Here is a 56,001-nt window from a genome sequence, read left to right as displayed (position 1 = left end):
CACGAGGCCCGCCGTCGGCGCGCCGCGACCGGCCAGCGCGGCTGCGAGGATCGCGCCCTCGCTGTGGCCGGCCAGGAGGATGCGGTCGGCGTCCACCTCGTCGCGGGAGGCCAGCGCGTCGCGGGCGCGGCCGAGGTCGTCGACGTTGTCGAACAGGCCGACGGCTCGCCAGTTCCCGGGGCTCTCGCCGACGCCGCGCTTGTCGTAGCGGAACGAGGCGAGGCCGCCGGCCGCGAGGGCGTGCGCCAGCTGGCGGGCGACGCCGAAGCGGGCGCGCCGGTGGTCCGAGTCGCGGTCGAGCGGGCCCGAGCCCGAGGCGATGAGCACCGCCGGGGCGGGCAGCCGGCCGGCCGGCAGCGTGAGCGTGCCGTTCAGCGGGTGGTCGCCGGGCACCCGCAGGGGGAGCTCCTGCACGTCAGGCGAGGGCGCCGGCGAGCGCGGCCGCGTCGTCGGTGCTGATCAGCACCGTGTCGTAGCGAGCGCCGTCCAGCCGCAGCCGGACGGCGGGCACGCCCCGGCGCACGGACACGAGGCTCCGCTCCCCGCGTCGTCGCCACGTGCCGATCTTCCGCCGGCCGGGCAGGGCGAGACCGGGTGCGCGGAGCCCGCGTGCGGCGGAGAGGGGGTCCTGCACGACGTCGGCCTCCCGGACGGCGGCGCGGTCGAACCGGACGTCGCGGAGGAGGCCCCAGAACTTCTCCGCCCGGGTGAGACGGACGGTCACGGTGGTGGGCGTCAGTTGCACGGTGGCCATGCCTTCACTATTCTCGGACACGAGAACGTTGTCAATTGTGAGAACGGTAAGGAGGCCGTGTGCCGAGCGGTGTGCTGCTGCTGCACCCGGTGCGGCTGCGCCTCGTCCAGGCGTTCCTGGGCGACCGCACGCTGACCGTCGCCGAGCTGCACGCGGAGCTGCCCGACGTCCCGCAGGCGACGCTCTACCGCCAGGTCGGCGTCCTGGCCGACGCGGGCGTCCTGGTGGTGGTGGGCGAGCGCAAGGTGCGGGGCGCGGCCGAGCGCAGCTACCGGCTGGACCTCGCGGCCGCGTCCGTCGGGCCCGAGGACGCGGCCGCGATGACGGCCGACGAGCACCGGCGCGCCTTCGCGGTCTTCGTCGCCGGGCTGCTGGCCGACTTCGACAGGTACGTCGCCCGTGCCGCTGCGGACGGCGCGCGGCCGGACCCGGCCGCGGACCGCGTCGGCTACCGGCAGGCGGCCGTGTGGGTCACCGACGAGGAGTTCGACGAGCTGGCCGCCGACCTGCGGGAGGTGCTGAGCGTACGCACGGGCAACCGCCCGGGCGGCGGACGGCGTCGTCGGCTGGTCACCACCGTCCACCTGCCTGCCGGCTGACCGCCCTCACCGGCGGGGTGCGACCCCCGGAGCGGGTGCGGCCTGCTCGGCCTGCACCTGCACCTCGATGTTCGTGCGGTGGGTGACCGGGTCCCAGATCTCCTCCAGCGGCGCCATGACGGAGCCGCCGAGCCCGCGCCGGCGGGCCCGGCGGCCGAGCCACGCCCAGGCGGCCGGGACCCCGACGAGCACGAGGGCGACCTGCAGCCCGAGCGCGACGTCGTCCACGTGGTCGACCCTAGGCCGCCGCGGCGCTCACGTCGCAGCGCGGCGGGCCTCGCGTGCGGCCTGCTTCGCCTGCTTCCTCGCCAGCTTGTTCGCCTTCTTGACGGTGACGCGGGGGCGGCGCTCGATCAGGCCTCGGGTCATGAGCCCGATGCCGATGCCGAGCAGCCAGCTGTCCTTGGCGATGGCGAGGCCCTGCTCGGTCGGCGCGAGGCTGCCCGGCTTCCGCATGCCCGGCGTCTTCAGGTAGAGGCCGAGCAGCCCGCCGGAGAAGGCGGTCAGGGTCGCGCCGGCGACGAAGGTGGGCACGAACGGGGTGAGGAGCAGGCCCCCGACGACGATCTCCGCGGTCGCGAGGCCCTGCGCGAACTGCTGCGGCGGGATCGACTTGAGGAACGGGTAGGTGCCGGCGGCGAAGCCGTGCATGCCGGCGGCGGCCTCCTCGTCGGCGCCGCGCTTGCCGAGCCCGCTGTTGAGGATGAAGGCGCCGGCGGAGATCCGCGGGGCGATCTCGGACAGGGTGATGGGCAGGCCCATGGGGTACCTCGCTCGTTCGTCGGGGGTGCTCGTCCAGAGCTCAACCAGCTGCTCGGTCGGGAGGTCAGTGCCCACCGGCCCGCCGGTCAACCGTCCCGCTGCCGCGCACCCCGGAGAGGTGATCGCCCGGGCGGACGGGCCGGGGCCGGACTCCCCGCGTGCCACTATGGCGGCGTGGCGCACACCTCTGCCTCGGCCGGCGCGCTGCTCCGGCACGTGCGGACCGGTCGTGCGCGCAGCCGGGCCGAGCTCGTCGCGCTGACCGGTGCCTCCCGGAACACGGTGAGCGCCCGGGTGGACCAGCTGATCGCCGCCAACCTCCTCGAGGAGGGCGGCCGGGGCTGGAGCACCGGCGGCCGCCCGCCGACGCTGCTCCGGTTCAACAGCCGCGCCGGGTGCGTGCTGGCCGTCGACATGGGAGCCACCAGCGTCGACGTCGCGGTCACCGATCTGTCGGCCCAGATCCTCGCCACGATCGGTCACCCGATCGACATCGCCGACGGTCCCGGCCCCGTGCTCGCCGAGGTCGACCGGCTGGCCCAGCAGGTGCTGGGGGAGGCCGGCCTCACGCCGGCCGACGTGTGCGCGGTCGGGGTCGGCGTCCCCGGGCCCGTGGAGTTCTCGACGGGACGCCCGTCGCACCCGCCGATCATGCCGGGCTGGCACGACTATCCGGTCCCGAGCGCGTTCGGGCGCTACGAGTGCCCCGTCTACGTCGACAACGACGTGAACGTGATGGCGCTGGGCGAGATCGGTGTCGCCGGATCCTCGCAGGACCTGCTCGTCGTCAAGGTGGGGACCGGCATCGGCTGCGGGGTCATCGTCGACGGGCAGGTGTACCGGGGTGCGCAGGGCAGTGCCGGCGACATCGGGCACATCCACGTCGCCCAGCCCGACGGCCGCACGGTGACCTGCCGCTGCGGCCAGGAGAACTGCCTCGAGGCGATCGCCGGGGGAGGTGCCCTGCTCCGCGACGCCGTCGCCGCGGGGCTCCCGGTCGACAGCGTGCGCGCGGTCGTCGAGCTCGCGGCGCAGGGCGACGGCGCCGCGCTCGAGCTGGTGCGCAACGCCGGCCGCACCATCGGCACCGTGCTCGCCGCGCTGGTGAACTTCTTCAACCCGCACCGGATCGTCATGACCGGCGGGGTGGCCCGCGCCGGCGTCCCGCTGCTCGCGGGCATCCGCGAGGCGGTCTACCGGCGATCGATGCCGCTGGCCGCCCGGGCCCTCGACATCACCGTCAGCGACGCACCCGACCGCTCCGGCCGCGTGGGCGCCGCCCTCATGGCGATCGAGGAGTTCCTGGACGAGGACTCCGTCGTGGAAGCCCTGCGCGACACCACCGCGGTCGTGCGGACCGCACCGCGGCCAGGAGCAGTCCCCCTCTCGCACTGAGCCGCTGCGTCGCGCCTGCGCGGCCCCTTCGGAGCCACTCGGCCCGACAGGGCCACCCGCACGTCTCGATCCGGTAACCGACGGCGCAGGCCCTTGATTAGTTGTGACGCCCGACATATGTTCTCGCCTGCACCGACTAATGGTCAACGATGAGCAAAAGTCCCGGGTGATGATGTGAGCGACCTTCCGACGGGTGTGTGCCCGTGACGGCCCCGCTGCTGGAGATGCGCGGGATCGTCAAGACGTTCCCCGGTGTCCGCGCCCTCGGCGGGGTCGACCTGGACGTCCGGTCCGGCGAGGTGCACTGCCTGCTCGGCCAGAACGGCGCCGGCAAGTCGACGCTGATCAAGGTGCTGGCCGGTGCCCACCAGCCCGACGAGGGCACGATCACCTGGCGGGGTGAGCGGGTCTCGCTCGGCAACCCGCAGGCGGCCATGCGGCTCGGGATCGCGACGATCTACCAGGAGCTCGATCTGGTTCCCGGCCTGACCGTCGCCGACAACATCTTCCTCGGCCGCGAGCGGGCGCGCTTCGGCCTGGCCCGGCCGGCCGCCGCCAACCGGGAGGCCGCCGCACTGCTGACCCGGCTGGGCCACCCGGAGATCCGGCCGACGGCCGAGGTGGCCTCGCTGTCCGCGGCCTCGCAGCAGATGGTCAGCATGGCCCGCGCCCTGTCGCAGGACGCCAAGCTGATCATCATGGACGAGCCGTCCGCCGTCCTGGACAACGAAGAGGTCGACCGGCTCTTCCACGTCATCCGCGAGCTCACCTCACAGGACGTCGCCGTCGTCTACATCTCCCACCGGCTCGAGGAGATCCGCCAGATCGGTGACCGGATCACCGTCCTCAAGGACGGCCGCACCGTGGCCACCGGCCTGCCGGTGGGGGAGACCCCGACCCGCCAGGTCATCGAGCTCATGACCGGCCGTGACATCGAGTACGTCTTCCCCGAGCGGCGCCCCGTGCCCGAGGCGGAGCCACTCCTCGAAGTCGAGGACCTCGCCCTGCTCGGCACCTTCGAAGACGTCTCCTTCTCGGTCCGCCCCGGCGAGGTCGTCGGGTTGGCCGGGCTCGTCGGCTCGGGCCGCTCGGAGATCCTCGAGACCATCTACGGAGCACGCAGGTCGACCACCGGCAGCGTGCGCGTGGGTGGTCGGAAGCTGCGGTCCGGCAGCGTGGCGGCCGCCGTCGCCGCCGGCGTCGGCCTGGCGCCCGAGGAGCGGAAGAGCCAGGGCCTGCTGCTCGGCGAGTCGGTGACGCGCAACATCAGCATCGCCAGCCTGGCGCGCTTCGCCCGCGGTGGCTTCGTCGCCCGCGGTTCGGAGCGGGCCGCCGCACGCGAGCAGGTCGCCGCGCTGGACGTGCGACCGCAGGACGTCGACCGCGAGGTGCGCACCCTGTCCGGCGGCAACCAGCAGAAGGTCGTCCTCGCCCGGTGGCTGCTGCGCGAGTGCCGGGTGCTGTTGCTCGACGAGCCCACGCGCGGCGTCGACGTCGGCGCGCGCTCGGAGATCTACGCGCTGGTCCGCGACCTGGCCGAGAGGGGTGTCGCCGTCGTCGTGGTCTCCAGCGAGATCCCCGAGGTGCTCGGCCTCGCCGACCGCGTCCTCGTCGTGGCCGACGGCCGGGTGCTCGCCTCCGAGCCGGCCGGCGCCCTCGACGAGCACCGCGTGCTCGACCTGGTCATGGAGGGCACCGGCCACCAGGGAGCCCCGCTCATCGGATCCACCCAGCACAGCGCAACCCGGCACGAAGGGGACGTGGCATGACCGGCAGTACCACCGCGACGACCGGGGCGGCGGCGGGCACGTCGCCCGGCTCCGCCACCAACGACGGGGGGAGCGGCGGGGGCGGCATCATGGCCGGACCCATCGGCCGCAACCTCGGCCTCGTGGTCGGCCTCGCCATCCTGTGCGCGGTGGGCCTGATCACCGCCGGGGATCGCTTCGCCGACATCGACAACGTCCTGACCATCCTGCGGCTGGCGGCCGTCATCGGCGTGGTCAGCATCGGGATGACCTTCGTGATCATCGGCGGCGGCATCGACCTGTCGGTCGGGGCCCTGGTCGCGCTGTCGTCGGTCTGGGCGACGACGCTGGCGACGCAGGCGATGGCCGAGGACTTCCACTGGATCGTCATGGTGTTCACCGCTCTCGTGGTGGGCGCCGGGGCGGGGCTGGTGAACGGCATCGTGATCGCCTACGGCCGGCTGGTCGCCTTCATCGCCACCCTGGCCATGCTCGTCTCCGCCCGAGGGCTGGCCGAGATCATCGCCAACCGGCGCACCCAGATCGTCCAGGACCGCGACTTCCTGTCCTTCTTCTCCGGCGACGTCCTGGGCGTCCCCACCCTGGTCATCATCTGGGCCCTGGTGTCGCTGGCCGGCTGGGTCCTGCTGAACCGGACCACCTTCGGCCGCCACACCTTCGCCGTCGGCGGGAACGCCGAGGCCGCCCGCCTCGCCGGCATCCGCGTGCAGCGGCACACCCTGAAGCTGTACGTGCTGTCCGGGCTCACCTGCGGGATCGCCGCGGTCATGATCATGGCCAGGACGACGACCGGCAGCTCGACCCACGGGACGCTCTACGAGCTGGACGCCATCGCCGCGGTGGTCATCGGCGGCACGCTGCTCATCGGTGGCCGCGGCACGATCGTCGGCACCGTCTTCGGTGTCCTGATCTTCCAGACCCTGCGCAACGTCTTCACGCTCAACAACCTGTCGAGCTCGGCACAGGCCGTCGCCACCGGCGTCATCATCGTGCTCGCCGTCCTGCTGCAGATGCGCCTGGCCGAGGGCCGTGGCGGCTTCCCCTGGCTGGGCGGGCGCAGCTCCCCGACGTCCAGCGGCGAGGGCGGTCCCACCGGGGCGCCGTCCGGCGCCGTGTCCGGTGGTTCCGCCGTGCCCGGCGCCCCCGGCGGCGACCGCCCCGGCGGCACCACCACCTGACCCGCACGTCCGACCCGCACGACCGCACCACCCCTACCCACCAGTCGTCCCGGCTCCCGCCGGGAGTGCCAGACCCGAGGAGAGAACACATGTCTGCAGCGAGGCAGCGCCCCTACCGCCGCCTGATGACGTCGGCGGTCGCGCTCGTGGGCGCCGGCGCCCTCGTCGCCGGGTGCACGAGCAACGAGCCCGAGAACGAAGGTTCCGGGGGCGGCGGCGCCAACAACGCCGCGAGCTCCAACGACGACACCGGTGACACCGTCGTGATCGGCTTCTCGGCCCCCGCGGCCGACCACGGCTGGATGGCCGGCATCACCGAGGCCGCCCGTGCCGAGGCCGAGAACTACGAGGACGTCGAGCTCCGGGTCGCGGAGGGCACCAACGACGTCAGCGCTCAGATCAGCCAGGTCGAGACCTTCATCAACGACGGGGTCGACGCGATCGTGCTGCTGCCCTTCGACGGCGCGGCCCTGACCCCCGTGGCCCTGCAGGCGATGGAGGCGGGCATCCCGGTCATCAACGTCGACCGCGAGTTCAACGACCCGGCCGCCTCGCGGGCCACGATCCTCGGCGACAACTACGGCATGGGCGTCTCCGCCGGCACGTACATCTGCGAGCAGGTGGGTGACAACCCGGACGCGGTCGTCGCGGAGATCGCCGGCATCGACTCGCTGCCGCTCACCCAGGACCGCAGCCAGGGCTTCGCGGACGCGCTGGCGGAGTGCGGTCTCGACGTCGACAACCGGGTCGCGGCGGAGTTCACCGTCGAGTCCGGCGAGGAGGTCACGGCCAACCTGCTGCAGGCCGCGCCGCAGATCGACGCCATCTGGAACCACGACGACGACCAGGGTGTCGGCGTGCTCGCCGCGATCAACAACGCCGGCCGCGACGAGTTCATCATGGTCGGCGGGGCCGGTTCGGCGAACGCGATGGAGGAGATCCAGTCCGGGGACTCGGTGCTCCAGGCCACCGTCATCTACCCGCACACCCAGGCGGCGGACGGCATCAAGCTCGCGCGTCTGGTGGCACAGGGCAAGAACCTGTCGGACCTGACCTCCCAGGGGGTCCCGCGGCGCATCGTCCTCGACGCGCCGGTCGTGACCGCCGACAACGTCGACCAGTTCATCGACAACGCGTTCCGGTCCTGACCGAGTGATCCCGGAGTCGCCGGGTGACGGTCTGCGTCACCCGGCGGCTCCACCTCCTGAGGAGCAGCGATGACATCCCCCGACCGGCCGCCCCTCCGGGTGGGCCTGATCGGCTACGCCTTCATGGGCGCCGCCCACTCGCAGGCCTGGCGGACCGCCCCCCACTTCTTCGACCTGCCGCTCCACCCGGAGCTGACCGTGCTGGCCGGCCGCGACGCCGCGCGCGTGGCCGCAGCCGCCGGCACGCTCGGCTGGTCGTCCACCGAGACCGACTGGCACCGCGTGATCGAGCGCGACGACGTCGACCTGGTCGACGTCTGCACGCCCGGCGACACCCACGCCGAGATCGCCATCGCCGCCCTCGAGGCCGGCAAGCACGTGCTCTGCGAGAAGCCGCTGGCCAATTCGGTCGCCGAGGCCGAGGCGATGGCCGAGGCCGCCGCGAAGGCCGCGACCCGCGGGGTGCGCTCGATGGTCGGCTTCACCTACCGCCGGGTGCCCGCGATCGCGCTGGCCCGAAAGCTGGTCGCCGACGGCCGGCTGGGCGACATCCGGCACGTGCGCGCGCAGTACCTGCAGGACTGGATCGCCGACCCCGCCGCGCCGATGTCGTGGCGGCTGGAGAAGGACAAGGCCGGCTCGGGTGCGCTCGGCGACATCGGGGCGCACATCGTCGACCTGACGCAGTACATCACCGGCCAGCAGCTGACCGGTGTCAGCGCGATGCTGGAGACGTTCGTGACGGAGCGCCCGCTGCCCGCCTCGGCCGGGTCGCTGTCCGGCGTCGGCGGGGAGGGGACCGGCACGGTCACCGTGGACGACGCCGCCGTCTTCCTCGGCCGGTTCACCGGCGGGGCGCTGGGCGTCTTCGAGGCGACCCGGTTCGCCCTGGGCCGCAAGAACGGCATCCGCATCGAGATCAACGGCTCGGCCGGCAGCCTGGCCTTCGACTTCGAGGACATGAACGTCCTGGAGTTCTTCGACGGCAGCGAGCCCGCGGAGACCGCCGGCTTCCGCCGGGTCATCGTCACCGAGCCCGAGCACCCCTACGTCGCCGCGTGGTGGCCGGCCGGGCACGGGCTGGGCTACGAGCACGGCTTCACGCACCAGGTGGTCGACCTGGTGACCGCGATCGCCGAGAACACCGACCCGGCGCCGTCGTTCGCCGACGGTCTGCAGGTGCAGCGCGTGCTCGACGCCGTCGAGCGCAGCGCCGGCGACCGCTCGACCTGGACCGAGATCCCCTCATGACCCGAAAGGACGTTCTCTGATGCCCCGTCCCGTCACCCTCTTCACCGGCCAGTGGGCCGACCTGCCGTTCGAGGAGGTGGCCCGGCTCGCCTCGGAGTGGGGGTACGACGGCCTGGAGATCGCCTGCTGGGGCGACCACCTCGACGTCGAGCGCGCCGCGAACGACGAGTCCTACGTCCAGGAGCGCCTCGCGCTGCTCGACAAGTACGGCTTGAAGGTGTGGGCCATCTCCAACCACCTCAACGGCCAGGCGGTCTGCGACGACCCGATCGACGAGCGCCACAAGGGCATGGTCAACGCCCGCGTCTGGGGCGACGGCGAGCCCGAGGGCGTCCGCCGGCGCGCCGCCGAGGAGATGAAGCTGACCGCCCGCGCCGCCCGCAACCTGGGCGTCGACGTCGTCGTCGGGTTCACCGGCTCCAAGATCTGGAAGACCGTCGCGATGTTCCCGCCGGTCCCCGAGTCGATGATCGAGGACGGTTACCGCGACTTCGCCGACCGCTGGAACCCCATCCTCGACGTGTTCGACGAGGTCGGCGTGAAGTTCGCCCACGAGGTGCACCCGTCGGAGATCGCCTACGACTACTGGACGACGGTGCGCACCATGGAGGCGATCGGCCACCGGGAGGCCTTCGGGCTGAACTGGGACCCGTCGCACTTCGTGTGGCAGGACCTGGACCCGGTGTCGTTCATCTGGGACTTCAAGGACCGGATCTACCACGTCGACTGCAAGGACGCGAAGAAGCAGGTCGGCAACGGGCGCAACGGCCGCATGGGCTCCCACCTGCCGTGGGCGGACCCGCGGCGCGGGTGGGACTTCGTGTCCACCGGCCACGGCGACGTCCCGTGGGAGGCCTGCTTCCGGATGCTCAACACCATCGGCTACGACGGGCCGATCTCGGTGGAGTGGGAGGACGCCGGCATGGACCGCCTGGTCGGTGCCCCCGAGGCGCTGGAGTTCGTGCGCCGGCTGGCGTTCGACCCGCCGGCCGCGGCGTTCGACGCCGCCTTCTCCAGCGGGAACTAGCAGAGCTGCACCGGGGCGGGCGGGCTTCCGTCGCGCACCCGCACCCGGTGCGTCATGGGTGCCGGCTCGTCGTCATGTCAACCGGCTGACATGTCGACGAGTCGGCACTCGCCTCGTGATGATCAGGTCTCCTGATCGTTCCGGGTCCTGGCTCACGATCGACGGTGAGCCAGGACCCGGAACGGTGAGCCAGGAGGGGTGAGCGTCAGCGGCCGCCGCGGCGCGAGCGGGCGCTGAACGAGGCGGCGGACGACGTCCCCGCGCGCGCCGCGAGCTCGGCGCGGGTGCGCGCCGGACCGGACGCCCGGCCCGACCCACCACGCGAGGCGCCGGAGGACGACGTCGCCTTCGGCGCACCGCCGCCTCCGCCGGAGCCGCCGCGACGGCGACGACCGCCGCCGTTGCCCTGCGGCTGCGGCTCGGGCGCCGGGGCCGGCTCGACGTAGGGCGCCGCCGGACCGGTCAGCGCCTCGATCTCCGGGGCACCGGGCCGCACGGCGCTGACCTTCGGGGTGATCCCGGCCTGGCGCGCGAGCGTGCGCACCTCACCGGCCTGGTCGGGCGTCGACACGGTGACGACGGCGCCCTCGGCACCGGCGCGGGCGGTACGACCGGAGCGGTGCAGGTAGGCCTTGTGCTCGGCCGGCGGGTCGACGTGCACGACCAGTGCGACGTCGTCGACGTGGATGCCGCGGGCGGCGATGTCGGTCGCGCACAGCACCCGGCTGGCCCCGGTGGTGAACGCCTCGAGGTTGCGCTCGCGGGCGTTCTGGCTGAGGTTGCCGTGTAGGTCGACCGCCGGGATGCCCTGCGCGGTGAGCTGCTTGGCCAGCTTCTTGGCCTGGTGCTTGGTGCGGGTGAACAGCACGCTGCGGCCCAGGCCCGAGGCGAGCTGGCGCACGACCTCGGCCTTGTCGGCGTTCTGCACCTGCAGCACGTGGTGGGTCATCGTGCTGACCGGGGCGACGGCCGGGTCGACCGAGTGCGTGACGGGGTTGCTCAGGTAGCGCTTGACCAGCACGTCGACGCCGTTGTCCAGGGTCGCCGAGAAGAGCAGCCGCTGGCCGACCTTCGGGGTGCGGTCCATCAGCCGCTTCACGCCCGGGAGGAAGCCGAGGTCGGCCATGTGGTCGGCCTCGTCGAGGATGGTGATCTCGACGGCGCCGAGGTCGCAGTGCCCCTGGCCGATGAGGTCCTCGAGCCGGCCGGGGCAGGCGATGAGGACGTCGATGCCACCGGCCAGCGCCTGCACCTGCGGGTTCTGGCCGACGCCGCCGAAGATCGTCGTCGTCCGCATGCCGAGGGCGGTGGCCATCGGCTCGACGACGGCGGCGACCTGGTTGGCCAGCTCACGGGTCGGCACGAGGATCAGCGACCGCGGACGCTTGGGCCGGCGGGGGGAGTCCGAGGCGGCCAGGCGGGCGACCAGCGGGATGCTGAAGGCGAGGGTCTTGCCCGAGCCGGTGCGGCCGCGGCCGAGCACGTCACGGCCGCCGAGGCTGTCGGGCAGCGTGGCCACCTGGATGGGGAACGGCGCGGTGATGCCGCTGCCGGTCAGCACCTCGACGATCGGCGCGGGGACGCCGAGGGCGTCGAAGGTGGTGTCCGTCGGGAGGACGGTGGCCGGGGCCTGCACGGGCACGACGGCCGGGGCGACCGGCGCCGCCTGCGGGGTCTGCTGCTCACCCACGGGGCGGGTGCCGCGGCCGCGCCCGCCGCGACGGCGGCGCGGGCGGTCGGCGTTGGGTGTGTTGTCGTCCTGGGTGGGGCGGTGGGGCGAAGTCATCGGTTCCTCGACGCTCGAGTGGCCGCACGACGCCCGGCGGGCGCGTGCCGGCGCACCTGCTCGGGGGCAGGGCGGGCTCACTCCGTCGGCGGGACGTCGGTCAGCCGGGCGCGCCTCGGTGGCGCAGCCTCAGCCCGACGTCGATTCCTGCCGCTCCGGATGAGCGAGGGCGGCGCCGGTATGCACTACTCAACCAGACATGGCCCCTGAGTGGTCCCACCCCGGGGGAGTCCCCCGTCACATCGGGTGAGCGACCGGAGCGCGGTAGGTGCGTCGGTAGGCCAGCGGTGCGACCCCGATCGCGGCGCGCAGGTGCTGGCGCATCGACGCGGTGGTGCCGAAGCCGGCCTGTTCGGCGACCCGCTCCACCGGGACGTCGGTGGACTCCAGCAGCCGGCGCGCCAGCGCGACGCGCTGCTGCACCAGCCAGCGGCTGGCCGACAGCCCGGTCTCGTCGCGGAACCGCCGGGTGAACGTGCGCACGCTCATCCGCGCGTGGTGCGCCAGGTCGGCCAGCGTGAGCGGTTCGTCGAGGTGCTCGAGCGCCCACGCGCGGGTGGCCGCGGTGCCGGAGTCGCCGGGCTCGGGCACCGGCCGCTCGATGAACTGCGACTGACCGCCGTCGCGCCACGGCGCCACGACGCTGCGCCGCGCCACCCGGCTGGCGACCTCGCTGCCGTGGTCGCGCCGGATCACGTGCAGCAGGACGTCGATGCCCGCCGCGTTGCCGGCGGAGGTGAGGACGTCGCCGTCGTCGACGAACAGCACGTCCGGGTCGAGGGCCACCTGCGGGAACAGCCGGGCGAAGGCGGGGGCGTGCACCCAGTGGGTGGTCGCGGGCCGGCCGTCGAGCAGGCCGGCGGCGGCGAGGACGAAGGCGCCGGTGCAGATGGAGACCAGCCGCGCGTGCCGGGCCGTCTCGCGCAGCAGGTCGGCCAGGTCGTCGGGCACGGTGCCCTCGGTCATCGCCGCCGTGCCGTAGACGCCGGGGACGACCACGGTCTGCGCCGTCGCCAGGATCGAGGCGTCGTGCTCGGGGAGCACCGAGTAGCCGGCCGACGTCCGCACCGGTCCGCCGTCGAGGCTGGCCACCCGCACCCGGTACAGCTTCCGGCCATCGGGGCCGGCCGCGCTGCCGAGGAACTGGTGGGGGAGCCCCACCTCGTAGGCCATCGTCTCCGGCAGGGCCAGGACGGCGACCTCGTGGCGAGTCATGGCCGGATCTTTGCACATGTTGGCCGTCGGGCCACTCCCTCGGCGGGTCCCCCGTCCGCCATGCTCTCCGTCGTGACCGCCCTCTCCCCACCGCGCGCGCACCGCATCCACCCCGCGTGGTGGGTGGCCGCAGTGACGTTCCTGGCCCTCGTCGGGGCCGCGGCCTTCCGCGCCGTGCCCGGCGTCCTGATCGACCCGCTGCGGGCGGAGTTCGGCTGGTCGGTGTCCACCATCTCGGCGGCCGTCGCGATCAACATGGCGCTGTACGGGCTGACGGCACCCTTCGCCGCGGCGCTGATGGAGCGCTTCGGCATCCGCCGCGTGGTCATGGCCGCGCTGCTGGTGGTCGCGCTCGGCAGCGGGCTCACGGTGTTCATGACCGCGAGCTGGCAGCTGCTCCTGCTCTGGGGCGTGCTCGTCGGCCTGGGCGCCGGCTCGATGGCGCTGTCGCTGGTCGCCACGGTGACCGGGCGCTGGTTCGTCGCCCGGCGGGGGCTGGTCTCGGGCATCCTCACCGCCGGCGGCGCGGCCGGTCAGCTGGTCTTCCTGCCGCTGGTCGCGTGGATCGACTCCGAGTGGGGCTGGCGGGCGGCCTCCCTCGGCACGACCGCGGCGGCGCTGGCCGTCCTGCCGCTGGTGGCCTGGCTGCTCCGCGACCGGCCCCGGGACGTCGGCGCCGTGCCCTACGGCGGGACGGCGGCCGACGACGTCGACCCGGTGCGCACCGGTGCCGCGCGGGCGGCGGTGCAGGGGCTGGTCCTGGCGGCGCGGTCGCGGCCGTTCTGGCTGCTGGCGGCCGGCTTCTTCATCTGCGGCATGTCGACCAACGGGCTGGTGCAGCCGCACTTCATCCCCGCCGCGCACGACCACGGGCTGCCGGTGACGACGGCGGCCGGGCTGCTCGCCGTCGTCGGCATCTTCGACATCGCCGGCACGGTGTTCTCCGGGTGGCTCACCGACCGCGTCGACCCGCGGGCGCTGCTGCTGGCGTACTACGGGCTGCGCGGGCTGTCGCTGTTCGCCCTGCCGACCCTGTTCGGGCCGGAGCTGCACCTGAGCATGGTCGCGTTCATCGTCTTCTACGGCCTGGACTGGGTGGCCACGGTGCCGCCCACCCTGGCGCTCTGCCGCGAGCACTTCGGCGCGCGGGCGCCGGTCGTCTTCGGCTGGGTGTTCGCCTCCCACCAGCTCGGATCGGCGGTCGCGGCGTTCGGCGGCGGCGTGATCCGCGACGTCACCGGTTCCTACGACCTGGCGTGGTTCCTCGCCGGCGGCTTGTGCATGGTGGCCGCCGTCGCCTCCATCTCGATCCGCCGCAACCTGCCGCCGCCGGCGCGGACCGCGCTGCCGACCGACCGCGAGGAGGCCGCCGCCGCCCAGGCCCACGGCTGATCGCTCAGGAGGAGGGGCGGCGGTAGCCCGGATGCACGCCGGGTCGGAGCCCGAGCCCGGCGGCGAGCCGCCCCAGGAGGTCCTTGAGCTGGTCGCGTTCGCGCTCGGACAGGGTGTGGGTCAGCTCGGCCTCGTGCGCCTCGGCGATGGTCCGGATGGTCGCCAGCGACCGGGAGCCGGCATCGGTCAGGCCGATGACATGGGACCGGCGATCACCCTCGCGCGACCGGCGGGTGAGCAGCCCCCGTGACTCGAGCTCGTCGACGAGGACGACGACACGGCTCGGCTGAGCCCCGAGCCGATCGGCGAGCTGACGCTGGCTGAGCCCCGGCTCGCGGGCGACGACCCGCAGGAGACCGGCATGCCCCGGGGTCAGCCCCAGGTCCGCGAGCCGCTCGCCGAACCGCATGGCGCCGTGCGAGCCGAGCTGCGACAACAGGAACGCCACCCCCGCCCCGACCGGCACCCCGCCCGCCGCTTCCTCCTTGCGCTGCACGGCCCGAGCGTACATCCTGTGAATCGTTCACTACATGAACGATCGGAGTCGCAATGATGGCGTCCCTCGTCCGACCGGTCAGGCCCCGCGCAGGCGGCGGGCCCCCGCTGCCCCTGGTGGCGGGTGTCGCGGCTGCCCTGGCGGTGGCGGCGGTCGTCGTCCCGCTGATCGTGGCAGGAGGCGACGCCTACCCCTCGCCCTTCGGGGACGCCGGGGTGCTGGCGGCCTACGTCGGGGCCCATCCCGACGCCCTCCGCGTCACGGCGCTGCTGCAGTTCGCCGCGTCCGTGCCGCTGGCGGTCCTCACCGCGTCCGTGGTGGCCCGGCTGCACGCCCTGGGGGTCCGAGCCGCCGGCGCGATGATCGCCCTGGTGGGAGGCGTCGCCGCCGCGACGGCGGCGGCCGTGTCGGCATGCGCACAGTGGGCGCTCTCCCGGCTGCCCGAGACGTCGGGAGAGGCGCTCCCGGGGCTGGTGCGGGACGTCGCCTTCGCCGCCGGCGGCCCCTGGTACGTGGTGGGTTCCGGCCTCCTGCTGGCGGGCATCGCGGTGACGGCCGCCTACTACGGGCTGCTGCCCCGCGTGCTGTGGATCACGGGTGTGGCGCTGGCCGTCGTCTCCGAGCTCGCCACGTTCGTCTTCGTCGCACCGGTGGCCGCCTACCTGATCCCGGTCGGGCGCTTCGGAGGACTGGCATGGCTGGTCCTGGTGGCCGTCCGGCTGCCGCGGGACCGGCACGGGAGCCGGCGGTGAGCGCGCCGACGGTCCTGGTGACCGGAGGCACCGGAGGGATCGGCGCGGTGGTGGCCACGGCGATGGCGGCGGGGGGCGCGCACCTGCTCGTCACCGGCCGCGACGGCCGCCGGGGAGAGGTCGCGGCGGACACACTGCTGGCAGCGGGGGCGTCCGGGGCGGAGTTCCTGGCGGTCGACCACGCCGACGTCGCCCGGACAGCCGCGCTCGGCCGCTCGCTCACCGCCCGCCTGGGGCGTCTGGACGTGCTGGTCGCCAACGCCGGCGTGATGCCGGCGCACCGGATCCGCACGCCGGAGGGGCTCGACGTCGAGATCGCGGTGGACGTCGTGGGCGTGGTCGCCCTCGTCGACGCCCTGCGTCCCCTGCTGCACGCCGCGCCGGCCGGCCGCGTGGTGCTGGTGATCTCCGGTGCTGCGCTCCACGGCAGCCCTCCGGCGCTCGAGGACGACCCGTGGGGGGAGGCTCCGGGCGCGACGATGCGGTCCTACGCGCGCGCCAAGCGCGCCAAGCTCGCCCTCGCCGCCGGGCTCGCCGTAGAAGAGGGCGGTTCCGGTGTGGTCGTCCACGCAGCAGCCCCCGGCCCGGCGTGGACCCCGATGACCCGGTCCCTCGACCGGCACGCGCTCGGCATGAGCCCTCCGGCCTGGTGGATGGTCCGGGCAGTCCAGCGCCTGGGCTCGCCCGCTCGCGCGGCCCGGTGCGTGGTGGCCGCCGCGACCGGCCCCGACCACGCCTCGCCGGGTGGTCTGCTGGTCGGCGCCCGTGGCGCTCGCGCGATCCCCGTCCGCCGGGAGGAGGCGGCCTCCGTCCTCAGCCGCGCGCGGGCGATGGCCCGCGCGGCCGGGCAGGCCCACGGCTGACAGGGGCCACCGTGGCCACGATGGCCCCTGTCCGGGTCAGAGGGCGGCGGCGAGTGCGGGGTCGACGGAGCGGCCGAGGATCAGGTCCGCGGCGCGCTCGGCGATCATGATCGTCGGAGCGTTGGTGTTGCCCCGCACCAGCGTCGGCATCACCGAGGCGTCGGCGACCCGCAGGCCCTCGATGCCGCGGACGCGCAGCTGCGAGTCGACGACCGCCTGGTCGTCGACGCCCATCCGGCAGGACGACACCGGGTGGTACAGCGACTCGAGGGTCTCCTTGACCTTGGCGCGCAGCGCCTCGCGGCCCTGCACGTCCCTGCCCGGCGACCACTCGCCGGCCAGGACCGAGGTGAGCGGCCCGACGCCGGCGATGTCGCGCGCCTTCTCCACGCCGGTCACCAGCGCCTCGAGGTCGCGCTCGTCGGTGAGGTAGCCGGCGTCGATCGACGGCGCCCAGGACGGGTCGGCCGACCGCAGCCGCACCGACCCGCGCGAGTGCACGTGCACCAGGACGACCAGCGTGCTGAACGCCTCGACGTCCGGGTCGATCTCCGCCTGCTTCCAGAACTTCACCGGCAGGAAGTGGTACTGCAGGTCGGGCTCGGCCAGCTCGGGGGAGGAGCGCGTGAACAGCCCGGCCTCGGCGAGGTTGGAGGTCAGCGGGCCGCGCCCGGCCGCCTTCCACCGCGCCAGGTTGAGCGGCGTCTCGGCCAGCCGCAGCGACCTGCCCGAGCGCACGTCGTAGACCATCGGCACCAGCGGGTGGTCCTGCAGCCCGCCGCCCACGCCCGGCAGGTCGTGGACGACCTCGACGCCGACCTCGCGCAGGTGGTCCGCGGGCCCGATGCCCGAGAGCATCAGCAGCTGCGGCGAGTTGATCGCGCCGCCGGAGAGCACGACCTCGCGGGCGGCGCGCACGGTGTGCACCCGGCCGCCGGCGCGGTACTCGACGCCGGTCGCCCGGCCGTTCTGGACCAGCACGCGCGTGGTGAGGGCGCCGGTCCGCACCGTCAGGTTGGGACGCCGCTCGGCCGGGTGCAGGTAGGCGGCGGCCGACGACCAGCGGCGGCCGCGCTTCTGCGTCACCTGGTACTGGCCGACGCCCTCCTGGGTCTCGCCGTTGAAGTCGTCGTTGCGCGGGTAGCCGGCGGCGACCGCCGACTGCACGACGGCGCGGGTCCACGGGTGCGGCGACCGGAGGTCCTCGACCCGCAGGGGGCCGCCGACGCCGTGGAAGCGGTCGGCGCCGCGCTCGTTGTCCTCCATGCGGCGGAACAGCGGCAGCACGTGGTCGTAGGACCAGGCCTTGTCGCCGGTGAGCTCGGCCCACTCGTCGTAGTCGGCCCGCGCCCCGCGCATGTAGATCATCGCGTTGATCGACGACGAGCCGCCCAGCAGCTTGCCGCGCGGCCAGAACAGCTTGCGGCCGTCGAGGCCCGGCTGCGGCTCGGTCGTGTAGTTCCAGTCCAGCCGGGTGCGCCAGGTCTTGTAGAGCCCGGCCGGGATCTGCACCTCGAGGACGTCGTCGCTGCCGCCCGCCTCGAGCAGCAGGACCCGCAGCGTCGGGTCCTCCGACAGCCGGCCGGCCAGCGCGCAGCCGGCGGAGCCCGCGCCGACGACGACGACGTCGTACTCGGCTGCCTCGTCCACCCGCCCGGCCCGACCCTGCGTCACCGGTGCCGTCCGTGGATCATGCCCATGACCCGGGCGACCGCGTCGGTGGCCGACGCCGGGCGGCTGAAGCTCATCAGGTTGACCGGCAGCGCGTACTTCTGGCGGGTGATGGCCTTGGCGCGGGTGAACTCCTTGAGCCCGTCCTCGCCGTGGATCCGGCCGAAGCCGCTCTCGCCGACGCCGCCGAAGGGCAGCGCGGGCACGGAGGCGAAGGTGAGCACCGAGTTCACCGACGTCATGCCGCTGCGCATCCGGCGGGCCAGCTCCAGGCCGCGTGCCTTCGACTTCGTGAAGACCGAGCCGGCCAGGCCGTAGGACGTCGCGTTGGCCCGCTCGAGGGCCTCCTCGGCGTCGCGCACCTTCGTGATCGCCAGCGTCGGCCCGAAGGTCTCCTCCTGGATGGCGGGGGAGTCCTCGGGGACGTCGAGCAGCACCGCCGGCGCGAGGAAGTTCTCGCTGGGGAAGAGGTTCGGGTCGGCCTCGCCCCGTACCACGCGGCCGTTGGCGGCGGCGTCGGAGACGTGCCGGCGGACGATGTCGCCCTGCGAGGCCATGGTCATCGGCCCGTAGGTCGCCTCGTCGTCCGAGCCCGGGCGGAGCCTGCGCACCTGCTCGGTCACCTCGGCGACGAACCTGTCGTAGACGGCGCTGGTCGCGTAGACCCGCTCGATGCCGATGCAGGTCTGCCCGGCGTTGCTCATCGCGCCCCACACGGCGGCGTCGGCGGCGGCCACCACGTCGGCGTCGTCGTCGACGATCATCGCGTCCTTGCCGCCGAGCTCCATGAGCACCGGGGTGAGCGTCTCGGCGCAGGTGGCCATGACCTTGCGGCCGGTCGGGGCCGAGCCGGTGAAGGCGAGCTTGCCGACGCGGGCCCGGCACAGCGCGGCGCCGGTCTCGCCGTAGCCGGTGACGACCTGGAACGCGTCCTCGCAGTCGGGGACGGCGGCCCGCCATGCAGCAGCGAGCCACGCCCCGACGGCCGGCGTGTACTCCGAGGGCTTGAAGACGACGGCGTTGCCGGCCGCGAGCGCGTAGGCGATCGAGCCCATCGGCGTGAACACCGGGTAGTTCCACGGGCCGATGACGCCGACGACGCCCAGCGGCTGGTACTCGAGGTAGGCGGCGTGGTTGGCCGCGAGCATCCCGGCCTTCACCCGGCGGGGGCCGAGGGTCTTCCGGGCGTGCGCGCCGGCCCAGGCGAGGTGGTCGACGGCGAGCGTGATCTCGAGGATCGCGTCGGCGTGCGGCTTGCCGTTCTCGCGGTGCACGAGGTCGGCGAGCTCGTTCATCCGCCGGGCGAGGTAGCCGCGGTAGGCCGCCAGCCGCGCCCTGCGCCCGTCGAAGCCGAGCTCGGCCCACCGTGCGGCGGCGGTGCGGGCCCGCGCGACGGTCTCCTCGACGGCCTCGGTGTCGTGCACCGGGAAGACGCCGACGACCGCACCGGAGGCGGGGTTCGTCGACTCGAACGTCTGGGTGGTGGCGTGGCGGTCCACCGTGCCGGCGGAGGCGTCGGTGACGGTGTCCATCTGCTCGACGAGCGACATGTGGCGCAGGTTACCTGCGAGTCACTTACCGCGGCACGGGGAGACCCGGGCGGGGGACGGGGCGGCGGGCGGGTCAGCCCTCGACGGCTTCGATCTCGGCCCAGACCGTCTTGGTGCCGCGCTCGACGAACCAGCCGTGCCGCTGCGAGAGGTCGGCGACCAGGTAGAGGCCGAAGCCGCCGAGCCCCGGGTCGCGGCCCACCGCCGGGGTCGGCGGGACCTCGGTGGAGGAGTCGCTGACCGCCAGCAGCCAGCGGTCACCGGTCCGGCTGAGCGCGGTGGCGACGGGCGCGCCGCCGTGCCGGAGGGCGTTGGAGGTGAGCTCGTCGGCGATCAGCACGAGCCGCTCCGACCAGTGCTCGCGCTCGGGGTGCACCACGGTCGGGCTGCCGGTCAGCGACCGGCGCAGCCGGGCACGCAGCTTCGCCAGCTCCGAGAGCGAGTGCAGCTCCTCGCACCAGAGCTCGCGGAAGCCGAACGGGGACGGCGCCGACTCCCAGAGCGCCACGGTCACCGCCTCGCCGGCCGGGCCCCGCGCAGGGGCGTGTGCCACGCCCGGGCCCGGGCGTGGTCTCCCCAGCCGGTGCCCGCTCCCCGGACAGCCGAACCCCGCTGTCACCCCATAGTTGGAGAACGTCAGGAGTCGCCGGATCAGGAAGGCTCACCCCGTGGAGACAACGCCCGCCGGCGACCCGTTCGGCACCGCTGCGATCCGGCGGCGGGTCCTGGACGCGTGGTCGGCCGATCCGGCCCGTTTCCGCGAGGACGCGAACGCCGAGGAGGACCTGGTCCACGGCGGCTACCGCGACAGGTTGGTCGTCGAGCTGGCGCAGAACGCGGCGGACGCCGCCGTCCGCGCCGGGGTGCCGGGCAGGCTGCGGCTGGAGCTCTCCGACGCCACGCTGCGGGCGGCCAACACGGGGGCACCGCTCGACGCGGCCGGCGTCCAGGGTCTGGCCACGTTGCGGGCCTCGGCGAAGCGGGACGAGGCGGCGGCCGTCGGGCGCTTCGGGGTCGGGTTCTCCGCCGTGCTCGCCGTGACCGACGAGCCGGCCGTGCTGTCGGGTGCCGGCGGGGTGCGCTTCGCGGCCGACCTGACCCGGGCGGAGGTCGCTGCCGTGCCCGCGCTCGCCGACGAGGTGGCGCGCCGGGACGGCGCGGTGCCGGTGCTGCGGCTGCCCTGGCCGGCCGAGGGCTCGCCGCCGGAGGGCTTCGCCACGGAGGTGGTGCTGCCGCTGCGCGCCGGGGCGGAGCCGCTGGTCGCCCGGGCCCTCGAGGACCTGCCGGCGGAGCTGCTGCTCGCCCTGCCGGGCCTGGCGGAGGTCGAGGTGGTGTCCGGCGGCCGGCGCCGGGAGCTGCGCATCGAGCGATCCGGCGGGTCGGCCCGGATCAGCGACGGCGCCGCGGCGACGACGTGGGCGGTGGCGGAGCGGACCGGCGAGCTGCCGGCCGACCTGGTCGCCCACCGGCCGGTGGAGGAGCGGACGCGCCGGGCCTGGGCCGTGACGGCGGCGGTGCCCATGGACGAGGAGGGCCGGCCGCGGCCGCTGCCGGGCGCGCAGGTCGTGCACGCGCCGACGCCGAGCGACGAGCCGCTGTCGCTGCCCCTGAGGCTGATCGCGCCCTTCCCGCTCGCCCCCGACCGCCGCCACGTCGCGCCGGGCGCGGTCACCGACGCCCTGGTCGACGCGGCCGCCGCGACGGTCGCCGACCTGCTGACCGCGCTGCCGGCGGATCCCGCCGTCCTGGCGCTCGTGCCGCGGGTGGGCCTGGCCGGCGCGCCGCTGGACGCCGCCCTGTGCGCCGCGGTGCTCGACCGGCTGCGGACGGCGGCCTGGCTGCCCGTGGCGGCCGACCCCGCGGCCCGCCAGCCCGCCGACCGCGCGAGTGCACTCGACGACCCGACCGACGAGCGGGTCGCGGCGCTGCGGGACGTCGTGCCCGGGCTCCTCCCGGCCGCCTGGTCGCGGCGCCCCGACGGTCGTGTCCTCGCCGCGCTCGGCGTCCGGCGGGTCGGGACGGCGGAGGCGGTGGAGGCGGTCCGCGGGGTGGACCGGCCGCCGTCCTGGTGGGCCGCGCTCTACACCGCCCTGGACGGCGCCGACCGGGAGGAGCTGGCCGCGCTGCCGGTGCCGCTCGCCGACGGCCGCATGGCGCACGGGCCGGCAGGGGTGCTGCTGCCGGACGAGGGCCTGCCGGTGCGCCGGCTCGGTGCCCTCGGGCTGCGGCTGGCCGAGCCGGACGCGGTGGCCCCGGCCCCGGCCCGGCGGCTGCTGGAGCGCCTCGGCGCCCGGCCGGCGACCGCGCCCGCCGTCCTCGCGGACCCGGACGTGCGCGCCGCCGTCGAGGGGTCGATGGACGCCCTGGAGGACGCGCTGGACGGCACACCCGACCCGGAGGACCTCGCCGCGGCGGTGCTCGCGCTCGTCGCGGCGGCCCGGCCGGCGGTGGGGGAGCTGCCGTGGCTGGCCGAACTGGCGCTGCCCGACGAGGACGGCGGCTGGGCGCCCGCCGGGGAGCTCGTGCTGCCGGGGTCGGCGCTGGCCGGGGTCCTCGCCGAGGGGGCGCTCGGGGTGCTGGACCCCCGGACGGCGGCGACCACCGACCCGGACGTGCTGCGGGCAGTCGGCGTCCTGGCCACCTTCGCGCTCGTGCGCGCCGACGACCCCGACGAGCTCGACGTGGACGGCGCCGAGGCGTGGGTGGACGCCGTCCTCGACCGGCTCCCGCACGACGCGGCGCCACCCGCGTGGCCCGCCGTGACCGCCGTCCGCGACCTCGAGCTGGTCACCGACTGGGACAGGGCGCTGCCGCTGGTCGCGGCATTGCCGGCGGAGGCGTGGACCGACGTCGTCCTCGACGGCGTCGCGGTGCCGGGCTACCTGCGCTGGTGGCTGTCCACCCACCCGGTGCTGGCCGGCCGGCGTCCCGACCGGCTCCGGCACCCCGACGGCGCGGAGCTACAGGGACTGTACGAACCCGGGCGCGGCCCGTCCGGGCTCCTCGCCCTGCTCCGCCCGCCGTCCACGGTCGGCGACGTCCTCGCCGACGTGGACGGCGCGATCGACCTGCTCGACCGGCTCGGCGACCCTGCCCTGACCGTCCGCCCCGACGTCCTCCGCACCGTCTACGCACGCCTGGTGGAGGCGCTCGACGGCATCGACGTCGACCCACCGGACCGGGTGCGGGTCGCGCCGGACCGCGTGGTCGAGGACGCCGTGGTGCTGGACGCGCCGTGGTTGCAGTCACTGGTACGAGCGCCGGTCGTCCCCGCCGGCGGTGCGCCCGGCGCGGTGGCGGACCTGCTCGACCTGCCGCTGGCGAGCGAGGTCGTGCGGGGTGCGCCCAGCGGCGCAGGGGAGCGGCGCCCGTGGGCGGCCGTGCCCGGAGCCGGGCTGGCTGCGGCGCGGCTCGGGGTCGACCGCCTGGCCGGCGACGTCGTCGTCCACGAGCGGCTGGTGGTCGACGGGCGGCCGGTCGCGTGGTGGCCGGGCGGGGACGCCGACCACGTGGACGGCACCCCCGGGGGGCTGGGCCGCGCCCTGGCGTGGCGGGCCGGGGCGTGGTCGAGCCGCCAGGCGCTGGCCGAGGCCTTCGCGCACCCCGACCGCGCCCTCGACCTGGCGGCCGAGGACGCGGTCGGGGGCTGAGCAGGGGCTACTGGCCCCAGCGCGGGATCGCGGCCGCGCCGGGGGCGTGACCGTGGGTGGACGGACGTCCGCCGCGCCGCCCCGCCGGCGCACCCGGTCCCGGCGCACGGGACGTGGCGCGCCAGCACTCGAAGAGCGAGCGCCACTGCGCCGCGGTCAGCGCTGTCGGCCGGGTGGTCGGCGGCAGACCCTCCTGGCGGAGCCAGCGGACGCCGGCGGTGCCGGGCAGCTGGGCGCGCAGCAGCGCACCGAGCGGGGCGCTCGCCGAGGCGAGCACCGCGCCGGCGAGCCGGTCGAACGCCGCGGTGTCGGACTCGGGCAGGGCGGCGCGCGCGGCGGCCGCGGGGCCGTCGCTGACAGGGGTGGGACGTGACACGGGGTACCTCCGGGAGAAGGTCGCACGGGTGCCCGGGGACGCCGGAGCAGCCCGGCCGGGCGGGGGGAGAGCGCACCCGGAGAGGTCACGGGTGCTGACGGCGGGCGGCTCGGGCCGCTCCGCGGGGGCGTCGACTCAGACGGTGCGCGTGCGCACGGAGTACCGCATGCAGGGAAGGCTAGGGACGGCGCGCGGAGGCGTCGACCGATTAACCGGCCTGCTCCCCCTGGTCTGCGTTCTTCGCCTCCTGGCGGGCCCGGTGCGCCTCCCACTTCACGCGGTCGCGCTCCCGGGCGGCCGCGCCCCGCTCCCACTTCTCCTTGCGCCGGCGGGCGCGCTCGAGCTCCCGCTCCTCGAAGGTCGAGTGCCGGTCCCAGTCGCCGGCCAGGCCGGCGATCACCGCGACGGTGACCAGCATGATCGCCACGAAGGTGGCGATCACCGGGTCGAGGAGCAGGAAGGCCGCGAGCGATCCGGCCACCGCCACCGCGCCGCCCAGGGCCCACCGTCTCGTCACGCCGCCCAGTATCCGCCGTCCGGTGATGCGTCCGCGGATCTCCCGGTGTGACGGGTGGGACACGAGCGGGGGTGCAAGCCTTGCGGTGCGCGAGCGAGATCCCTACCGTCAGGGGCAGCGGTTCAACAGTCAGCCGTCTCGCCAGTTCCGCTGCCTCCACCTCGGAGACCCCGTCGCTGGTCCGGTTTCACCGCCTCGAGAGGCATCTCCGTGACCGCTTCCTCGCTCGAACCCACCACCGCCGACCTCGTGTCGGTCGACGTCTCCGGCTCCGGCACGTCCGTCTGCGTCACCGCGGCCGGTGAGGTCGACTCGACCTCGGCGCCGGTCCTGCGCCAGCAGCTCGACGCCCTCCTCGACGACGGCGTCCGCGAGCTCACCGTCGACCTGGGCCAGGTCACCTTCCTCGACTCCGCCGGCCTGTGCGTCCTCGCCGCGGCCCACCGCCGGGCCGTGCGCCAGGACGTGACGATGCGGGTGCTGGCCTCGTCGCGGGCGGTCATCCGCCCGCTCCAGATCACCGGCCTCTGGGAGCTGCTCAAGGCCGAGCGCGTCGAGGACACCCCCGCGCAGGGCGTCGCCTGACCTCTCCGCCCGCACCTCCCCACCCCTGCTGACCGGGCCGCTCGCGCGGCCGCGTGCCCGCAGGGGCAGACTCGGTGCCGCCGTCCCCGGCTGACGGGGCGGCGCTCGGTCGAGAGGTTCAGGGAGGACCACCGTGCGAGATGCGGTCATCTGCGAGCCGCTGCGGACCCCGGTCGGGGGCTTCGGCGGATCGCTGCGGGACGTGCCGGTGCAGGAGCTCGCCGCGACGGTGATCCGCGCGCTGATGGAGCGCACCGGCCTGCCGCCGGAGTCGGTGGAGGACGTCCTCCTCGGCCACTGCTACCCGACGATGGACGCCCCCGCGATCGGCCGCGTCGCCGCCCTGGACGCCGGGCTCCCGGTGACCGCCTCCGGGCTGCAGATCGACCGGCGCTGCGGCTCGGGCCTGCAAGCGGTGCTCTACGGCGCGATGCAGGTCCAGTCCGGCGCCTCGGACCTGGTGCTGGCCGGTGGCGCGGAGTCGATGAGCAACGCGCCCTTCTACTCGACGGCGATGCGCTGGGGCGTCAAGGCCGGCCCCGGCGTCCTGCTGCAGGACGGCCTGGCCCGCGGCCGGGTCACCGCCGGCGGCCAGAACCACCCGGTGCCCGGCGGGATGCTGGAGACGGCGGAGAACCTGCGCCGGGAGTACAAGATCGGTCGCGAGGAGCAGGACGAGTACTCCGTGCGCAGCCACCAGCGCGCGGCCGCGGCCACCGAGGCCGGCCGGTTCGCCGACGAGATCGTGCCCGTCACGGTGAAGGGCCGGAAGTCCGAGACCGTCGTCGACCGGGACGAGCACATCCGGCCCGACTCGAACGTCGAGACCCTCGCCAAGCTGCGCCCGATCATGGGCAAGGACGACCCGGAGGCCACCGTCACCGCCGGCAACGCCAGCGGGCAGAACGACGGCGCCGCGATCGCGGTCGTCACCACCCCCGAGAAGGCGGCCGAGCTGGGGCTGCGGCCGCTGGCCCGGCTCGTGTCCTGGGGCGTGGCCGGGGTGCCGCCGAAGACGATGGGCATCGGCCCCGTGCCGGCGACGGCGAAGGCGCTGGCGCTGGCCGACCTGAAGCTCTCCGACATCGACCTGATCGAGCTCAACGAGGCGTTCGCGTCGCAGGTGCTCGCGGTCGCCCGGGAGTGGGGTTTCACCGCCGGCGACTGGGAGCGCACCAACGTCAACGGCTCGGGCATCTCGCTCGGCCACCCGGTCGGCGCGACCGGCGGGCGCATCCTCGCCACGCTGCTGCGCGAGATGGACCGGCGCGAGGCCCGCTACGGCCTGGAGACCATGTGCATCGGCGGCGGCCAGGGCCTGGCCGCCGTCTTCGAGCGGGTCGCCTGATGGCCCGCGTCGCGATCGTCACCGGGGCCGCTCGCGGCATCGGCGCCGCCACGGCGCAGCGGCTGGCCGCCGACGGGTTCGACGTCGCCGTCCTCGACCTGTCCGAGGACGACGCCCGCGCCACCGTCGAGGCGATCGAGGCCGCCGGTGGCCGCGCGCTGGCGGTGGGCGCCGACGTCGGCGACGCCGACCAGGTGCAGGCCGCCGTCGACCGGATCGCCGCCGAGCTGGGCCCGCCGGTCGTGCTGGTGAACAACGCCGGGGTCACCCGCGACAACCTGCTGTTCAAGATGTCCGACGCCGACTGGGACCTGGTCATGCACGTGCACCTGCGCGGGTCGTTCCTGATGACCCGCGCGGCGCAGAAGCACATGATCGACGCGACGTGGGGCCGGATCGTCAACCTGTCGAGCACCTCGGCCCTGGGCAACCGCGGCCAGGCGAACTACGCCACGGCCAAGGCGGGTCTGCAGGGCTTCACCAAGACCCTCGCGATCGAGCTCGGCAAGTTCGGGGTCACCGCCAACGCGATCGCGCCGGGCTTCATCCAGACCGAGATGACCAGGGCGACCGCCGAGCGCATCGGCGAGGAGTGGGAGTCCTACGTGGCCAAGCGCGCGGCGGCCATCCCGGTCGCCCGCGCCGGCGTGCCCGAGGACATCGCCCACACGGTGTCGTTCTTCGTCAGCGAGGGCGCCGGGTTCGTCTCCGGCCAGGTGGTCTACGTCGCCGGTGGCCCGCGCACCTAGGGGTCTCCGACGCTCGTGCTCTGCCCACCGGGGTGGGCAGAGCACGAGCGTCACGACGACGGGTCCCGGTCGGGGTAGCGTGCCCGCGCGAGCGCGTAGCCGCCGAAGGCCGCGAACCCCACCGCCACGGCGGTGAGCAGCCACGGCCCGGCCTGGACGCCGGCGATGGCGGTCATGGCGCCGTCCAGACCCGTGGCGGTCGAGACGTCCGACGACGCGGCGGCACGCCAGAGCAGGACGCCGACCAGCCCGAAGGCGATGCCCTTCGCGACGTAGCCGATCCGGCCGATCGTCTCGATCAGCGGCTCCCAGCGGTCGGGGGCGGCCGGCAGGTCGATGTCGCGCATGAAGCCGCCGGTGAGCCCGCGCACCAGCGTGTAGACACCGACGGCCACGACCCCCGCCGCGGCGACGACGACCACCGCGGCGCCCCCGGGGATCTCCAGCGCGTCGTCGGTGAGGTCGGCCAGCCGCTCGTCGGCCTCGTACTCCAGCCCGACGGCGAACAGCAGCGCGGTGAGCCCGAGAACCGCGTAGACGACCGCCTTGGCCAGGCACTTGGCGCAGACGACGGCGGTTCGCGTGCGGTGCGTCCGGCCGAGGAGCCCCCGCCACCACAGCAGGACCTCACCGGCCTGCCAGAGCGCCAGCGACAGCATCCCGAGCCCGACCAGCCAGAGCAGCACCCGCCCGCCCGGTCCGGTCGCGACCGTCTGCAGGGCCCCGGTCTGGTCGGCGTCCGCCCCCCGCAGACCCCAGGCGAGCCGGACCGCCAGCCACGCGATGAGGAGGTGCATCGCGCCGTAGGCGACGAGTCCGACGCGGGCGACGTGGGTGAGGACCGGGTGGTCGGTGACGGTGCGGGCGCGTTCGACGACCTCGTGCACCCGGTCGAGCAGCGAGCGGGCCGAGGGCACCCCTACGTCCGCTCGGGGTAGCGCGCCCGGGCGAGGCAGAAGGCGCCGAACGCCGCGACGCCCACCGCGACGAGGGTGAGCAGGATCTGGCCGAAGGGGAGGGCGAGGATCGCGTGCATCGCCCCGTCCAGGCCCGTCGCCTTGTCCGGGTCGAAGGTGACCGCCGCCCAGATCAGCAGGACGCCGACGGCCGCGAGCGCGACGCCCTTGCCGGGGAAGCCGACCTGGCCCAGCCGCGTGACCAGGCGGAGCGCCGCGGGTGAGGCCTCGGAGGTGTCGATCTCCTTGAGGAAGTGCTTGGTGAACCCCTTGCGGACGTGCCAGGCGCCGACGCCGATCAGCACCAGGCCCGCGGCTCCCACGAGCCACTGCCCGGCGGGCCAGCCGAACACGCCGGCGGTGGTCTGCTGCTGCGACTGGGAGCTGGAGGTCCCGCTGCCCGTCGCGAACTTGATCGCCAGCACGGCGAGCGCCCCGTAGACGACCGCCTTGACCAGCGCCCGGCCCGACCTGCGCAGGGCCTTGGTCCGCGCCTTGCCGGAGGCCGACCAGCCGCTGCGCCAGCGGAGGATCTCGGCCGCCTGCCACGCGGCCAGCGCGATCAGGCCGAGGGCGACGACCCACAGCAGCGGCTTGCCGACCGGCGACTCGGCGAGGGTGGCCATCGCACCGGACTGGTCGGCCGACTGGCCGCCCCCGCCCCAGGCGAGCTGCAGCGCCAGCCACGCCACCAGCAGGTGGACCACGCCGTAGGCCAGGAGGCCGACACGGGCCAGGTGCTCCAGCGCGTCGCCGTTCCCGGCCTTCCGGGCTCCCCGCAGCGCCGAACCCGCCACACTCTCCGCACTCATGACCGGCTCCTCCGACCCTGCGACGCCAACGGCTCAGCGTGGCACAGGGCACGGTGCCCGGCCTGCGGAGCGACGGGCGCGCGTGAGGGACACTGGGCGGGTGGCGAACGGAATCCTGACCGGCAGCACCGAGTCGATGGCTCCCGAGCTGGCCCGGCGGACGTGGCCGCGCTGGGTGGCCCTCGGCGTGGGGATGCTCGTCGTGGCGGTCACCGCCGTCCTGTGGGACGCCGCCGGGGCGCGGCTGCTACTCGGCGCGGTCGGCGCCTTCCTCGTGGTCCGCGGGACGCTGCTGCTGCGCGGGGCTCGGGCGGCGGCGGCAGAGCTGGCGGCCGGCGCGCGCGGGCTCGGTGCCGTGGCGACCGCCGCCGGCGCCGGCGCGCTCGTCGTCGCCCTGGTGTCGGAGTCCGCGGCGGCCGGCGTGCTGCTCGTCGCCGTCCCGGTGCTGCTCCTGCTGGGAGGTGTCGTGCTGCTCGGCCGCGGCGGCGGCCTCCGGCGCGGGGGGCAGGCGCTGCTCGTCTGGGCCGTGCTGATCAGCGGGCTGCTGGTCGTCACCGGCCTCGGGCAGAGCTGGGACCGGGCGGCCGACGTCGCCACGGTGATCGCCGCCCTCGTCGTCGCCGTCCTCGCCGTGCCGGTGCTGGTCGGTGCCGCCGGGCTGCGCACGGTCGCCGCGCGACCGGTGCCCACGCGCACGATCTCCTCCGCGTGCGCCGGCTGCGCCTGCGGCGCCGGCGGTTGCGGGGCCTGACCCGCTCCCGGAGTGGTTGCCGCCGGCGACCCCGGGGCACCGTGTCCCCCATGCCCGGACCGAAGGCGCGTCGTCCCGAGAACGCCCTGCAGCTGCTGACCCGCGGGTACGGCTGGCTGCCCGACCGGCGGCGGGCGACCGGCCGGCGGACCGTCGGCGCCCGGCTCGGCGGGCTCCCGGTGACCGCCATCGAGGGGCCCGACGCCGCTCGCTTCCTGTACGACGAGGACCACGTCCACCGGGCGCACGCGATCCCGGAGCCGGTGCAGGGGACGCTGTTCGGCAAGGGCGCGGTGCACACACTGGACGGCGAGGCGCACCGGGTGCGCAAGTCGATGTTCATCGGTCTGCTCATGCGCGAGGACGGCATCGCCTCGCTGGTGGAGCAGGTGGAGGCGGCGTGGGACGCCGCTGTGCCGCGGTGGGCGAGCCGCTCCGAGATCGTGCTGATCGACCAGGCGGCGAGGGTTCTCGCGGGCGCCGTCACCCGCTGGGCCGGCATCCCCCTCGCCGAGGACGAGGTCCCGGGCCTCGCCCGCGACCTGGTGGCGATGGTCGACGGCTTCGCCAGCGGCGGTCCGCGGCACGTCCGCGCCCGCCGGGCCCGGGGCCGGCGCGAGGCCTGGCTGGCGCAGCTCGTCCGCGACGTCCGGCACGGCGCGGTCACGGTGCCGTCCGGATCGGCGGTCGAGGTGGTCGCGCGGCACCGGGACGCCGATGGCGAGCGGCTGGACCCGCGGGTCGCCGCGGTGGAGCTGCTCAACATCATCCGGCCGACCACCGCCGTCGCCTGGTTCGCGGCGTTCTCCGGGCACGCGCTGATCCGCTGGCCGGAGAACCGCAAGCGGCTCGCCGACGGCGACCCCGCGTTCGCGGAGGCCTGGGCGCACGAGGTCCGCCGGTTCTACCCGTTCGCCCCGTTCATCGGCGGCCGGGCGCCGCGCGAGGTCGAGTGGGACGGCGTCCGGATCCCGAAGGACTCGATGGTGCTGCTCGACCTGTACGGGCAGAACCACGACCCCGACCTCTGGGGCGACCCGTACGCGTTCCGGCCGGAGCGCTTCCTGGCTCGGGAGATCGGCGCCTTCGAGCTGATCCCGCAGGGCGGCGGCGACCCGCGCACCAACCACCGCTGCCCGGGCGAGCAGCTCACCGTCGCGCTGCTGTCGGCGCTGGCGGTCCGGCTGGCGCGGCTGCAGGTCGAGGTCCCGGAGCAGGATCTCACCATCGCGCTGCACCGGATCCCGGCGAGGCCGGCCAGCGGCGTCGTCCTCCGGGTGACCGCCGGCGTCAGCTAGGGCCGAGCCCCGCGTCGCGGGCCAGGGCCACGGCCTCGGCGCGGCTGGCGGCGTGCAGCTTGGTCAGCACGTCGGACACCCGGTTGCGCACCGTCTTCTCCGACAGGAACAGCCGGGCCGCGATCGCCGCGTTCGGCAGCCCGTGCGCGACCAGGTCGAGCACCTCGCGCTCGCGATCGGTGAGCTCGGGGAAGGGCACCGCGGCGGCGCGGGCCCGCGAGTTCGCGAAGAACGCCAGCACGCGGTCGGCGATGCGCGGGCCGAACACCGCCTCCGAGCGGGCGGCTGCCCGCACTGCCCGCGCGATGTCGGCGCCCTCGCTCTCCTTGAGCAGGTAGCCGCGCGCGCCGGCGCGGAGAGCGGCGAACACCGAGTCGTCGTCGTCGCTCATCGTCAGCACGACGACCGCGGTGCCGGGGTGCCGTGCGGCGATCGCGGTGGTCGCCGGCAGCCCGCCGCCACCGGGCATCCGGAGGTCCATGAGAACGACGTCCGGGCGCACCTCGTCGACGACGGCCACGCCGGACTCGCCGTCGGCCGCTGTCCCCACGACGTCGATGTCGTCGGCGTCGCCGAGCGCGTCGGCCACGCCCTCGCGGTACAGCGGGTGGTCGTCGACGACGACCACCCGGATCGGCGCACTCACCGGGCCACCAGCGGCAGCCGGGCGCGGACCGTCGTCCCGGCCCCGGCGGCCGACGTCACGTCCAGCGAGCCGCCGAGCTCGGCGGCCCGCTCCCGCATGCTCGTCGAGCCCACACCGGGCACGGCGTCGGCCGCGACCCCGCGCCCGTCGTCGGTGATCTCCACGAGCAGATCGTCGCCGGAGAGGTCGAGCGAGACGGTGCACGACGAGGCACCGGCGTGGCGGACGGCGTTGGCCACGGCCTCGGTCGCGATCCGGTACGCGGCCACCTCGACCGCGGCGCGCAGGTCGGGCAGGTCGCCGGCGGTGACCGTCACGCGGGCGTCCTCCTGGCCGGCCGGGCCGCCGGCGGGGACCGGGAGCCGGTAGGCGGCGACGTGCTCGCGGAGGGCCTCGACCAGGCCCAGCTCGTCCAGCGCCGGCGGCCGGAGGTCGTCGACGGCGCGCCGCACGGCGGCCACCGTGCGGCGCATCTGGTCGCGCAGCCGTCCGGCCAGCGCGGCGAGGTCGGGGTCGTCGGAGAGCTTCCCGGCGAGCCGCTCCAGCTGGAGCGCCATGCCGGCCAGCTCGGGGCCGACGCCGTCGTGCAGGTCGTGCCGCAGCCGGCGGCGCTCCTCCTCGCGCCCGGCCACGATCCGCTCGCGGCCGGCCTGCAGGTCGGCGACCAGGCCGGCGGCCCAGACCAGGGCGGCGGCCCGGCGGGCGGCGTCGTCCAGGGCGTCCTTCTCCGAGCGCCGCCACCGCTCGCCGGGATGCCGGTGGCTGACCGACAGCCGCCCCACCTCGCGGCCGAGCGAGACCAGCGGCAGGACGTCGGCCGGGCCCTCGAGCCGCGGGGTGCCGGCGGAGGCGGCCGAGGGCAGCCGCGGATCGGCGGGCACGATCTCGACGCGGGGGAGCCGCAGCGCGCGGGCGGTCTCGTCGGCCAGCGCCTGCAGGGCCTCGGCGGGGGCGGCGGCGGAGTCCAGCGTCGTCCCCAGCCGGGTGGCGACGGCGAGCGGGTCGCGCCGCTCGCCGTAGAGCAGCCGGTCGACGGCGCGCTGGGCGCGTTCCCAGCCGGCCGCCGCGGCCAGCGAGGCGAGGGCGGCCGCCGCCACGGCGAACCGGCGCTCCCCGGCGCTCAGCTCGCCGACGACGGCGACCAGCACGGCGTAGCCGATGAGCAGCAGCCCGGAGAGCACGCTGAACACCACGGCGCGGCTGACCACGAGGCCGACGTCGAAGAGCCCGTGCCGCAGCACCGCGACCGCCACCGCCACCGGCAGGGCGGCGAAGCCGACGGCGAACAGCGCGCTCGAGATCACCGGCAGGTCGAGCACCAGCGAGGCGGTGACGCAGACGAAGAGCACGGACTCGCCGAGGAGCAGCCACTGCAGGCGGGTGCGCTGCACGCCCTCGGCGCGCCGCATGCGGACCAGCTGGGCGGCGACGCCGACCGCGCCGCCGACGAGGAAGGCGGTGAACGAGCAGGCGAGCAGGATCACGTTCACCCAGAGCCCGACGGCGAGCGGGTTCTGGAACTGCGGGGCGTAGTCGAGCGGGCCGCTGCGGAACATGGCGGCCACCGTGCCGACGGCCACCACGGTGGCCAGCACGCGCGCGATCGGGCGCCACCGCGGCGAGGGCAGGGTGCCGTCGGGGAAGTAGAGCGGGACGAGCGCGACGATCACGTAGTAGGGGACGAAGCCCCAGGCGGTCAGCCACGCGGCGAGCCCACCGAGCGCCCCCTCGGTGCTCCCGGTCAGCACGAGGTACTGGGCGGCCAGCAGGTACGGCCCGGTCACCACGCTGACCATGAGGAGCCGGCCGACCAGGTTGCCCGGCTGCCGCCGGAGGACCAGCGCGGCGACGAGCGGGTAGAGCAGGCCGAGGGTGGCGTCGCCGGCGTCCACGGGACGGGCGTCCGCGACGAGGGCGCCCACGGCGACCGCGGCGAGCGTGCACCCGACGCCGAGGGCGGCGAGCAGGCCCGGCACCCAGCGACGCACGGGCGACATCCTGCCCGGCGGGGTCCGGTTTCGGACAGCCCCCGGTATCCCAGTCACCTTTCAGCGCCCTCCAAGTGGTGACCGCGACAGTCACCGCGAGCCGGCCGGCAGGCGGCCGCCCACGAGAGGGAACCCCCGATGACCAGCACTTCCACGCAGGGCCAGTTGACGCTCCCCGGGCAGGCCGCGGCGCCCGACGGCCCGGTGGACCTCACGCCGATGTTCCTGATGCACCACGCGTTCCGGCGCGACCTGGGTAATTTCGCCGGCGCGGTGCGCGGGACCCCGGTGGCCGACCGGGCCACGTGGCAGGCCCTGGACCAGCGCTGGCAGCGCTTCGCGACGATCCTGCACCACCACCACAGCGGCGAGGACAGGTTCATCTGGCCGGAGCTGGTCGCCGCCGTGGAGAAGGGCGGGTCGCCGGAGGACCTGGCGACGCTGGAGGCGATGGAGGCCGAGCACGGCGAGATCGACCCCATGCTCGAGGCCTGCGCGCGCGGCTTCGCGACGCTGGCCGAGCGGGCCGACGAGGCGGCGCACGCCGCGCTCGTGGCGGACCTGACGCGGACCCGGGAGAGGCTGGGCGCCCACCTCGGGCACGAGGAGCGCGACGCCCTCGCCCTGGTGCAGCGCTTCCTCACCCCGGCCGACTGGGCGCGGATCGACAAGCAGGTCGGCGCCGGCTACCCGGCCAAGCTCATCCCGTTCACGCTCGCGTGGGTCATGCACGACCTGCCGGCCGAGGGGCGGACCGCGGCGGCCGCATTCCTCGGCCGGCCCGCGCACACCCTGTGGTCGCTGGCCTTCCGCCGTCCGTTCGAGCGCAAGGAGCGGGCCGCGTTCCGCTACGCGACGGCGGGCTGAGGCGAGCCGGGCCGGGACGGCCCTCCCGGACACAGCTGCCCGGGAGTTCGGGACGGCCGTCCCTGGGATCGGGGACGCGGGGCGCACGAGGGTTCTCCCTGACACCGCAGAACCCCTCGAACCCCTGGAAGGACCCGATCCCGATGACCACGACCACCGAGCCGGCACCCACCGCGGCGGCCACCGACCTCAAGCCGCAGACCCGGTTCCGCCGGATCGGCGGGGCGCTGTCCCTGCTCGGCGCCGGCACGCTGACCTGCGTCAGCCTGCTGATGATCCCGTACCAGAACGAGACGCACGCCGAGTACCTGCAGACCGGCGTGGACCACAGGACGAACATCCTGTGGGCGGCCGTCGTCCTGCACTTCGGCTACCTGCTGCTGGTCCCGGCGGCCTTCACCCTGGTCCGCCTGGCCCGCCGGGGCGCACCGCGGACGTCGCTCGTGGCCATGGTGCTGGCCGGCCTCGGCTCGGGCCTGTCCGGGATCATCGTCGTCGACTTCTACGACGTGGCGCTGGCCAACTCGCTGCCGGCCGACCAGGCGCTCGACATCTGGAACCTCGCCGGGAGCTACGGCCAGGGCGCGATCATCGCGGCCAGCAGCGTGTTCGGCATCGCCCTCGGCGTCAACCTGGCCGTCTACGCCGCCTGGCGGGCGCGTGCCATCCCGGTCTACCCGCTGGTGCTCAACGTGGTCGGCTGGGTCGTCTTCACGATGTTCTCCGGCGACCCGTGGCTGCCCTCGATCGGCACCGGGCTCGTCGCGGTGGGCCTCGGCTGGGCCGGTCTGATCGTCCTGAAGACCCGCGACGAGGTGTGGGCCCGCATGTGACCCACGCGCACAGGGGCCCGGCAGCTGCGGCTGCCGGGCCCTTCGTGCGTTCAGCGGGGGTCGAGCCCCGAGAGCATCGCGGGCAGCTCGCCGGGGTGGACGACGCCGAGCCGCTGGGTGGCGCGGGTGAGGGCCACGTACAGGTCGTTGTGCCCGCGCACCCCCTCCTCGAGGATCGCGACCGGGTCGACGACGAGGACCGAGTCGAACTCCAGCCCCTTGACCGCCTCGGGCACCAGCACCGCGGGACCGGTGGTCAGCTCGCCGTCGGTGCTGGTCTCCGGGAGGCGGGACCGCACCGCGTCGGCCAGCGCGCCGAACCGGCTGGGTGGGACGACGACGGCGAGGGTGCCCTCCTCCTTGTCGAACTCGGCGGCGGCTTCGGCGACGGCGTCCGCCAGACCCTCCGGGGACACCCGCTGCGACCACGGCGGCACCCCGGTCGAGCGCACCGCCTGGGCCGTCGTCCCGCCCGTGCCACCGGCGGCGAGCACGTCGTCGGCCACGGCCATGATCTCCGCCGGCGTCCGGTAGTTGACGGTCAGCTCCTCCAGCCGCCAGCCCTGCCCGAGGTGCGGGGTGAGCACCTGCGCCCAGCTCGAGGCGCCGGCGGCGGAGCCGGTCTGGGCGACGTCGCCGACGAGCGTCATCGACCGGGTCGGGCACCGGCGCAGCAGCAGCCGCCACGCCATGGCCGAGAGCTCCTGCGCCTCGTCGACGATGACGTGCCCGTAGGTCCAGGTGCGGTCGGCGGCCGCGCGCTCGGCGGTCGACCGGGTGTCGGAGACCTCCTGGCGCTCCGCGAGGCCCTCGGCGTCGAGCAGGTCGCCGGCGCTGAGCTCCTCGGACTCGTCCGCGGTCTCGCTGTCCTGCGAGCGCGAGCCGTGCAGCAGGTCGAGGGTCTCCTGGGCGTGCCGCAGCCGGCGCCGCTCCTCGCGGCGGTCGGCCGCCCGCTGCACCGAGTCGTCCACGCCGAGCAGTTCGTCGGCCTCGTCGAGCAGCGGGACGTCGGCCGGCGTCCACGGCGCGGAGGCCGGACGCTGCAGCAGCGCGAGGTCGGCCTCGCTCCAGCCGGGCGCCGCGGCGGCCAGCCGGTCCGGGGAGGCGAGCAGGTCGGTGACCAGCCGCTCGGCGGTGAGCCGCGGCCAGAGCCGGTCGACCAGGCGGTGGACGGCGGGCTCGGCGGCGACCTCGCGGCGCAGCGCGGCGACGTCGCCCTCCCCGAGCAGGTTCGCGCCGCCGAGCACGTTCTCGCCCAGCTTGTCGGCGTACTTGCGGGCCACCAGCTCGATCACCGTGCGGGCCGCGGCGGGGCGCGCCTCGTTGTGCAGGCGCGAGGCGGCCCGGGCGCGGGAGCGGACGCGCGCCGCGTCGGCCTTGGTGAACCGCAGCGGGGTGCCGTCGATGACCAGCTCGGCCGGCCGGTCGAGGACCGCCTGGCGGTTGCGGACGGCGGCGGCGACGACGTCGGCCATCGCCAGCCGGCCCTTCACCTCGGCCACCTCCGGCCGCTCGACGGCGTCGGCCCGCATGCCGGGGCGCAGCCCGGCGAGGTCGGCGAGGACGACGCCGGTCTCGCCGAGGGAGGGCAGCACGTCGGCGATGTAGCGGAGGAAGGTCCGGGTGGGGCCGACGACGAGCAGGCCGCTGCGGGCCAGCCGCTCGCGGTGGGTGTAGAGCAGGTAGGCCGCGCGGTGCAGCGCGACGGCGGTCTTCCCGGTGCCTGGACCGCCCTGGACGACGACCACGCCGCGGGCGTCGGCCCGGATGATCCGGTCCTGCTCGGCCTGGATGGTGCGGACGATGTCGGTCATCCGGCCGGTGCGGGTCGCGTTCAGCGCGGCGAGCAGCACCGACTCGCTGGCCGGACCGGCGCGTTCGGCGACCTCCGGCGCGGTGAGGTCGAGCGTCTCGTCGGCGATCGAGTCGACGGTGCGGCCGCGGGTCCGGATGTGCCGACGGCGGCGCACGCCGAGGTCGTGCAGGGGAGTGGCGGTGTAGAACGACTGCGCCGCGGGGGCCCGCCAGTCGACCAGCAGCGGCTCCTCGCGGCCGTCCTCGGCCGAGAGCCCGATCCGGCCGATGTACCGCGGCACGTCGCTCTCGTGGCGGTCGAGGCGGCCGAAGCACAGGCCGCTCTCGGCGGCGTCGAGCGCGACGATGCGCTGGGTGTGCAGCTCGACCTGCGCCTCGCGCTCACCGATGGCCTGCGGGTTGTGCGGGACGAGGGCCAGCTGCTCCTCGAGGCGCCCCACGGTGCGGGCACGCAGCTCGTCGAGCCGGGCGTAGAGGCCGCTCACGTAGTGCTGTTCCGCCGCCAGGTCGGCCGCGTGGGCAGCCTCGGGCCGTACCGTCGTCAAGCTCTCCTCTTCCTGCTGGGCTGCGCGCCTCCGCGCGGAACCGACCATTGTGCCCGGCCGGGGCCGCGGGCAGGGCCGGAGGCGTTAGCGTGGCGGCATGGGTGCCGGTGCGCTCTTCGCGCTGACGCTGCCAGGACTGGTGGTCCTGCTCGTCGTCCTCGCGACGGCCGAGCATGCCTGGTCGCGGCTCGGACGTCGCAGCCGGCTGCACGGGCGCCGTCGGCACGCGCTGTCGGCGGGCGGGATGGACGTCTTCTCCGCCGCGCTGTTCCCCGGCAAGGCCCTGGACCTGGAGGAGCAGCGGGTCCGGGAGCTGCGCCGCGACGACGTCGAGGACGGCGCCCCGCCCCACGCGAGGATCGACCTCGACGGCGGCGTGGCCTACCTCGGCCCCTCCCGCGAGCCGAGGTAGCTCTCCAGCAGGTCGGCCAGCTCCACCGGCCGGCTCAGCGCTGCGCAGTGCCCGCCCGGGACCTCGTCGACGTCGAGACCGAGCCGCTCGGCGGCGACCTTCCGCTGGAAGTCGACCGGGAACAGCCGGTCGTCGCGGCCGGCGACGACGCGGGTCGGGACGTCGGGCCACCGGTCCAGCGGCCACGGGTCCTCGAACGGCCGCCCGGACTGGGCGAACTCCTGGTCGGTGTACCGCGCGACCACCTCGGGCGGGACGTCGTGGAAGTACGTCGCGTCCTCGTCGAGGTCGGCGGGCAGGCCCAGGCTCTGCCGGTAGGCCGCGGCCGCCTCGCCCTGGCCGGTGACCGACCACCACTCGCCGCCGGTCTCCCCGGGCAGCGGCACCATGGCGTTGAGCAGGACCAGCAGCTGCACCGGCACCCGCTCGCAGACCAGCGGAGCGGTGAGCCCACCCATCGACTGCGCGACGAGGACGACGGGGGAGCGGTCGCCGACCACCTCGACGACGCGGTCGGCGTAGGCGGCCAGCCCCGCCGAGTCGTCGCGGACCGGCAGCTCGACGGGCAGCGCCTCGTGCCCGCGCCGTTCGAGCTCGGCCACCAGCCGGTGCCAGAAGAGGGTGTCGCCGCCTGCGCCGGGCACGAGCACGAACGTCGTCATGCCGGGGAAGACCGGACGACGGGCCGGAAGTGATCGGCGGCAATTAGTTGGGAGCCAAGCGCAACTCTGGCGTCACCTCCTGGACACACTCCGTGCCTAGCGTTCTCCCCGAACCGGAGAGGGGAGAGAAGGACATGAGCACGGTCATCGAGGAACGGACGACGGAGCGGACCACCTGGGTCTGCGACAACTGCACCGCTGCCACGTCGGTGGAGCGCAAGCGCTGCTCCGACTGCGGGACGTCCCGCTACTGAACCCTGGTCAGGCCGCCGGCGGCGCGCCGCGCAGGCGGACGACGGCGGCCCGGTAGCGCCGGGCGCCGTGCAGCCGCCAGGCCCGGCGGACCGACCACGGCAGGCCGTCGAGCAGTCGCGCGCGGTCGGTGGCGCAGGAGTCCTCGAGCGCGAGCCCGAGGACGAACAGCTGCTCGGGGGCCGAGAGGCGGCAGTGCGACCGGGCGGCGATCGCCGTCCAGTCGGCGGCAGCCAGGTGCTCGGCCAGCAGCGGGACGAGCACCCGCTCCTCGTCGAGGGTCTGGGCCTCGACCGCGGCGGCGAGCTCGCGGCACGCGGCGGCGAAGGCGTCCCGGGCCGGGGCGGTCGCGGCCACCTGCCACTGGCGGGCGGCGGTGGCGACGTCGCGGAGCATGTGGTCGATCCGCGCGCAGCGGGCGGTCCAGTCGTCGACGGCGTCGCGGGCCTCGGCGGGGGCGGCGCGCAGCAGCGCCGGCCAGACGGCCTCCCGCTCGACGCTGTGGTGGTGCAGCAGCACACGGCCGATCAGGTCCGCGTGACGGGTCAGCGCGGCCGTCCGCTCCGCCTCGCCGGCGGGGGCCCAGGCGGCGAGGTCGGCGAGCAGCCGCAGCTCGCGGCGCACCAGCTGGTGCAGCACGCGCTGGTAGGCGACGGCGCGGCAGGCGGCCGAGGCCGTGGCGGCGGAGCGCGGCGCGGTGGTGTCCGCAGCCGCGCGCGGGGTGGGGATCAGGCCGGTCGGACGGACCGCGGTCGCGGTCATGCAGCACCTCGTCGGTCGGTCGTGCCGTGCGCACCGGCGGTCCTGCCGGGACGATGCCGGGGAGGTTAGGGGCCCGGCTTCCCGCACAACAGGGGATTCCGGATACGGACGGTGGTGGTCCACGCCTCCTCCCCGGCGCGTCGTCCCGGCGGGTAGCCGCGCGGACCGCACCCGTGGGTGACAGGACCCGCGACACCCGGCCGGTGGTCGCCTAGGGTCGATCCATGACCGGCGTCCTCCAGCGCAACTGCGTGCGCGTGAGCGGCGTCGCCGACGGGCGCCCGATCGTGTTCGTGCACGGGTTCGGCTGCGACCAGGCGATGTGGCGCTTCGTGGCGCCGGACTTCGAGGTCGACCACCGCGTCGTGCTGCTGGACCTCGTCGGGTCGGGCAACTCCGACCTGAGCGCCTACGACCCGCAGAAGTACGGCTCGCTGCGCGGCTACGCGGCCGACATCGTGGAGGTCTGCCGGGAGCTGGACCTCGCCGACGTCGTGTTCGTGGGGCACTCGGTGAGCGCGATGATCGGGGTGCTCGCCCTCCAGCAGGCGCCGGAGCTGTTCGGGGGTCTGGTGATGGTCGGCCCCAACCCGCGTTACATCGACGACGACGACTACGTGGGGGGCTTCAGCCGCACCGACATCGCCGGGCTGCTCGACGCCCTCGACGCCAACCACCTGGGCTGGTCTGCGCAGATGGCCCCGGTGATCATGGGCAACCCGCAACGCCCGGAGCTGGCCGAAGAGCTGACCAACAGCTTCTGCCGCACCGATCCCGAGATCGCCCGTCGGTTCGCGCGGGTGACCTTCCTGTCGGACAACCGGGCCGACCTCGCGGGCGTCGCGGTCCCGACGCTGGTGCTGCAGTGCAGCCACGACGTGATCGCCCCCGAGGTGGTGGGCCGGTTCGTGCACGCGCAGATCCCCGGCAGCACGTTCACCCACCTGCAGGCGTCCGGGCACGTGCCGCACCTGAGCGCCCCCGAGGAGACGACGGCGGCGATCCGGGCGTTCCTGACGGGGTGAGGTCGACGGACCCCATCGGGAACCCGGGTCAGGACCCGCGGGCGCAGCTGGGCCGGCTACTGGAGGAAGACCCCGCCGACCTCTACGAGAACGCGCCCATGGGGTACCTCTCCACGCTGCCGGACGGGCGGATCGTCAAGGTGAACCGGACCTTCTGCGCCTGGACCGGCCGCACGCCCGACGACCTGGTGGGTACGCGGTTCCAGGACCTGCTCAGCGTCGGTGGCCGGGTGTTCCACGAGACCCACCTGGCGCCGCTGCTGCGGATGCAGGGGGCGGTCCGGGAGATCGCGCTGGACGTCGTCCGGGTGGACGGTTCGTTGCTGCCGTGCCTGCTCAACGCCGTGGAGCTGCGCGACGAGGCGGGCGCACCGCTGCTCATGCGCGCGACGCTGTTCGAGGCGACGGCGCGGCGGCGGTACGAGCGGGAGCTGCTGGCCGCCCAGCGCGCGGCGCAGGAGTCCGAGGCGCGGTCGCGGGTCGTGCAGACGGTGGTCTCCGACCTGGCGGCGGCCACGTCGGTCGCCGACGTCGCCACGGTCATCGTGGAGCGCAGCCGGGTGGCGGTGGGCGCGAGCGGCGCCGCGCTGATGCTGGTGGAGGAACCCGACGACCCGGAGGAGATGCCCCTCCTGGTCCCCGAACGCTCCGACGGGCTGCCCGAGGAGCTGTTGCACGCGCTGCACGACGCCGCTGCCGGGCAGCTGGCGCTCGAGCTGGCGCAGGGCGTCCGGACCGTCCCGCTCGACGAGCGGCTGCGCGCGGTCCAGCCGGCGGTGGCGGCGGCGATGGACGCCGCCGGGCTGACCGCGCTGGTGACGGTCCCCGTGTCCGCCGACAGCCACCGGCTCGGCGCCATCGTGCTCGGGATCGCCCGCGAGGACGACCTCCTCAGCCTCGACGAGCCGGGAGCGCTGCCCGGCACCGCACCCGCGGAGGTGGACCTGCTGTCGACGCTGGGGCGACAGGCAGGGCAGGCGCTGGAACGGGCGCAGCTGCACGAGGAGACCACGCGCCAGGCCGAACGGGCGGCCTTCCTGCTCGAGGCGGCTCGGCTGCTGGCCGGTGCCGCGGACGTGCAGGAGACCGTCGAACGGCTCACGGAGCTGGTCGTGGGGCGGCTGGCCTCCGTCGCGACGGTCGACCTGGCGTCGGAGGACGGGCTCTCCCGTCGCACGGTGCGTCACCGGGATCCCGCGATGGCGGCCGTGGCCGAGGAGCTCCAGCGACGTCCCCTCCCGCAGCAGCAGGGGGCTCCGCACCCCGCGGCCCGTGCGCTGATCGAGAGCCGCACCCAGTGGATCCGCACGGTGGACGACCAGTTCCTGGTCCGTGTCACGGCCGACGACCGCCATCTCGAGGCGGTGCGGGCGCTCGACCTCGTGGGCATCATCGCCGTCCCGCTGGTCGCCGACGGCCACCAGCTCGGCGTGCTCAGCCTGGGCGCCGACCACCGGCGCGGGCAGTTCAGCGCGGCCGACGTCGAGGTGGCCGAGCAGCTGGGCCTGCAGCTGTCCCTGGTGATCGCGAAGGCGCAGCGGTACGAGCTCGACGTCCGGACGTCGCACACGCTGCAGGCCAACCTGCTGCCGCCGCAGCCGCCGGAGCTGCCCGGGCTGTCGTCGGCGGTCCGCTACCTGGCGGCGACGTACGGCGTCGAGGTGGGCGGCGACTTCTACGACGTCGTCCGGATGCCCGGCGACGAGGTGGCCCTCGCGGTGGGCGACGTGGTGGGTCACGACATCGTGGCCGCCGCGACGATGGGTCAGCTCAACTCGGTGTACCGGGCGCTGCTGGTCGACCGGCCCTCTCCGAGCGCGGTCATCGACCGGCTGCAGGCCAGCTGGTCGCTGCTCGGGCTGCAGCGGATGGCGACCGCGCTGTTCGCGACCCTGGACCCCACCACCGGCCAGCTGCGGATCGCGTCGGCGGGACACCTGCCGCCGCTGCTCATCGCCGGTGGGCACGCCGAGTTCCTGCCGGTCGCGCCGAGCCGGATGCTCGGGGCGCCGCCCGCCCCGGCGCCGGCCGTCGAGTGGGCGGGGGTGCTGCCGGCGGGGGCCACCCTGGTGTTCTTCACCGACGGGCTGGTGGAGAGCCGGTCGGCCGACATCGACGAGGGGCTCGCGCACCTGCTGGCGGCGGCGACGGGGGCGGGCACGTCGGACCCCGACGAGCTGTGCGACCGGCTCCTGGCCGACCTCACCGGAGCCCACCGTGCCGACGACATCGCGCTCCTGGCGCTGACCCGCCGGCGCTGAGGGCGGGGCCCTTCCGCCAGCCCGCCGCCGGGCGCACCATTGGGGCGGACCCCTGCGCTGGAGGCGGCCATGGACCCTTCCCCGAACCCGGTGGCGAGCGCGATCGACGGCGCGACCGGCGACTGGTCGATGTCGGGCGACGCGATGCGCTGGTGCCCGGAGCTGGCCGAGCGCGAGAGGTCCGTGGGGGAGCTGCGCGGGATGGACGTCGCGGCGGGGATCGGTGCCGGGCTCGGGCTGGACATGAACGGCGTCCGGCGGCTGGTCACCGGCGCGCTGAACTCGCTGGGGGCCGTCGCGAACGACGTCGTCAGCGAGTTCCGGCAGCTGACCCGCAGCTCGCCGGAGGAGGACGACGAGCGGCGGGGTTAGCCGGCATCGACCGCCTCGCAGACGGCGAAGGCGGCGACCTGCAGCGCGATCTCGCCCGAGTTCCCGGCGTCCTCGAGGTCCTCGGTGAGTCCCTCCACCCGTTGCCGGAGGGTGCTGTTGCCGCCCTCGTTCACCATGGCCTTCTGGACGGCCTCCGGGACGGAGTCGGCCATGCCGACCTCGAGCCAGTCCTTCGCGGCGCACGAGTACCCGGTCACCTGGACCGCCTGCTCCTCCGACAGCCCGTCCAGGTGGCGTTGCAGGCGCGCGCTGATGGACGGCTCGAGGTCGTCGGCCAGCTCCGCCGCCTGGGCCGGCGGGATCGCCTCGTCGAGCGGCCGCAGGTAGAGCGAGCCGTCGGCCAGCTCGTCGCCGCTGCGGAGGAGGTCGTCGCCCGAGCGCACGGCGTCGTCGGCCAGGCCGCTCAGCGCCTTGCCCGCGCCGCACCCCGCGATCAGCAGGGCGGTCGCCAGCGTCGTGATCGCGGTGCGCGTGCTCGGCATGGCCGTTCCCCCGTGGCTCGGCGCCCGGTCGTCGGGCGGAGCGCGGCGGACGCTACGCGCGCTGACGTCGTCGGCACAGGGACCTCCGCGCGGTGCAGTTCCGGGGGTGCCTGTACAACCGAGGGGGACAGCACCACACCGACGTGGGGAGCCGCATGAGCAGCAACTCGTTGACCCTGGCGCCCGCGCCGCGGTCGGAGGCCGCGGAGCAGGTACGGGCGGAGGTCCGCGAGTTCCTCGCCGCCGAGCTGGCCGCCGGCTCGTTCCGGACCCACGTGGACACCTGGTTGTCCGGCGTCGACCCCGCCTTCTCGAAGAAGCTGGGCGAGCGCGGCTGGCTCGGGATGACGTGGCCGAAGGAGTACGGCGGGCACGAGCGCTCGGCGATGGAGCGCTACGCCGTGACCGAGGAGTTGCTCGCCGCCGGGGCGCCGGTGGCCGCGCACTGGATCGCCGACCGGCAGTCCGGCCCCAACCTCCTCAGCTACGGCACCGAGAAGCAGCGCCGGGAGATCCTGCCGCGCATCGCGGCGGGGGAGTGCTTCTTCGTCATCGGGATGAGCGAGCCCGACTCGGGCTCCGACCTCGCCTCGATCCGGACGAAGGCCACGCGCGACGAGGCCGGCGACTGGGTGGTGAACGGCGCCAAGGTCTGGACGTCGAACGCGCACGAGTCGCACTACGGGATCGTGCTGGTGCGCACCTCGCCGCAGGACACCTCGAACCGGCACGCCGGGATGTCGCAGCTGCTGATCGACCTGTCGCTGCCGGGCATCACGATCAACCCGATCCGCATCCTCGACGGCGGCCACCACTTCAACGAGGTCGTGTTCGAGGACGTCGTCGTCCCGGGCGACATGCTGCTCGGCGAGGAGGGCAACGGCTGGCACCAGGTGACCGCGGAGCTGGCGTTCGAGCGGTCGGGGCCGGAGCGCTTCCTGTCGACATATCCACTCGTCGCCGAGTTCGCCCGGCGGGTGGCGGACTCGGGTGACCCGGCGGCGCTGGCCACGCTCGGCCGGCTGTCGGCGCGGGTGCTGGCGCTGCGGCAGATGTCGCTGCGGATCGCGGCAGCCCTCGACCGGGGGGAGCTGCCGAACATCCCGGCAGCACTGGTGAAGGACGTCGGGACGACGTTCGAGGCCGACGTGGTCGAGGAGATCCGGAAGGTCGTGGACGTGACGCCGTCGCTGGACTCGCCCGATCCGCTGGGCCGGGCGATGGCCGAGGCGCAGCTGCACGCGCCGGGCTACACCTTGCGGGGTGGGACCAACGAGATCCTTCGCGGGATCGTGGCGCGTGGATTGGGTCTGCGATGAGCGACCAGGACCTGGTGGTCGAGACCGTCCGGGACATCCTCGGCGGCTTCGAGCCGTTCGTGCTCACGGCCGACCGCCGGTGGGACGCGGGGCTGTGGGGCGCGCTGGCCGAGGCGGGGTTGACCGGCGTCGGGCTGCCGGAGGAGGCCGGGGGCTCGGGCGGTGAGCTGGCCGACGCGGTGGCGATCGTGCGGACGCTGGCGGCGGGCGCCGCGGCGGTGCCGGTGGCCGAGCAGCTGCTGGTCGCGGGCCCCGCGCTCGTGGTGGCCGACCTCGAGCTGCCGTCGCCCGAGCAGCCGACGACGTTCGCGATCGCCGACGCGGTGACGGTGCACCCGGTCGACAACGGGGACGGGCCGGGACGCTTCACGCTCAACGGCACCGTCACCGACGTGCCGTGGGCGGGGGCGGCGGCGCACGTCGTCGTCCTGGCGCCCGCGCCGGCGGGGATCGACGGCGCGGTGCTGGCCCTCGTGGACGCGTCGTCGCTGCCGGCGACCGATGCCTTCAACCTCGCCGGCGAGCCGCGCGGCTCGCTGGTGCTGGACCAGGTCGGGACGTCGGGTGCGCTGCTGACGCCGGCGCAGGCGGGCGAGGTGCGGGCGCGCTACGCGCTGGCGCGGGCGGTGCAGCTGGCTGCGGCGCTGGAGCAGGTGCTCGCGTGGACGGTGCAGTACGCGGGGGAGCGGCACCAGTTCGGCCGGCCGCTGGGGAAGTTCCAGGCCATCCAGATGGAGCTGGCCGAGATGGCCGGCGAGGTGACCGCGGTGACGGCGCTGACCGACGCCGCCGTGCAGGCGCTGGACCGGGGCGAGAACGTGGTGCTCGCCGCGGCCGCCGCCAAGGTGCGGGCCGGTGCGGCGGTCGAGGTGGTCGCCCGGCTGGCGCACCAGGTGCACGGCGCGATCGGGTTCACGCAGGAGCACAAGCTGCACCACCTGACGCGGCGGCTGTGGGCGTGGCGCGACGAGGCCGGCAGCGAGCTCGTGTGGGCGCGGGTGCTCGGCGCCGGACTGCTCGCCGACGGCCCCGACGCCCTCTGGCCCGCGCTGACCCGGGTGGTCTGATCAGCCGCTGACCTCCAGCGGGACGCACTCGGGCAGCCCGCTCGAGGCGCACCACTGCGCGGCCTCCTGCTCGGAGCCGAAGCGCTGGGCGGCCAGCGACACCCACCAGGTGTCGTCCAGGTCGCTGCCGACGTCGTCGCCGCGGGCGAGCAGGGCGGGCGTGCGCGTTGTGCTGTCGCGGTGCCGGGCGGAGAAGGCGGTGGCCGCGGCGTCGTCGTCCCCGACCTGGGCGGCGGCGAGCTGCGGTGCCCAGCCGCCGTCCAGGACGTCGACCTCGGGGGCGTCCGCCGCGCGGGTGCTGAGCAGGCCGGCGACGTCCTGCGGCGGCCCACCGGGGCCGAGGCCCTTCGCCTGGACGCTGGCGACGGCGGCGCCACCGGCGAGCAGGATCAGCGAGAGAGCCGCTCCGGCGGCGACGACGCCGGCCGCGCCTCCGGCGCCGGTTCCCGTTGCGGCGTCCTCGGGTGATCGCCAGTGCGCTGTGCCGCTGATGGCCAGCCCGAAGGCCAGCAGGCAGATGAGGCAGAGCGGCAGCAGGTCCCAGAGGCGGGAGTTGACGACGTCGAGGGTGGCCCAGGCCGCGCGGGCGGTCGACACGGTGAGGACGACGCCGAGCACCAGGACGGCCAGGTCGGGGAGCCGGAGGCCGGTGAACGCCAGGACGATGAGGACGGCGGCGACGACCGCCGCGACCATCGCGACCCAGGACGGCCAGAACCACGGCTCGCCACCGCCGGGCCAGGGTGCGGCGGCGCTGCGGGCGGCGCGCGCGGCGCGGGTGGCGATGTCGAAGTCGAGCTGGTCGAAGATCACCGGCGCCAGGGACAGCCCGATGAGGAGGCCGGAGCTCATGAGGAGCGACGTGCCGGCCGGGTGGTGGCCGAGCGGGTGCAGCGTACGGCCGGGGCGGAACCACGACCGCTTGGCGGGCCGATCCTCGGCGGGATGGTCCTTGCCGACCTCCTCGGGCTCGTCGTCCTGCGCGGACTTCTCGGGCTCGGTCTCGGTGTACTCCTGCGCCTGGGGCTGCGCGGGTCGCTCGTCGTCCTCCGCCTGCTCCTCGGGGGGCTCCTCCGGTGACGTGGCGTCCTGCCGGGTGTCCTCCGGTCCGGTGCCGGGCGGCGTCGCGCCGTGCGCCTCGGCCTCGCCGGGCGGGTCGCCGTCCGGTCGCTGGTTCGCGTTCGGCTCGGGGTCGGCGTAGTCGGCGGAGCGGGCGTGGCGGCCCCGCTTCTCCGTCGTGGGAGTCGGATCAGAGGTCGTCACGGTGTCCGTCCTCAGCTGCAGGGAGGTCCTCAGACGAGGATGCCGTGACCCGTCGTCACCCGCACGGCCGGAGCGACACACGGCCGACGTCCGGAGGCCACGGTCGCGTCATCCGCCGCTGCTGCGATGGGCGCATGACCGCGACTGCGCCGGATCGGCGCATCCCCGACTCGGCGAACGTCGTCGAGGTGCACGGCTCGATGTTCCTGCTGGAGTGGCTGGACCGGGACGTGCTGGCCGCCGCGGCCGCGCTTCAGTTGACCGCTCGGGTCAGGTCGTCTCGGGAACCCGCAGGTGGGCCAGGATGATGTCGTAGACCGCGACGTCGGTGACCTCGGTGCGCATGTGGCCGGTGAACTCCTGGCGCAGCGCCCTTCCCGGCGCCTCGGCCTCGGCCATGGACTGCCGGCTGTCGTAGCCGACAGCCGCAGCGGTGCGGCCGCTCGTGCGGTCGACCATGAGGCTCAGGCTGACGAAGCCGGGGAGGTCCTCGATCCGCGGCAGCAGACCCATCCGGAAGGAGTCGACCAGCTCGTCGATCCGAGCGGGGTCGCCCTCGCCCACCATGACTCGGGCGCAGGCGCCGTTGTGCGTCTCGTGCGACCGGTGCATGACCGCGATCTCCCACTCGTTCAGGTCGCCTGCCTCCCCGCCGAGGAGCTGGGCGGCCCGTCGGCGCATCGGCGCGAGGGGGTCGGCGCTGCGACGCATGGCCTCGGCGTCGGCCCACGAGGTGGTGACGATCGAGCGGCCGGACGTGCGGTCGGAGAGCATCGACAGACCGATGCATCCGTCCATCTGCCGGACCGCCGGCATCATCGTGTCGCGGATGTAGGCGATCCCCTGGTCCAGCAGCTGTGGATCGCCGTGCACGGTCGTGGAACGGGCGTACATGCCACCACTCCTCGGAGGGCGGGCGGGCCCCTGCGGCACCGCCGCCCGTCGAGAGTGCGCGCGAGCGGTCCGGACGGTCAACGCCTACCGGTGGGTCGGCCGGTGAGTCCCTGGCTCAGCAGCGCATCGGGTCGGGCGGTGCCAGCTCCTCGAGCCAGGGCGGATCGGGTTCGCCGAGCTCGGACGATCCCGCCGGCCGGGACATGCGGGAGACGCCGCTCGGGGTGCGGACCACCACGGACCCGTCGGCGAACAGTTCGAAGCCCCAGCCCGGGGCGAAGGTCTTGATCCGGTGGTGGCGCCGGCAGAGGCAGCAGAGATTCCAGCAGTCGGTGGGGCCGCCGTCGGCATGGGCTTCGCCGTGGTCGAGGTCGCAGCGGGCGGGACCCCGACGGCAACCCGGCCAGCGGCAGTGCCGGTCGCGGACGCGGACGAATCGCCTCTGCGCGGCGGTCGGGCGGTAGGCGGTCGTCGGCTCCGGCGCTGGGAGGCCCGGGCCGTCCGCCGCCTGTTCGGACGGGTACCGGCCCGAGCGGCGTCGGGCGTCGGCTGGGCGGTTCGACGCACGGCGGTGCTGACGCCGCCTCCCCGCGGCTCGGCGCAGTTCGCTCCTCGTGCCGACGGCGAGGAGCCGGCCGGTCGCCGGATCGCTCACGGCCACCTGCACGCTGCCACCCGGCGGCGCAGCTCGTACCCCGAGCATGTCGAGCCGCTCGAGCAGGTCGCGGCACTGCGCCGCGGTGACCACGTCCCCGGAGACTTCTGCGGGTGGCTGGTCGCCCGTGGGGTCGAGCGCGGCGAGCGGCGCGTGGATCGTCAGCACGGCGGTCACGGGCGGCCGGGACGAATCCCAGGGGCGGAGCAGCAAGTCCGCGGCGATGTCGGACCGGATGACCCCGATCGGCCGGGTGTCGCCACCCGACCGCTGCTGGTCGGCGAGCCGGCGCACCGCGTCCACGCAGGCGGCCGACCGCCACACGGGGAGGTCGATGACCACGCGGCCCATGCCCTCGCCCATCGACTGGTGCGTGACGTCGGCGCGCAGTTCCCGCTCCTTGCGTCGTCTCTCCAGTGCGTCGGCGTCGAGGCGGGTCAGGGCCCGGCGGACGCGCTGCCGGAGCTGGGGGACGCTGCAGCGCTCGGCGACCGGCAGGACCAGCGCCTCGATCTCCTCGACAGCCGCAGGCTTCGCGGTGCCGAGGAGGTCGACCAGCGCACGCATCTTCGGGACGCTGATCCGGCCCTCGTACAGCGCGGTCCAGGTGCCGCGGAGCGTCGTCGTGAGGATCAGCGACTCGACGAGCAGGTGCTCGGCCTCGCTCTCGGAGCAGTTGCGCAGGAGCGCCACCTCCGGGACCAGGGTCTCCGAGAAGTCGGCGAGGAAGGCCGGTTGGCGGTGGCGGCTGTCGAGGCCCGGTCCGCCGCGGGGCCCGAACTCCTGGATCCGCTCGCGACGGCGCCGGCGGGCGAACCGGGTGAGGGCGACCGCCCGTTCGGCCACGTGGCGGGCTTCGCGTGCGTCGGCCGCCCAGATGTCGGCGACCAGCTCGAGCTCGGACAGGGCCGGCGCCAGGTCCTCCGGCAGCAGGTGGACCGGCACGCCCTGCGCGGGTGCCTCGTCGCCGTCCATGGCTGGACGCTAACCAGCAGGTACGACAGTTTCCGGTCCACTCGGCGGCTGTGGTCCTGTCGTCGTCCACGGGCGGCAGGGCAGCATGCCCTGGTGACCACCGCGACCGACCACCACGGCCACACCCACCGCCTCGATCTCGCCGACTCCACCGTCCGGGAGTGGGACGCGACGGTCCTGTCCTCCGACGCCGAGCAGGGCATCGTGCTCGACCGGTCGGCCTTCTACCCGGGTGGCGGCGGGCAGCCGCCGGACGAGGGCGTGCTGCTGTGGGGCGGCGTCCGGACGAGGATCGCCGGCACGCGCAAGGGCGACGAGCTCTACCTGATCCCGGTGGAGGGCGACCCGGTGCCGCCGCCCGGTACCGCCGTGCGCGGAGCGCTGGACGACGAGCGGCGCACCCAGCTCATGCGCACCCACTCCGGACTGCACGTGCTCACCGGCGTCGTCTTCCGCGACTTCGGGGCACTGGTGACCGGCGGCAACATGGAGCCGCTGACCGCGCGGATGGACTTCGACCTGGCCGAGGTGCCGCCGGACTTCAAGGACCGCATCGCCGAGTCGGTGAACGCCGAGATCACCGCCGACCGGCCGATCGAGGTGAAGACGCTGCCGCGCGACGAGGCCTTCGCGATCCCGGACATCATCCGCACGGCGACCAACCTGCTGCCGCCCGACATCGAGGAGGTGCGGATCGTCGACATCGTCGGCCTGGACACGCAGGCCGACGGCGGCACGCACGTGGCGTCGACGTCGATGGTGGGCCGGGTGGAGGTCGTGAAGATGGAGAACAAGGGCCGCGGGTTCCGCCGGCTCCGCATCCGGATCGTGTGAGGAAGCGGGCATGACCTACGACGTCGTCGTCCTCGGGCTCGGCGGCATGGGCAGCGCGGCCGCCGCTCATCTCGCCGCCCGCGGGCAGCGGGTGCTCGGCCTGGAGCGGTTCGGCGCGGCGCACGCCATGGGGTCCAGCCACGGAGGCTCGCGGATCATCCGGCAGTCCTACTTCGAGGACCCCGCGTACGTGCCGCTGCTGCTGCGCGCCTACGAGCTGTGGCGCCGGCTGGAGACCGACTCCGGGGCGGACCTGATGACGCTCACCGGCGGTCTCTACTTCGGTCGGCCGGACTGCGCGACGGTGGCGGGCAGCCTGCGCGCGTCGCGGGAGTGGGACCTGCCGCACGACGTCCTCGACGCGGACGAGATCCGCCGCCGGTTCCCCACCTTCGCGCCGGCTGACGACGAGATCGGGCTGTACGAGGAGGCGGCCGGGTTCGTCCGGCCGGAGGCGACCGTGACCGCGCACCTGTCACTGGCGGAGCGCCGGGGCGCCGAGCTGCGTTTCGACGAGCCGGCGCTGGAGTGGAGCCCGACCTCCGACGGTGTGCGGGTGACCACCGCGTCCGGGACGTACACGGCCGGCCGGTTGGTGATCTGCCCCGGGGCGTGGGCGCCCCAGGTGCTTGCCGACCTCGGCCTCCCGCTGGTCGTCGAGCGGCAGGTCATGCACTGGTTCCAGCCTGACGACGGGGTGGCGCCGTTCAGCTCCGACCGCCACCCGATCTACATCTACGGCGGGGAGCGCCAGATCTACGGGTTCCCGGCGATCGACGGCCCGGACGGCGGCGCGAAGGTGGCGTTCTTCCGGCAGGGCGCCGTCACCACGCCGGAGGGCCTGGATCGCGAGGTGCGTCCGGAGGAGGTCGAGTTCCTCGCCGCGGACCTGCGCCGGATCATCCCGACCCTGCCCGGGCGGTCGCTGGATGCCGTGGCGTGCATGTACACGACGACTCCGGACGAGCACTTCGTCATCGCGACGCACCCGCACCACGCACAGGTCACGATCGCCTGCGGTTTCTCCGGCCACGGCTTCAAGTTCGTGCCGGTGGTCGGCGAGATCCTGGCCGACCTTGCGATCGACGGGACGACGAGGCATCCCATCGGACTCTTCGACCCGCGCCGTCTCGCTGCTCCGGTCTGACGATCCGGCTGGTAGCAATACGCGTGCGCACTTCCTCCCCCGCCCGGTTCCCTTCCCTCGCCGCATTGCTCGCGGCCGGCTGCCTGCTCATGACGGCGGCCTGCTCGTCGGACCCGGAGCCGGCGGAGGACTCGGCCAGCAGCTCGACGTCGGCGCCGACGGCAACGGAGGCGGGCACCTACCTGGCGCTCGGCGACTCGGTGCCGTTCGGCTACCGCGGCGGGGCGACGGCGGAGTTCCCGGACGCCGACAACTTCACCGGGTATCCCGAGCTGGTCGGCGAGGAGCTCGGCCTCGAGGTGCTGAACGCGTCGTGCCCCGGTGAGACGACGGCGAGCTTCCTGGACGCCTCGGCGCAGAGCAACGGCTGCGAGAACACCCTCGACTCCGAGTTCGGGTACCGCAAGGCGTACCCGGTGCACGTGCAGTACCAGTCGTTCGACCAGTCGCAGATGAACTACGCGGTGCGGGCGCTGCAGGAGAACGACGACATCGAGCTGGTCACCCTGCAGATCGGCGCGAACGACGCGTTCATCTGCCAGCAGACGACGCCGACCAGATGCTCGGATGCCGCCGCGCTGCAGACCCTCGCGCAGTCGGTGCAGACGAACCTGACCCAGATTCTGTCGACGCTGCGCGGTGAGGCCGGGTACGACGGCCAGATCGTGGTGGTCACGTACTACGCGCTCAACTACTCGGACGCGTTCGGGGTGGCGACCGGTGCCCTGGGCGGTCAGATCGCTCAGCTGGCGGCCGAGTACGACGCCGACGTGGCGGACGGCTACGCGGCGTTCCGGGCACCCGCCACCGAGGCGGGCGGCGACTCGATCGCGGCGGGGCTGGTGCTGCCGAACGACGTGCACCCGACCGACGAGGGGCAGCAGCTGCTGGCCGACGCGGTGCTGGCGGTCGTCGAGGACTGAGCCGGAGTCCTCGAGGCCTGGCGGAGGTCAGTTGTACGGGTTGGTCAGGACCGGCCGGGCCTGGAGGACGTCGAAGGTCACGGGTGGGCCGTCGGTCGTCGTGGTGCCGGGGACGTCGGCCTCGGCGCTGCCGTCGACGGTGAACGTCGCACCCCAGGTGACGGTCAGGTAGGCGGTGTAGGTGCCCGAACGGTAGGAGTGCTCGATCGTCTGGGCGGGGTAGGGAGCGCCGGGGTCGGTCGTGACGAGCTGGCCCGTGGCGTCGCCGGTGTGCCAGGTGAACTGCTCGGCGGTCGCCTCGATGACGACCTGGAAGCCGCGGATGTCGACGGTGAAGGTCTGCGTCGTGGGCGAGTCGGTGAAGAAGATGACCGGGAGGCCGGTGAGGCCGTCGCCCGGCGGCTGGTGCTGGGTGGTGAGCTGCGGCAGCGGCAGCCGCTCGAAGTAGCTGAACACCTCGGCCGGCGACGGCGGCGGGTTTAACGGCGTGATGTCGAAGCAACCCTCGCGCTGATAGATCCAGTCATCGAACGGATCTCCCGGCTGGTATTCGGCCGGGTCCAACTGCACGACTACCGGTTCCCCGTCCAGCCCTTGTTGAAGGACCGTGTAGTCGTCGCGAACTACGGATCGGCGCTCTACGACAAAGAACCCAATCACCCGACCCGGATCCGCAGGCGGACATTGCCGCACGTCGGTGGGCGAGCAGTACCCGGTCTCTTCGGCGGCCGACAGGCAGCGGTCGAACAGTCTCCACAAGTAATCGGCCGCGTCGGAGCCCTGCGCGCCAACCACTTCAGGCACAGCCGAGCCCTCGTAGTAGACGTCAACTGCGCCGTCACCGACCTCGGGACACGTCTGGAACGCGCAGGCCTGAGCAACGCCGGTCGGCGTCGCAAGCAGGCCGATGGTCAGACTGGCGAGGAGGAGGACTCGCACGGTCATAGCTCTCATCCGAGAGTCATGCTCGCTACAAGCCAAACCTGCTTGGCGTCCGACCAGGTAAGGCTCATCCCGGAGCTAAGGTCCGAGCGAAGGGGCAGGCCTGGGTCAACAACGTTGCCAGCGGCGTCGAGCAAACGGACGGCTTGTTGTTCAACGATGAACGCTATCCGCGCTTCGTTGCCGCCCACCAACGGCTCCGTGACGCTGGTCAGAGTCACGTGGCCCCCGTCGTAGCGTTGTCCGGCCGCCGCGACGTCATCAAAGCTTTTGGCGATGCGAAGACACTCAATGCAGTCCGGGGCAAGTTCGCGAAGCGGCTGTCCGTTCAGCTGATCTTGTTGATGGTTCGACAGGTCGATCCAGTACCGCAGAAAGGCTTCCGCTCCGGCGGCGTCCTTGGTTCGGGCTTCGTCGGGGACGGGGAAGTCCTCGGGGCCGAGCGGCGGAAGCGCTTCCGACGTCTCCGCGGCGCTCGACGAGGGGAGCGTGTCGTTGGCCTGCTGCTTCTCGGAGCAGCCGGTCAGCAGCGCCGCGCCGACGACGGCAACAGCCAGCGTGCGACGCAGTCCCCGAAGATCACGCACGCCCGGAGACTACGCAGGCGGAGGCAGAGCCGGTTCCGTAACTGTGGACAGCGCATCCCGCGCCGCCGGATCGGGTGAACGGCCGCCTGCGGGAGACCTGGTCCACCGGCGCACAATCCGGACCGGCGGCGCCCACACCGCCGGTTGGGGGACCACATGAGCACGGCGACGGGGGAGTACCCCTTCGACACCAGCGGCGTCGAGACCGGCAGCGACGGCATCCGCCGGTACGAGGGACTGCAGAAGAACCTCGTCGAGCTGCTGCGGCGCACAGCGGATCAGCACCCCGACCGCACCGCGATCATCGAGCTCGGCGGCCCCGAAGCCACCTGTGCCGAGATCTGGGAGCGCGCCCGCCGGGTCGCCGGCGGACTGCGCGAAGCCGGCGTCGGCACCGGCGACCGCGTCGCCGTCCAGCTCGGCAACGGGCTCGACTGGGTGCTCGCCTTCTGGGGTGCCCACCTCGCCGGCGCCGTCGTCGTCCCGATGAACACCCGCCTGGCCCCAGCCGAGGCCGACTTCATCCTCGCGGACTGCGCAGCCGCCTACGTCGTCCGCCCCGGGGAACCGCTGCCCGACGGAGAGCCGGGCGAGCTGCCCGACCCGGCGCACACCGACGTCGCCGCGCTCTTCTACACGAGCGGCACGACCGGCCGCCCGAAGGGCGCGATGGTCACCCACGAGAACTTCCTGACCACCGTCGAGAGCGTCATCCGCTGCCGGGAGCTGCCCCGCCACCCCGAGCAGGCGACGCTGATCTCGGTCCCGCTCTTCCACGTGACGGGCTGCTGCTCGCAGTTCATGACGCAGATGCACGTCGGCGGGCTGTCGGTCCTCATGCCGCAGTTCAAGCCGGCCGACTTCCTGGCCGCCATCGCCGAGTACCGGATCACGCTCGTCACCAGCGTGCCGACGATCTACGAGCTCGCGATGCGCCACCCGGACGTCGCGACCACCGACGTCTCGAGCGTCCGCACCCTCAGCTACGGCGGCGCCCCGATCGCGCCCGAGCTCGTGCACCGCCTCCTGGCCGCCTTCCCGAACGCGCGGCTGGGCAACGGCTTCGGGCTGAGCGAGACCTCGGCCCTGGCCACCTTCCTCCCGCACGAGTACGCCGCGACGCACGCCGACGCCGTCGGCTTCCCGACGCCGGTGAACGACGTGCGCATCGACCGCCCGGATGGCCGCGGCGTCGGCGAGCTGCTGGTCCGCGGGCCGAACGTCGTCGCCGGCTACTGGGGCGACCCGGCCCGGACGGCGGAGACGTTCGTCGACGGCTGGCTGCGCACCGGCGACCTGGCCCGGATCGACGACGGCATCGTGCGGATCGTCGACCGCGCCAAGGACATGATCAACCGCGGCGGCGAGAACGTGTACAGCGTCGAGGTCGAGAACGCCCTGGCCGAGCACCCCGACGTCCTGGAGGTCGCGGTCGTCGGTGTCGCCGACCCGGTGATGGGGGAGAAGGTCGGCGCCGTCGTCCTCCCGAGGCCCGGGGTCGACGCCGCCGCCCTCGTCCCGTCGCTGGTCGACTTCGCGCGCGAGCACCTGGCCGACTTCAAGTGCCCGCAGTTCGTGCGGGTGCTCGACGGCCCGCTCCCGCGCAACGCCGGCGGCAAGGTGCTGAAGTCGCCGCTGCGCGGCACCGGGGGCTGGATCGCCGTCCCGCGCTAGCTGTACTGCCCAGCGACGTTGGTTGAGGGCGTGTGACCACGAGATCTGATTGAGCGGTCTTGTGAAGGGAGGACCTCCGGACGTGGAGTGGAGCTGCTGAAGGCACCCACGACACGAACCCGGAGGTC

Annotated in this window: 53 protein-coding genes (1 of these 53 only partly in view); 28 read left to right on the top strand and 25 right to left on the bottom strand. The window is 74.5% G+C overall.

What is annotated here, in order from left to right:
* A protein-coding gene (locus tag DCS98_RS19050; RefSeq protein ID WP_116452973.1) for an alpha/beta hydrolase family protein crosses the window boundary here: on the bottom strand, window positions 1-414 show its beginning. 504 nt of this gene lie to the left of the window's left edge; 414 of the gene's 918 nt are visible here — the first part of the coding sequence; the start codon lies at window positions 412-414; the stop codon falls past the left edge of the window.
* Window position 415: 1 nt separating this feature from the next.
* Window positions 416-754, bottom strand: a complete 339-nt coding sequence (locus DCS98_RS19045) for a hypothetical protein (RefSeq protein WP_116452972.1) — start codon at window positions 752-754, stop codon at window positions 416-418.
* A 59-nt stretch (window positions 755-813) separates the two neighbouring features.
* On the opposite strand from DCS98_RS19045, the gene DCS98_RS19040 reads away from it, so the two are divergent.
* Window positions 814-1,353 carry a helix-turn-helix domain-containing protein gene (locus DCS98_RS19040; protein ID WP_116452971.1) on the top strand — a complete coding sequence of 180 codons (540 nt, stop codon included), beginning with the start codon at window positions 814-816 and terminating at the stop codon, window positions 1,351-1,353.
* 6 nt (window positions 1,354-1,359) lie between these two features.
* Here DCS98_RS19040 and DCS98_RS19035 read toward each other — a convergent pair whose 3' ends face one another.
* Both DCS98_RS19035 and DCS98_RS19030 read right to left on the bottom strand, forming a co-directional pair.
* Window positions 1,360-1,581 carry a hypothetical protein gene (locus tag DCS98_RS19035; RefSeq protein ID WP_116452970.1) on the bottom strand — a complete coding sequence of 74 codons (222 nt, stop codon included), beginning with the start codon at window positions 1,579-1,581 and terminating at the stop codon, window positions 1,360-1,362.
* A gap of 27 nt (window positions 1,582-1,608) precedes the next feature.
* Window positions 1,609-2,115, bottom strand: a complete 507-nt coding sequence (locus DCS98_RS19030) for a hypothetical protein (protein ID WP_116452969.1) — start codon at window positions 2,113-2,115, stop codon at window positions 1,609-1,611.
* A gap of 174 nt (window positions 2,116-2,289) precedes the next feature.
* Between DCS98_RS19030 and DCS98_RS19025 the strand changes: the two genes are divergently transcribed.
* The 6 genes from DCS98_RS19025 to DCS98_RS19000 all read left to right on the top strand — a co-directional run bounded on the left by DCS98_RS19025 (window position 2,290) and on the right by DCS98_RS19000 (window position 9,883).
* Complete coding sequence (locus DCS98_RS19025) at window positions 2,290-3,510, top strand: ROK family protein (RefSeq protein ID WP_241038391.1); 1,221 nt, start codon at window positions 2,290-2,292, stop codon at window positions 3,508-3,510.
* A 203-nt stretch (window positions 3,511-3,713) separates the two neighbouring features.
* Window positions 3,714-5,279 (top strand): sugar ABC transporter ATP-binding protein, encoded by a 1,566-nt coding sequence (locus DCS98_RS19020; protein ID WP_241038388.1) that lies wholly within the window; start codon window positions 3,714-3,716, stop codon window positions 5,277-5,279.
* Complete coding sequence (locus tag DCS98_RS19015) at window positions 5,276-6,457, top strand: ABC transporter permease (protein WP_116452968.1); 1,182 nt, start codon at window positions 5,276-5,278, stop codon at window positions 6,455-6,457. Before DCS98_RS19020 ends, DCS98_RS19015 begins: the two co-directional genes overlap by 4 nt.
* A gap of 89 nt (window positions 6,458-6,546) precedes the next feature.
* The gene (locus DCS98_RS19010; RefSeq protein ID WP_116452967.1) at window positions 6,547-7,605 is read left to right on the top strand and encodes a substrate-binding domain-containing protein; all 1,059 of its coding nucleotides are present in this window, start codon (window positions 6,547-6,549) and stop codon (window positions 7,603-7,605) included.
* Between the two features lie 69 nt (window positions 7,606-7,674).
* Window positions 7,675-8,856: a Gfo/Idh/MocA family protein gene (locus DCS98_RS19005; protein WP_116452966.1), complete on the top strand. Its 1,182-nt coding sequence runs from the start codon at window positions 7,675-7,677 to the stop codon at window positions 8,854-8,856.
* 19 nt (window positions 8,857-8,875) lie between these two features.
* Window positions 8,876-9,883 carry a sugar phosphate isomerase/epimerase family protein gene (locus tag DCS98_RS19000; protein ID WP_116452965.1) on the top strand — a complete coding sequence of 336 codons (1,008 nt, stop codon included), beginning with the start codon at window positions 8,876-8,878 and terminating at the stop codon, window positions 9,881-9,883.
* Between the two features lie 205 nt (window positions 9,884-10,088).
* Here DCS98_RS19000 and DCS98_RS18995 read toward each other — a convergent pair whose 3' ends face one another.
* Window positions 10,089-11,669 carry a DEAD/DEAH box helicase gene (locus DCS98_RS18995; RefSeq protein WP_241038386.1) on the bottom strand — a complete coding sequence of 527 codons (1,581 nt, stop codon included), beginning with the start codon at window positions 11,667-11,669 and terminating at the stop codon, window positions 10,089-10,091.
* Window positions 11,670-11,906: 237 nt separating this feature from the next.
* A complete protein-coding gene (locus DCS98_RS18990; protein ID WP_241038384.1) occupies window positions 11,907-12,884 on the bottom strand; it encodes a GlxA family transcriptional regulator in 978 nt (325 codons plus the stop codon).
* Window positions 12,885-12,956: 72 nt separating this feature from the next.
* Here DCS98_RS18990 and DCS98_RS18985 point away from each other — a divergent pair, with 72 nt between their 5' ends.
* Window positions 12,957-14,276: an MFS transporter gene (locus DCS98_RS18985; protein ID WP_241038382.1), complete on the top strand. Its 1,320-nt coding sequence runs from the start codon at window positions 12,957-12,959 to the stop codon at window positions 14,274-14,276.
* 4 nt (window positions 14,277-14,280) lie between these two features.
* On the opposite strand, the gene DCS98_RS18980 is transcribed toward DCS98_RS18985, so the two are convergent.
* A complete protein-coding gene (locus tag DCS98_RS18980; protein WP_206340345.1) occupies window positions 14,281-14,772 on the bottom strand; it encodes a MarR family winged helix-turn-helix transcriptional regulator in 492 nt (163 codons plus the stop codon).
* A 116-nt stretch (window positions 14,773-14,888) separates the two neighbouring features.
* On the opposite strand from DCS98_RS18980, the gene DCS98_RS18975 reads away from it, so the two are divergent.
* Both DCS98_RS18975 and DCS98_RS18970 read left to right on the top strand, forming a co-directional pair.
* Window positions 14,889-15,524: a DUF4386 domain-containing protein gene (locus DCS98_RS18975; protein WP_206340344.1), complete on the top strand. Its 636-nt coding sequence runs from the start codon at window positions 14,889-14,891 to the stop codon at window positions 15,522-15,524.
* Window positions 15,521-16,387, top strand: a complete 867-nt coding sequence (locus DCS98_RS18970) for an SDR family NAD(P)-dependent oxidoreductase (protein ID WP_164704657.1) — start codon at window positions 15,521-15,523, stop codon at window positions 16,385-16,387. The genes DCS98_RS18975 and DCS98_RS18970 overlap by 4 nt, the downstream gene beginning before the upstream one ends.
* A gap of 36 nt (window positions 16,388-16,423) precedes the next feature.
* Here the strand turns inward: DCS98_RS18970 and DCS98_RS18965 are convergent, their stop codons facing one another.
* The 3 genes from DCS98_RS18965 to DCS98_RS18955 all read right to left on the bottom strand — a co-directional run bounded on the left by DCS98_RS18965 (window position 16,424) and on the right by DCS98_RS18955 (window position 20,161).
* Entirely contained in the window at window positions 16,424-18,061 is a 1,638-nt protein-coding gene (locus DCS98_RS18965; protein WP_241038380.1) for a GMC family oxidoreductase, read from the bottom strand.
* A complete protein-coding gene (locus tag DCS98_RS18960; protein WP_116452960.1) occupies window positions 18,058-19,608 on the bottom strand; it encodes an aldehyde dehydrogenase family protein in 1,551 nt (516 codons plus the stop codon). The genes DCS98_RS18965 and DCS98_RS18960 overlap by 4 nt, the downstream gene beginning before the upstream one ends.
* A gap of 73 nt (window positions 19,609-19,681) precedes the next feature.
* A complete protein-coding gene (locus DCS98_RS18955) occupies window positions 19,682-20,161 on the bottom strand; it encodes an ATP-binding protein (protein WP_241038378.1) in 480 nt (159 codons plus the stop codon).
* 115 nt (window positions 20,162-20,276) lie between these two features.
* Here DCS98_RS18955 and DCS98_RS18950 point away from each other — a divergent pair, with 115 nt between their 5' ends.
* Entirely contained in the window at window positions 20,277-23,258 is a 2,982-nt protein-coding gene (locus DCS98_RS18950; RefSeq protein WP_116452958.1) for a sacsin N-terminal ATP-binding-like domain-containing protein, read from the top strand.
* Between the two features lie 7 nt (window positions 23,259-23,265).
* Here DCS98_RS18950 and DCS98_RS18945 read toward each other — a convergent pair whose 3' ends face one another.
* Both DCS98_RS18945 and DCS98_RS18940 read right to left on the bottom strand, forming a co-directional pair.
* Entirely contained in the window at window positions 23,266-23,634 is a 369-nt protein-coding gene (locus DCS98_RS18945; RefSeq protein ID WP_116452957.1) for a hypothetical protein, read from the bottom strand.
* A gap of 208 nt (window positions 23,635-23,842) precedes the next feature.
* Window positions 23,843-24,151, bottom strand: a complete 309-nt coding sequence (locus tag DCS98_RS18940; protein ID WP_164704656.1) for a hypothetical protein — start codon at window positions 24,149-24,151, stop codon at window positions 23,843-23,845.
* Window positions 24,152-24,361: 210 nt separating this feature from the next.
* Here DCS98_RS18940 and DCS98_RS18935 point away from each other — a divergent pair, with 210 nt between their 5' ends.
* The 3 genes from DCS98_RS18935 (at window position 24,362) to fabG (ending at window position 26,833) form a co-directional block, all read left to right on the top strand.
* Window positions 24,362-24,736 (top strand): STAS domain-containing protein, encoded by a 375-nt coding sequence (locus tag DCS98_RS18935; protein ID WP_116452955.1) that lies wholly within the window; start codon window positions 24,362-24,364, stop codon window positions 24,734-24,736.
* A 133-nt stretch (window positions 24,737-24,869) separates the two neighbouring features.
* The gene (locus tag DCS98_RS18930; protein ID WP_116452954.1) at window positions 24,870-26,084 is read left to right on the top strand and encodes an acetyl-CoA C-acetyltransferase; all 1,215 of its coding nucleotides are present in this window, start codon (window positions 24,870-24,872) and stop codon (window positions 26,082-26,084) included.
* Window positions 26,084-26,833 carry a 3-oxoacyl-ACP reductase FabG gene (fabG, locus tag DCS98_RS18925; protein ID WP_116452953.1) on the top strand — a complete coding sequence of 250 codons (750 nt, stop codon included), beginning with the start codon at window positions 26,084-26,086 and terminating at the stop codon, window positions 26,831-26,833. Before DCS98_RS18930 ends, fabG begins: the two co-directional genes overlap by 1 nt.
* A gap of 50 nt (window positions 26,834-26,883) precedes the next feature.
* On the opposite strand, the gene DCS98_RS18920 is transcribed toward fabG, so the two are convergent.
* Both DCS98_RS18920 and DCS98_RS18915 read right to left on the bottom strand, forming a co-directional pair.
* Window positions 26,884-27,750 (bottom strand): DUF1206 domain-containing protein, encoded by an 867-nt coding sequence (locus DCS98_RS18920; protein ID WP_116452952.1) that lies wholly within the window; start codon window positions 27,748-27,750, stop codon window positions 26,884-26,886.
* A 2-nt stretch (window positions 27,751-27,752) separates the two neighbouring features.
* On the bottom strand, window positions 27,753-28,601 hold the full coding sequence (locus DCS98_RS18915) for a DUF1206 domain-containing protein (RefSeq protein ID WP_116452951.1): 849 nt from the start codon (window positions 28,599-28,601) through the stop codon (window positions 27,753-27,755).
* A gap of 100 nt (window positions 28,602-28,701) precedes the next feature.
* Between DCS98_RS18915 and DCS98_RS18910 the strand changes: the two genes are divergently transcribed.
* Window positions 28,702-29,352 (top strand): hypothetical protein, encoded by a 651-nt coding sequence (locus tag DCS98_RS18910; protein WP_116452950.1) that lies wholly within the window; start codon window positions 28,702-28,704, stop codon window positions 29,350-29,352.
* Between the two features lie 50 nt (window positions 29,353-29,402).
* Window positions 29,403-30,650, top strand: coding sequence for a cytochrome P450 (locus tag DCS98_RS18905; RefSeq protein WP_116452949.1), 1,248 nt, complete (start codon window positions 29,403-29,405; stop codon window positions 30,648-30,650).
* On the opposite strand, the gene DCS98_RS18900 is transcribed toward DCS98_RS18905, so the two are convergent.
* Window positions 30,643-31,296, bottom strand: coding sequence for a response regulator (locus DCS98_RS18900; RefSeq protein WP_241038376.1), 654 nt, complete (start codon window positions 31,294-31,296; stop codon window positions 30,643-30,645). The genes DCS98_RS18905 and DCS98_RS18900 overlap by 8 nt on opposite strands.
* On the bottom strand, window positions 31,293-33,284 hold the full coding sequence (locus tag DCS98_RS18895) for a sensor histidine kinase (RefSeq protein WP_116452948.1): 1,992 nt from the start codon (window positions 33,282-33,284) through the stop codon (window positions 31,293-31,295). Before DCS98_RS18895 ends, DCS98_RS18900 begins: the two co-directional genes overlap by 4 nt.
* A 138-nt stretch (window positions 33,285-33,422) precedes the next feature.
* On the opposite strand from DCS98_RS18895, the gene DCS98_RS18890 reads away from it, so the two are divergent.
* Both DCS98_RS18890 and DCS98_RS18885 read left to right on the top strand, forming a co-directional pair.
* Window positions 33,423-34,151: a hemerythrin domain-containing protein gene (locus tag DCS98_RS18890; RefSeq protein ID WP_116452947.1), complete on the top strand. Its 729-nt coding sequence runs from the start codon at window positions 33,423-33,425 to the stop codon at window positions 34,149-34,151.
* A 143-nt stretch (window positions 34,152-34,294) separates the two neighbouring features.
* Window positions 34,295-34,984 carry a hypothetical protein gene (locus DCS98_RS18885; RefSeq protein ID WP_116452946.1) on the top strand — a complete coding sequence of 230 codons (690 nt, stop codon included), beginning with the start codon at window positions 34,295-34,297 and terminating at the stop codon, window positions 34,982-34,984.
* A 50-nt stretch (window positions 34,985-35,034) separates the two neighbouring features.
* Here DCS98_RS18885 and DCS98_RS18880 read toward each other — a convergent pair whose 3' ends face one another.
* Entirely contained in the window at window positions 35,035-37,344 is a 2,310-nt protein-coding gene (locus DCS98_RS18880; RefSeq protein WP_241038374.1) for a HelD family protein, read from the bottom strand.
* Between the two features lie 97 nt (window positions 37,345-37,441).
* On the opposite strand from DCS98_RS18880, the gene DCS98_RS18875 reads away from it, so the two are divergent.
* On the top strand, window positions 37,442-37,756 hold the full coding sequence (locus tag DCS98_RS18875; RefSeq protein WP_116452945.1) for a DUF6191 domain-containing protein: 315 nt from the start codon (window positions 37,442-37,444) through the stop codon (window positions 37,754-37,756).
* On the opposite strand, the gene DCS98_RS18870 is transcribed toward DCS98_RS18875, so the two are convergent.
* Window positions 37,726-38,418, bottom strand: coding sequence for an alpha/beta fold hydrolase (locus DCS98_RS18870; protein WP_116452944.1), 693 nt, complete (start codon window positions 38,416-38,418; stop codon window positions 37,726-37,728). The genes DCS98_RS18875 and DCS98_RS18870 overlap by 31 nt on opposite strands.
* 261 nt (window positions 38,419-38,679) lie before the next feature.
* Entirely contained in the window at window positions 38,680-39,432 is a 753-nt protein-coding gene (locus DCS98_RS18865; protein WP_116452943.1) for a hemerythrin domain-containing protein, read from the bottom strand.
* A 224-nt stretch (window positions 39,433-39,656) separates the two neighbouring features.
* Between DCS98_RS18865 and DCS98_RS18860 the strand changes: the two genes are divergently transcribed.
* From DCS98_RS18860 to DCS98_RS18850, 3 genes are all read left to right on the top strand, one after another.
* Complete coding sequence (locus DCS98_RS18860) at window positions 39,657-40,457, top strand: alpha/beta fold hydrolase (protein WP_116452942.1); 801 nt, start codon at window positions 39,657-39,659, stop codon at window positions 40,455-40,457.
* On the top strand, window positions 40,454-42,718 hold the full coding sequence (locus tag DCS98_RS18855) for a SpoIIE family protein phosphatase (protein ID WP_241038364.1): 2,265 nt from the start codon (window positions 40,454-40,456) through the stop codon (window positions 42,716-42,718). Before DCS98_RS18860 ends, DCS98_RS18855 begins: the two co-directional genes overlap by 4 nt.
* Window positions 42,719-42,787: 69 nt before the next feature.
* On the top strand, window positions 42,788-43,090 hold the full coding sequence (locus DCS98_RS18850; RefSeq protein WP_116452941.1) for a hypothetical protein: 303 nt from the start codon (window positions 42,788-42,790) through the stop codon (window positions 43,088-43,090).
* Here the strand turns inward: DCS98_RS18850 and DCS98_RS18845 are convergent.
* The gene (locus DCS98_RS18845; RefSeq protein WP_116452940.1) at window positions 43,087-43,593 is read right to left on the bottom strand and encodes a hypothetical protein; all 507 of its coding nucleotides are present in this window, start codon (window positions 43,591-43,593) and stop codon (window positions 43,087-43,089) included. The genes DCS98_RS18850 and DCS98_RS18845 overlap by 4 nt on opposite strands.
* 155 nt (window positions 43,594-43,748) lie before the next feature.
* Here DCS98_RS18845 and DCS98_RS18840 point away from each other — a divergent pair, with 155 nt between their 5' ends.
* Window positions 43,749-44,912 (top strand): acyl-CoA dehydrogenase family protein, encoded by a 1,164-nt coding sequence (locus tag DCS98_RS18840; RefSeq protein ID WP_116452939.1) that lies wholly within the window; start codon window positions 43,749-43,751, stop codon window positions 44,910-44,912.
* Window positions 44,909-45,979 (top strand): acyl-CoA dehydrogenase family protein, encoded by a 1,071-nt coding sequence (locus DCS98_RS18835; protein WP_116452938.1) that lies wholly within the window; start codon window positions 44,909-44,911, stop codon window positions 45,977-45,979. The genes DCS98_RS18840 and DCS98_RS18835 overlap by 4 nt, the downstream gene beginning before the upstream one ends.
* Here the strand turns inward: DCS98_RS18835 and DCS98_RS23135 are convergent, their stop codons facing one another.
* The 3 genes from DCS98_RS23135 to DCS98_RS18820 form a co-directional block, all read right to left on the bottom strand.
* A complete protein-coding gene (locus DCS98_RS23135; protein WP_164704654.1) occupies window positions 45,980-47,242 on the bottom strand; it encodes a hypothetical protein in 1,263 nt (420 codons plus the stop codon).
* 270 nt (window positions 47,243-47,512) lie between these two features.
* On the bottom strand, window positions 47,513-48,136 hold the full coding sequence (locus tag DCS98_RS18825; RefSeq protein ID WP_116452937.1) for a hypothetical protein: 624 nt from the start codon (window positions 48,134-48,136) through the stop codon (window positions 47,513-47,515).
* Between the two features lie 115 nt (window positions 48,137-48,251).
* Window positions 48,252-49,766: an HNH endonuclease signature motif containing protein gene (locus DCS98_RS18820; RefSeq protein WP_116452936.1), complete on the bottom strand. Its 1,515-nt coding sequence runs from the start codon at window positions 49,764-49,766 to the stop codon at window positions 48,252-48,254.
* 93 nt (window positions 49,767-49,859) lie between these two features.
* Between DCS98_RS18820 and DCS98_RS18815 the strand changes: the two genes are divergently transcribed.
* From DCS98_RS18815 to DCS98_RS18805, 3 genes are read left to right on the top strand one after another with little or no spacing between them, the layout of a single operon-like run.
* Window positions 49,860-50,600 (top strand): alanyl-tRNA editing protein, encoded by a 741-nt coding sequence (locus DCS98_RS18815; protein ID WP_116452935.1) that lies wholly within the window; start codon window positions 49,860-49,862, stop codon window positions 50,598-50,600.
* Between the two features lie 10 nt (window positions 50,601-50,610).
* On the top strand, window positions 50,611-51,747 hold the full coding sequence (gene solA, locus DCS98_RS18810) for an N-methyl-L-tryptophan oxidase (protein WP_116452934.1): 1,137 nt from the start codon (window positions 50,611-50,613) through the stop codon (window positions 51,745-51,747).
* A gap of 23 nt (window positions 51,748-51,770) precedes the next feature.
* The gene (locus DCS98_RS18805; protein WP_206340343.1) at window positions 51,771-52,670 is read left to right on the top strand and encodes an SGNH/GDSL hydrolase family protein; all 900 of its coding nucleotides are present in this window, start codon (window positions 51,771-51,773) and stop codon (window positions 52,668-52,670) included.
* Window positions 52,671-52,697: 27 nt separating this feature from the next.
* Here the strand turns inward: DCS98_RS18805 and DCS98_RS18800 are convergent, their stop codons facing one another.
* Complete coding sequence (locus DCS98_RS18800) at window positions 52,698-53,615, bottom strand: hypothetical protein (RefSeq protein WP_116452933.1); 918 nt, start codon at window positions 53,613-53,615, stop codon at window positions 52,698-52,700.
* 5 nt (window positions 53,616-53,620) lie between these two features.
* Entirely contained in the window at window positions 53,621-54,199 is a 579-nt protein-coding gene (locus tag DCS98_RS18795; RefSeq protein WP_116452932.1) for a DUF6318 family protein, read from the bottom strand.
* A gap of 156 nt (window positions 54,200-54,355) precedes the next feature.
* Between DCS98_RS18795 and DCS98_RS18790 the strand changes: the two genes are divergently transcribed.
* Window positions 54,356-55,873, top strand: coding sequence for a class I adenylate-forming enzyme family protein (locus DCS98_RS18790; RefSeq protein WP_116452931.1), 1,518 nt, complete (start codon window positions 54,356-54,358; stop codon window positions 55,871-55,873).
* Window positions 55,874-56,001: the final 128 nt, after the last annotated feature.

The organism is Blastococcus litoris, assembly GCF_003075095.1.
In the GTDB taxonomy this organism is placed as follows: Bacteria; Actinomycetota; Actinomycetes; order Mycobacteriales; family Geodermatophilaceae; genus Blastococcus_B; species Blastococcus_B litoris.
Note: the sequence above shows the minus strand (reverse complement) of the source record. Positions and strands in the feature narration are given on the sequence as shown.

Bases quoted from the DNA above. Each gene is read 5' to 3' on its own strand.
- DCS98_RS18865 (WP_116452943.1), bottom strand. From the start codon at position 39,432: ATGACCGCGACCGCGGTCCGTCCGACCGGCCTGATCCCCACCCCGCGC.
- DCS98_RS18835 (WP_116452938.1), top strand. From the start codon at position 44,909: ATGAGCGACCAGGACCTGGTGGTCGAGACCGTCCGGGACATCCTCGGC.
- DCS98_RS18885 (WP_116452946.1), top strand. From the start codon at position 34,295: ATGACCACGACCACCGAGCCGGCACCCACCGCGGCGGCCACCGACCTC.
- DCS98_RS18990 (WP_241038384.1), bottom strand. From the start codon at position 12,884: ATGACTCGCCACGAGGTCGCCGTCCTGGCCCTGCCGGAGACGATGGCC.
- DCS98_RS19030 (WP_116452969.1), bottom strand. From the start codon at position 2,115: ATGGGCCTGCCCATCACCCTGTCCGAGATCGCCCCGCGGATCTCCGCC.
- DCS98_RS18915 (WP_116452951.1), bottom strand. From the start codon at position 28,601: ATGAGTGCGGAGAGTGTGGCGGGTTCGGCGCTGCGGGGAGCCCGGAAG.
- DCS98_RS18995 (WP_241038386.1), bottom strand. From the start codon at position 11,669: ATGACTTCGCCCCACCGCCCCACCCAGGACGACAACACACCCAACGCC.
- DCS98_RS18800 (WP_116452933.1), bottom strand. From the start codon at position 53,615: ATGACCGTGCGAGTCCTCCTCCTCGCCAGTCTGACCATCGGCCTGCTT.
- DCS98_RS19045 (WP_116452972.1), bottom strand. From the start codon at position 754: ATGGCCACCGTGCAACTGACGCCCACCACCGTGACCGTCCGTCTCACC.
- DCS98_RS18960 (WP_116452960.1), bottom strand. From the start codon at position 19,608: ATGTCGCTCGTCGAGCAGATGGACACCGTCACCGACGCCTCCGCCGGC.
- DCS98_RS19015 (WP_116452968.1), top strand. From the start codon at position 5,276: ATGACCGGCAGTACCACCGCGACGACCGGGGCGGCGGCGGGCACGTCG.
- DCS98_RS18890 (WP_116452947.1), top strand. From the start codon at position 33,423: ATGACCAGCACTTCCACGCAGGGCCAGTTGACGCTCCCCGGGCAGGCC.
- solA (WP_116452934.1), top strand. From the start codon at position 50,611: ATGACCTACGACGTCGTCGTCCTCGGGCTCGGCGGCATGGGCAGCGCG.
- DCS98_RS18820 (WP_116452936.1), bottom strand. From the start codon at position 49,766: ATGGACGGCGACGAGGCACCCGCGCAGGGCGTGCCGGTCCACCTGCTG.
- fabG (WP_116452953.1), top strand. From the start codon at position 26,084: ATGGCCCGCGTCGCGATCGTCACCGGGGCCGCTCGCGGCATCGGCGCC.
- DCS98_RS18870 (WP_116452944.1), bottom strand. From the start codon at position 38,418: ATGACGACGTTCGTGCTCGTGCCCGGCGCAGGCGGCGACACCCTCTTC.
- DCS98_RS18875 (WP_116452945.1), top strand. From the start codon at position 37,442: ATGGGTGCCGGTGCGCTCTTCGCGCTGACGCTGCCAGGACTGGTGGTC.
- DCS98_RS18840 (WP_116452939.1), top strand. From the start codon at position 43,749: ATGAGCAGCAACTCGTTGACCCTGGCGCCCGCGCCGCGGTCGGAGGCC.
- DCS98_RS19005 (WP_116452966.1), top strand. From the start codon at position 7,675: ATGACATCCCCCGACCGGCCGCCCCTCCGGGTGGGCCTGATCGGCTAC.
- DCS98_RS18845 (WP_116452940.1), bottom strand. From the start codon at position 43,593: ATGCCGAGCACGCGCACCGCGATCACGACGCTGGCGACCGCCCTGCTG.
- DCS98_RS18825 (WP_116452937.1), bottom strand. From the start codon at position 48,136: ATGTACGCCCGTTCCACGACCGTGCACGGCGATCCACAGCTGCTGGAC.
- DCS98_RS18860 (WP_116452942.1), top strand. From the start codon at position 39,657: ATGACCGGCGTCCTCCAGCGCAACTGCGTGCGCGTGAGCGGCGTCGCC.
- DCS98_RS19000 (WP_116452965.1), top strand. From the start codon at position 8,876: ATGCCCCGTCCCGTCACCCTCTTCACCGGCCAGTGGGCCGACCTGCCG.
- DCS98_RS18850 (WP_116452941.1), top strand. From the start codon at position 42,788: ATGGACCCTTCCCCGAACCCGGTGGCGAGCGCGATCGACGGCGCGACC.
- DCS98_RS18790 (WP_116452931.1), top strand. From the start codon at position 54,356: ATGAGCACGGCGACGGGGGAGTACCCCTTCGACACCAGCGGCGTCGAG.
- DCS98_RS19010 (WP_116452967.1), top strand. From the start codon at position 6,547: ATGTCTGCAGCGAGGCAGCGCCCCTACCGCCGCCTGATGACGTCGGCG.
- DCS98_RS18905 (WP_116452949.1), top strand. From the start codon at position 29,403: ATGCCCGGACCGAAGGCGCGTCGTCCCGAGAACGCCCTGCAGCTGCTG.